Here is a 55,934-nt window from a genome sequence, read left to right on the forward strand (position 1 = left end):
GCGGGTACCACGGCTGAAAACCTGGTCACGCTGACTCTCGGGAATGCCCGGGCCGTCATCCTCGACGATCAATTGGTAATTGTGCGTAGTCTGCTCAATGCTCAGGCGCACTTCGGCATCCGCCCATTTACAGGCGTTGTCCAGCAGATTGCCCAGCAGCTCCAGCAAGTCTTCGCGGTCCCACGGCAATTGCAGGCCAGGGCGCACGTGGTAGCTCAAGTCCAGGTGCTCGCCGTGGATCATATTCAGGGTCGCCAGCAGGCCCGGCAGTTCACTGTCGCAGTCGAACAATGCACCAGGCAGGGTTTCACCGGCCAGACGCGCGCGGTTGAGTTCACGGTTGAGCCGCTGCTGCACTTGTGTCAATTGTTCGCGAAGCAGCTTGGCCAACTGTGGCCGGTCCTTGAGCTGCTCGCTGGACGCCACGCTCAGTAACACCGCCAATGGGGTTTTCAGTGCATGGCCGAGGTTGCCCAAGGCATTGCGTGAGCGCTTGAGGCTGTCTTCGGTATGGGCCAACAGGTGATTGATCTGCGCCACCAGCGGTTCCAGCTCCACTGGCACCTGGGTATCCAGTTGAGAGCGCTGGCCTTGCTGCAACTGCGCAATCTGCTCGCGGGCGGTTTCCAGTGGGCGCAGCGCCCGGCGCACAGTGACACGCTGCAGAACCAGGATCAGCAGTAACGCCGCCAACCCGAGGACCAGGCCAACTTGGCGCATCAGGCGAAAACTTTCCCTGACAGGTGTGTAGTCCTGGGCCACGCTGATCGAAATCGCCTGGCCAAACCGTTTGTAGTCCGAGCGCAATATCAATAATTGCTGGCCTTCGGGCCCCAACTGCAGATTACCCTTCAAGCCAGCCTGGGGCAGTTGCGGCAGCTCCTGGTCCCACAGTGAGCGGGAGCGCCAGTGGTTGTCACTGAAGTCGATACGAAAATAATGCCCGGAGAACGGCCGTTGATAGGCCGGCGACAAGCGTTGCTCATCCAGTTGCACACCACCTGGGCCGCGCACCAGGGCCACCAGCAGGTTTTCGCTGTCGTTGCGCAGGCCAGCCTCCAGGTAGCGCTGCAGGCCCATTTCGAACAGCCACAGGCTGGTTTGCGCCAGCACCAGGCCGACGATCACCATCACGCTGATCAGCCCCAGGCTCAGCCGCCGCTGGATCGACCTCACGTGGGGCTGGCGCCAAAGCGATAACCCTGGCCGCGCCGGGTTTCAATTACGCTACGGCCGAGCTTGCGCCGCAGGTGGTTGACATGGACTTCGAGGACGTTGGAGTCACGTTCGGTTTCACCGTCATACAAATGTTCGGCCAAATGGCTTTTCGACAGGATCTGCTCGGGATGCAGCATGAAGTAGCGCAGCAGGCGAAACTCGGCAGCGGTCAGTTGCACCTCGGCACCGTCGCGTATCACGCACTGGCGGCCTTCATCCAGGTGCAGGCCGGCCGCCTGTAGCGTCGGCTGGTTGGCCTGGCCATGGGAACGGCGCAACAGGGCCTGGATGCGCAGGTGCAACTCCTCGGGGTGAAACGGCTTGCTCAAGTAATCGTCGGCCCCGGCCTTGAGCCCTTCGATGCGCTCGGCCCAGGAGTCGCGGGCGGTGAGGATCAATACCGGGGTCGCCAGGGCAGCGGCGCGCCATTGGCTCAGCACCTCAAGCCCCGGCAACCCGGGCAGGCCGAGGTCAAGGATGATCAGGTCGTAAGGCTCGCTGCGCCCCTGATACACCGCATCGCGACCGTCCGCCAGCCAATCCACCGCATAGCCCTGGGTTTTGAGCCCGGCCATCAACTCATCGGCCAGGGGCACGTGGTCTTCCACCAGAAGCAGGCGCATCAGTCATCTTCCTCGTCTTTAAGCAGTACGCCGGTGGTCGCGTCCAGTTTGATTTCCCGAACCACGCCGTCGGTGGTCACCAGCTCCACTTCATAGACGTAACTACCGTGTTTACTCTCAAGCTCGGCCTCCAGCAACCGGGAGCCGGCATGCCGCGCCATGGCCTGCTGCAACAGTTGTTCAAGGGGCAGGATCACCCCTTGCTGGCGCAGCGCCAGGGCTTCGTCCTGATTGAGGTCCCGGGCAGCCACCACCGAGCAAAAGGCCAGGAGCACCAGCGCCAGTCGACTGCCGGTGCGTAGATTTACCTTCATTACGTATCCTGATGATCCTTGAGGACTTGCCCGGTGACCGCGTCCAATTCCACATCCCACTCCACACCTTGGGCATCGCGCAGGTCAACCTGGTAAATATACTTGCCGTACTCCTGTTCCAGCTCGGTCTCATGCACGGTGCCGCCAGGATGTTTGGCCAGGGCAGCGGCATTGAGCTTCTCGAAAGACTGGATGGTACCAGCGTCACGCAATTTCAGCGCTTCATCCGGCCCCAGGTCCCGCGCCTGAGCCAGGCCGGTGGTGAGGGCGATGATACTGGCGGCAATAGTTGCCGTGAGGATTTTCATGATGATTCTCCATTTCAGGATGTTTTGCCTACGGCCCCCACAGTACGGATCGCAACTTAACTGAAACTGAATTGCCATCATGGCAATTATCCCACAACACCTTGCCAGGCCCTGGGGAAGATTTCCTATACTGCCCCGCTCGCCTGCACAGAGATCGGTATGACGGCCATCCACATCAAGTTCCCAGCCCTGACGATCAAGGCTGGCCAGCGCGCCTTTTCACGCATTCGCGAGCAAGGCCTCAAACCTCAAGACGTGGGCATCCTGCCCGGCGCGGCCGGTGGCCCCAAGGCATTGGGGATCCAGGGCCTGGACTTGGCGCTGTTCGGTGACTGGCTGGCGCGCGCGCCCCGCGAGCGCTCGCTGATTGGTGCGTCCATCGGTTCCTGGCGCTTTGCCAGCGCCTGCCTGCCCGACCCGGTGCAGGGTCTGCTCGATCTCGGTCGCCTGTACAACGAGCAACGCTTTGCCAAGGGCGTGACCATGGCCGAGGTCAGCCAGAGCTGCCAGCGCATGCTCGATGACCTGCTGGCCGGCCGCGATGCGATGCTTCTGGCCAACCCGCACTATCGCCTGAACATCGTTGTCGTCAAAAGCCATGGCCTGCTGGCCGACGACCACCGTGGCCGCCTGGGCCTGGGACTGTCCTCGGTGATCGCCGACAACCTGCGCGGCCGTGCGCGACTGTCCCGGCATTTTGAGCGACTGATCATCCACGACCCGCGCCAGGCGCCACCCCTGCACCCGCTCAAGGACTTCCCTTCACGCTTTCTCGACCTGGAACTGGGCAACCTGCGCCAGGCATTGCTGGCGTCCGGTTCGATCCCGATGGTCATGCAAGGCGTGCGCGACTTGCCGGGCGCCGGTGCTGGCACCTATCGCGATGGCGGCCTGCTGGACTACCACCTCGACCTGCCCTACCACGGCGATGACATTGTGCTGTACCCGCACTTCACCGATCGGGTCATCCCCGGCTGGTTCGACAAGAGCCTGCCCTGGCGGCGCAGCAACCCGCAGGGCTTGCAGGATGTGTTGCTAGTGGCCCCGTCACGGGACTATCTGGCCCGCCTGCCCCACGGCAAATTGCCGGATCGAAGCGACTTCAAGCGCTTTCTGGGGGACGACGCCCGCCGCAATCAGTACTGGCAAACCGCAATGAGTGAAAGCCAGCGCTTGGGTGATGAATTCCTTGAATTGGTCGATAGCGGCAGATTGGGCGAGCGCCTGATCGAGCTCTGAATTGCCTGCCGCAAGCACGGCTAATTATTTTTCGAAAGAAATTATTGTAATTAGATAATTATTCATGGATTATTCTTCCATCAGCCCGTATGGATCTACCCATGAACAATCATCTCGACTCCATCTCCACCAACACCCGACTGCGATCCATCGGGGCATTTGCCGCGCTGCTGGCATGGTGCGTCGCATTGATCGAGTTCGGCGCGCCCATTTTGTTCTGGGTCTTCGACTTTCCCAGCGCCCTGGCGGACTACATGAAGACCTACGGCGAACAGATGCCTTTGTTGCTGGCACCCGGCTATCAGCCATCTTTGCTGGCCATGGGCCTGGCCCTGGCATTGGAAATGCTGCCCATCAGCCTGACGATTGTTGCACTGGTGCTCACCGGGCTGTTTTTCATGGGTATTTCCAAAGGTAATATCTGGACCGAGTCAAACATCAGAATGCTGTGGTGGATGGGCTTACTGTTTATTATTAACCCCCTGCTGACCCCCATTATTGAGACGCTTCAAGGGCTGGCCTTTGCTATCGATATGCCACCCAATGAGCGAAGCATCAGCATCGGCATTGGTATTTCGTCCCAGGCCATCTATGGAATACTGCAAGGCATATTCCTTTGCGCATTTTCACTCATAGTGGCTGAGTCAAAAGTTATCAACGATGAAAACAAAAGCATCATCTAAACCATGACCATCATTATTCGTTTGGACGTCATGATGGCGAAGAAAAAGATCCGCTCCAACCAGCTTGCAGAAGCCATTGGGATTACGGAAGCCAATCTGTCGCTATTGAAAAACGGAAAAATCAAAGGCTTTAAACTCGAAACCCTGAACAAGCTCTGTATCGCCCTGGATTGCCAGCCCGGCGACTTGCTGGAGTTCGAGTCTGAAGAGCCCTAGACCCTGGACTGTACTGCCTGGCTCTTGGGCAGCCTTGTAAAACACTGATCAACTTAAAGCGGACCTTTTCCTATGAAACTCATGAAGTTCCTGGGCCTCTTCACTATCGTCCTGATGACTGGCGGATGCAGCAACACCAGTTTCAACCCTTCCTCGTTCAAGGTTTATGAACCTGGCACGCAGTTTGGCAACCGCTACGGTTCTTCTACCTGGCTGGAAACTCCTTGCCGTAAACGTGGCTGCGACAACAACAAGTTGTTCTTTAATCCAGCCCAACCGGAATCAACCATGGAAAACACTCATCATGGGTTTTAACAACAAAACATGTAGCCTTTTTTTGTTGCTGCTTTTGGCACTAGGCCATGCAAACGCGCAAGACCTGCCCAATCCGTCGCTTCTCACTCGGTATGGCGTCACCGAGGATCAATTGCCAGCAGCCCCCACCGCCCCGGTACTGAACCCCGAGCCGACGAAAAGCCGCTTTGCGATTCAGCCCGAACGGCCATTGATCAGAGTGGAGAAAAATGGCGACCTGGTGTCCGAAACCACCGGCAATATCAGCATTGATAACGCCGTCGCCCAAGGGCAGGAGCAGTGCGCACGCGCGTATGCAGAACTGGAGCGCCGAGGGTCGCAGCGCGCACTGCCGTGCGGTGATGGGGTCAAGGTCAGTACAACGGTATGGTCCCAGGAATAACCGGACTTTACACACACCGCCAGATCGCTTGATAAAACAGGTTAGAATGCGCACCACGTCGCTCGCCCGGGCCCATCAAGCGCCCACCCGATACTGACAATCGCACATCGCCCTAGAAACTCCTGCCTTACAGGTCATACCGTGGAAATTTTCAAAGAGTTCACATTCGAGTCCGCCCACCGCTTGCCTCACGTCCCCGAAGGCCACAAATGCGGGCGCCTGCACGGTCACTCGTTCAAGGTGGCCATCCACCTGAGCGGCGACCTCGATCCGCATACCGGCTGGATCCGTGACTTCTCAGAGATCAAGGCGATTTTCAAGCCGCTCTACGAGCGCCTCGACCATAACTACCTCAACGACATCCCCGGCCTGGAAAACCCTACCAGCGAAGTGCTGGCCAAGTGGATCTGGAACGAGTTGAAGCCGTTGCTGCCAGAGCTGAGCGCCATCCGTATTCATGAAACCTGCACCAGCGGTTGCATTTATCGCGGAGAGTAAGGCGATGAGTTGAAAAAACCACCCACAGCGGTGGTTTTTTTGTACCCGTCGTTCAGGCAGCCTCGAATGTAAAGCGAGCTTGACATATACTGATCGCCCCTCCAATGTAAAGCACCCTTTACTTTCAGAGGTTCCTATGTCGATCAAACGCTACCTGGTGGAGTTCTTCATTGCCCTGGCCGCCTACCTGGCTGCCGTGCTCGTCAGCACCCACTTCCTGGCCGATGCTCCCGAAGGGTCCGGGAAAATCGCCCTAGCCCTGGTTCCGGTCATCCCGCTGATTGCCTTGGCCTTCGTGGTGATCCGTCAATTGGGCCGGATGGATGAAATGGGCCGCAAGATTCAATTGGAAGCTCTGGGCATCGCGTTCATCTGCACGGCGCTGATCACTTTCAGTTATGGCTTCCTGGAAACCGCCGGCCTGCCACGCCTGTCGATGTTTTTTGTATGGCCCCTCATGGGCGGTATCTGGGCAGTGGCCACGGTGATCGGCGCAAGGCGTTATCGATGAACAACCTGATGCGCGAACTGCGCACCGAACGGGGCTGGTCCCAGGCGGATCTGGCGGCACAACTTGAAGTGTCGCGCCAGACCGTCAACGCCATCGAGACCGGCCGCTACGACCCCAGTTTGCCGCTGGCCTTCAAAATAGCCAGGCTGTTTGAGCGCCCGATCGAGGCGATTTTTGAGGCGCCCTCGGCGTAAGGGTTTGCGTTCGAGGATCACAGCGATTAAAACCAGACTTCGCCGCAACTCAAGGAACTGAACCATGGAATCCACCTGGCTGGCCCAGGCCAAGCGCCTGCAGGCATTGGCCTCCACCGGGCTGCACTTTTGCACCGATGACTTCGAGCGCGAACGCCTGGAAGAGATCGCCCAGATTGCCCACAACATGCTCGCGCAGTTGGGGCACGTGCCGCTGGAGCGCATTACCGGACTGGTCTCGGACTTCGCCCAACGTTATTCAACACCAATGATCGATGTCCGTGGCGCGCTGATTGAAGGCGATCAGATCCTGCTGGTGCGCGAAGCGACGGATGGCTGCTGGGCATTGCCGGGGGGCTATGCCGATATCGGGTTGTCGGCCGCCGAAAACATCGTCAAGGAGCTTCACGAAGAGGCTGGGCTGAGTGTCACCGCACGGGCGCTGTACAGCGTGACCCACAAAGCCAAGGGCCTGTACCGGCCCGACGTGCGGGACTTCTACAAGTTGTATTTTCTCTGCGAGCGCACCGACCAGGCCGCTCCCATGGCGGGTTTTGAAACCACCGACGTCGGTTTCTTCCGCCTCGACGAACTGCCGCCCCTGTCACGCGGGCGCACCATCGAGAGTGATCTTGAAGCGGCCTTCGCCTTTCACCGCGGGGACATCACCCAAACCCTGTTCGACTGACACCCAGGCGTAGTGATCCAATTTGTATCACCCCTGCACCGCATTCGTGCCCGGCAGGGCAACACCCACAAGCAATTTCGCCTTCCGGGCCTGCCCAGCCCTGAATACTGTGCAACCTGCACAGCGCCCACCGTGCACCCATCACTGCCACGCAGTTGGCACGCGCGCTGCAACAGGCCCTGTGTCACTCACAGGGGAACGGCACATGACGCAGAACGAACCGGGCAACGATTACCCTCTCAGCGAAGTGCCTATGCATGCACGCAAGGGCCTTGGCTCCACGGCCATGGTGTTGCTGGGCTTTACCTTTTTTACCGCGACCATGTTCGCCGGCGGCAAGCTGGGGGTGGCCTTCAGTTTTACCCAGATGCTCGGTGTCGTGGCCCTGGGTAACCTGCTGTTGGGTATCTACGCCGCAGGCCTGGGTTACATCGCCTTCAAGAGCGGCTTGAACTCGGTGCTGATGGGGCGTTTCTGCTTCGGTGAAGTGGGTAGCAAGTTGAGCGACCTGATCCTGGGCTTCACCCAGATTGGCTGGTACGCCTGGGGCACCGCCACGGCGGCCGTGGTGCTGGGCAAATATTTCGAATTGAGCCAGGGCAGCGTGCTGGCGCTGATGGTGCTGTTCGGCCTGGTGTTCTGCGCCACGGCCTACGTGGGTTATCGAGGCCTGGAAATCCTCTCTTACATTGCCGTCCCGGCCATGGGCCTGCTGCTGTTGCTGTCGATGTGGGTGGCCACCGTGAAAGTCGGCGGGCTTGAAGGCTTGCTCGCGGTCGTGCCGAGTGGCGCGCTGGATCTGTCCACGGCCATTACCCTGGTATTCGGCACCTTTGTCAGTGGCGCCACCCAGGCGACCAACTGGACACGGTTTTCCCGCTCGGCCAAGGTGGCAGTACTGGCCAGCCTGATCGGCTTTTTTATCGGCAACGGCCTGATGGTGCTGATCGGTGCCTATGGCGCCATCGTCTATCAACAGCCGGATGTGGTGGAAGTGTTGCTGCTGCAAGGTTTCGCCATGGCCGCAATGGCCATGTTGCTGCTCAATATCTGGAGTACCCAGGACAACACCATCTACAACTTCGCCGTCGCCGGCTGCAACCTGCTGCGTACCAGACGGCGCAAGACCGTGACCCTGGCCGGCGCCGTGATCGGTACCCTGCTGGCCTTGCTGGGCATGTACGACATGCTGGTGCCCTACCTGATTTTGCTGGGCACCGTGATTCCACCGATTGGCGGGGTGATCATGGCCGACTTCTTCTATCGCTATCGCGGCCAGTATCCTCGGCTGGCAGACGTGCGCTTGCCGGCGTTCAATTGGCCGGGGCTGATGGCCTATGCCGTCGGGACGGTGCTGGCATTCAGCTCGCCGTGGGTTGCGCCCCTGGTAGGGATTGTCGCTGCGGCCGCCACTTACATCCTGCTCACGGCCGTCCTGCGCATACGCGTGCCATTGGCTGACGTTCAGGCATGAGCCTGACCGTGGCGGATGTGCTGGCCCTCCCGGGGCTGGAATCCATGAGCCTGCGCGCGGGTAGCGCAGGCCTGGATAATGGCGTGCGCTGGCCTTATGTGGCCGAGAACAACGGCATTGCCGAGTGGGTGCTAGGCGGTGAACTGGTGTTCGTCACCGGCATCAACCATCCACGGGATGAGACCAATCTCCTGCGCCTGCTGGACGAAGCCTGCTCGCGGCGCGTCGCCGGCCTGGTGATCCTGACGGGGCCGGATTACATCCAGGGGATTGCCCCGGGATTGCTGGACGCCGCCGACGCCGCCGGAATGCCGCTGATCGAACAACCTTATTCACTGAAAATGGTCCTGGTAACCCAGGCCATCGGTTCCGCGCTGATCGAGGCCGAACAGTTGGGGCGTTCACGGCATGACGTGCTGGAGCGCCTGTTGGCCGGAGACTATCAATCCCTCGACCTGCTCCTGCACCGCGCCAGCCAACTGGGCATGCCACTGACCGGGCACTGGCAAGTCGCGCAACTGCAACTGGACGGCGGCGACGCGTTATTTGCGCAAAACCTGGCGGGGGATGCCGAGACCCAATTGGCCCGCCAGCACGATGGCATTACCCGTCGATTGCGCCAGTTCGCCGCCGAGCATCCCTCGCGCCTGCCCGTGCTCGGCAGGGCTGGACAATGGACCCTGCTGCTTGCGGCCCCCCATCAGGACCACCGGCAACGCCTGGTGAACTGGCTCAAACCATTGAATCTGCGCCTGGCCCCGCTAAAGCTCTGTATCGGCTTGAGCGCGGCCCAACACCCGGCCTCCGGCCTGGCCCAGGCCCTGGACGAAGCTCGCCAGGCGCTGGTGGTCGCCCGGCGCTTTGGCGAACATGCCGGTGTCTGTGTCTACGATGAACTCGGGGTGCTCAAGCTACTGAGCGCGGTGCGCGATCGCGGGCTACTCGACCAGTTTCTCCATGAACGCCTGGGGCCTCTGCTGCGCCATGACCAACGCCACGGCCCCAGCCTGATGCCGACCCTGCAAGCCTGGTTCCTCGACAATGGTAACCTTGTGGCTGCGGCCCTGCGGTTGGCGGTCCACCGCAACACCCTGACCCACCGCGTCCAGCGCATCGAGGCCCTGTGCGGGCTATCGCTGGACAATCCCAATGACCGTCTGGACATCGGCGTCGCGCTGATGATCTGGCGGCTGTCTGCCTGATTGCTTTTTGCCCAAGAGGAACTTGCCCATGCATATCATCAACGCCCGCCTGCGCAACCGTGAAGGCCTGCATGATCTGCACCTGGAACATGGCCGGATCGCCAGCATTACCCCACAAACGGCCGTACCGCCCCTGGGACCGGACGACCTGGATGCCGCCGGTAACCTGGTGGTGCCGCCTTTTGTCGAGCCACATATCCACCTCGACGCCACCCTCACCGCCGGCGAACCGCGCTGGAATATGAGCGGGACGCTGTTTGAAGGGATCGAATGCTGGGGCGAACGCAAGGCCAGCATCACCCAGGAAGACACCAAGACCCGCGCCAAACAGACCATCCAGGCCCTGGCGGCCCATGGCATCCAGCATGTACGCACCCATGTGGACGTCACCGATCCCGACTTGACGGCGCTCAAGGCCATGCTCGAAGTGCGCCAGGAGAGCAGCCACCTGATCGACCTGCAGATTGTCGCGTTTCCCCAGGAGGGCATCGAGTCCTACCGCAATGGCCGCGAGCTGATGGAGGAAGCCATTCGCCTCGGCGCCGATGTGGTCGGCGGCATTCCCCATTTCGAGTACACACGCGACCAGGGGGTCAGCTCGGTCAAGTTCCTCATGGACCTGGCCGAACGCACGGGCTGCCTGGTCGACGTGCATTGTGATGAAACCGACGACCCCCACTCGCGATTTCTCGAAGTGCTGGCCGAAGAGGCACGCAGCCGTGACATGGGTAGCCGCGTCACCGCCAGCCACACCACAGCCATGGGCTCCTACGACAATGCCTACTGCGCCAAACTGTTTCGCCTGCTGGGACACTCCGGCATCAGCTTTGTGTCCTGCCCCACCGAAAGCATTCACTTGCAGGGCCGTTTCGATAGTTTCCCCAAACGCCGGGGCGTGACCCGGGTCAACGAATTGCTGGAGGCCGGCATGAACGTCTGCTTCGGCCAGGACTCCATCGTCGACCCCTGGTACCCACTGGGCAACGGCAACATCCTGCGGGTGCTCGAAGCCGGTTTGCATATCTGCCATATGCTCGGCTACAGCAACCTGCAGAGGGCCCTGGACCTGGTCACCGACAACAGCGCCAAAGCCATGGCCCTGGGCGATCGCTACGGCCTGGAGCCCGGGCGGCCGGCCAACCTGTTGATCCTGTCGGCAGACAGCGACTACGAAGTCATTCGCAGCCAGGGCCTGGCGCTGTATTCGATCCGCAACGCCAAGGTGTTGATGAAGCGCCAGCCGGCGCAAGTGACGTTTCTATAAACAATCAAGTACGTATACCCCTCAGCCTTGGTGCGTCGCGGCCCCGAAAAGACTGACACTCAGCAGCGTATCCGCCTGAACCTGCAGACGTACCGGCGCCGTGCCACCCGGCATCACCACGGCAACGTCTCCCGCCTCGACCCAGCCAGCCCGCCAAGCCGCACAGGCAACCGCGCTGGCACTGGTCCCGGAGGACGCCGTAGGTCCCTCGCCACGCTCAAATACTCGGGCAATCACCCGATTGGCTGCGGCGCGCGCGACCCATTGCAGGTTGACCCCGGCCGCACAGGGCCGGCCATCACCTGCTGGAGGGGCAAAGGCAATCGCTTTCAACGCGTCAAACAGCTCAGGCTGGTGCATTTGCCGATTGTCCGGCAAGGCCGATACGCGCTCGACCAAGGTCACACAATGGGGATTGCCAATACGCACAAATTGACTGCGTGCCCATTGCGAGTTGATCGCGGCCAGCGCACTCACAGGGCCCGGCTCGGCACTCCCCACCCCCTGCGCACCCACCGCCGGCGGCCCGAATGCCGGCTGCCCCAGCGCCAACCAGAACCCTGGAACCTGCTCATGGACCGCCGGCTCAACCCATGTCGCCACCGGCGATAGCGCATCAGGTTTGTCATGGTGTACCAGCAGTTCGCAGGCCTGGGTCATCAACCCCGCATCCGTCAGGGCCTGGGCAAAGATCGTCAAGCCATTGCCACTGCGCTCGGCCAGGGAACCATCGGTATTGATGATCAGCAGGTCATACGGCGGCGCAGCCTGAAACGGCCCGACCAGCAAACCATCGCAGCGATAGGCCTTGGCCTCGGCTGGACGCGGCGACGTTCCCCAGCCACATTCAGACGCTATCGCCGACGCCGTCCACGCCTGGCGGGTACTGGCGGCCAGTGCGGCGCTGGTGGGCACGGCAATGCCCCGGCGACGTAACAGGGCCGGGCTGACCACTCCGTAGATATTGCCGCGAGCGTCGTAGAACAAGGTCATTGTGTGGTCCACCTCAACATCCGCCGATTGTCGGCAATGGGAAAAGCGCATGGCGATTGTGGGGGATGTCGGCGTAGGACACCACTTACGGGAGTGCTGAGCATGACCATGGCAAAAACACCTGGGTCACTCGTGCCGAGGTCGTGCAAGTCAGGGCGTACGTCCCGGCAGCCACCTGATCCGCATGCAAAAGTGGCCTGGAAGGTGGTAATCCTGTGCAAACAGCCCGGGGTTCAACACCATTCACACGGATTACGCACCATCCAGGCCACCTCAAGCAGGTCTGATAGCCTCTATGTGGTGGTCATTGGCAAAGTGTTCCGTCTTGTAAAAAGAAAGTTCATGGCGCCCAAGGGAACCTGGCTCGCTCGATAAGGCCTGATGTGCAAGGATGTCGCGCCAGACATCGTTCGCTGAACGCAAAACCAAGGATTTTCATGACTGCCATTCCCACCCCTGCGCCTGTGGTTCCAGGACGCCAGGAACAAATGTCGACCCGTATCGCGTTTTTTATTGCAGGCTTCGGTATTGCCGCCTGGGCCCCCTTGGTCCCCTATGCCAAGGCACGCGCACAACTCAACGAAGGTACGCTGGGCCTGTTGCTGTTGTGCCTGGGCGTGGGGTCCATAATCGCCATGCCGGTAGCCGGCGTGCTGGCGTCACGCTATGGCTGCCGACGTGTGCTCAGCGCCGGGACGATCCTGCTTTGCGTGGCCTTGCCGATGCTGGCCACGGTCAGCTCGATACCGTGGCTGATAGCAGGGTTGTTTCTGTTCGGTGCAGGCCTTGGCACGGTGGACTCCACCGTCAACCTGCAGGCGGTGATCGTTGAACGGGCCAGTGGCAAAACCATGATGTCGGGTTTCCATGGGCTGTTCAGCCTGGGAGGGATTGTCGGGGCGGCGGGTGTCAGCGCGTTGCTGGGCTTGGGGCTCTCACCGCTTTCGGCCACCCTGGTGGTCATCGTGATTACGCTGGCCGCACTGCTCAAGGCGGCCCCGCACTTGTTGCCCTACGGCAGTGAGAGCCGCGGCCCAGCCTTTGCCATCCCGCACGGCGTGGTGCTGTTTATCGGCTGCCTGTGTTTTATCGTGTTCCTGGCAGAAGGTGCCGTGCTCGACTGGAGCGCCGTGTTCCTCAGTGACGAACGCGGCCTCGATGAAGCCTATGCGGGCCTGGGTTATGCGGCGTTTGCCTTGACCATGACCATCGGACGCCTGACCGGTGATGCCATTGTTCGTCGCCTGGGTGCCACACGGGTAATCGTGATCGGCGGCGCGCTGGCCACCACCGGCATGCTGTTGGCCACGCTGCTTCCCGCGTGGGAGACCGCGCTGCTGGGCTATGCACTGGTAGGCGCCGGCTGTTCGAATATCGTGCCGGTGCTGTACACCGCAGTCGGCAAACAAACGGTCATGCCGGAGCATATTGCGGTGCCCGCCATTACCACACTGGGTTATACGGGTATTCTCGCAGGCCCCGCGCTGATCGGCTTTATCGCCCACGGCAGCAGCCTGAGCGTGGCCTTTGTGTTGATCGCCGTGCTCCTGCTGGGCGTAGCGATCAGTGGGAAAATACTGCGGGTGTAATAACCCCGGGGCACTACAGGTTCTTGTTGTTTTCAAGCCAGCCATCAAGGTCTTTGTTGCTCAACCACCCCTTCTGGTAATGACTGCCATAAATGCGTCGCCAGCCAGAATGGATGCGTTCCAGTGAGCTCAAGAGCCTGGGGCGGTCCACCAGGTTTTTGGACATGTACACCAGTTGTTCGCTGTACATCTTTTTCGGCAACCCCGTGGCAGGGTCCCGAATGACCACGCCCTCCTTGTCCATTTCGTCCGGGTCCCTGCTGATTGAGACAAGCCTCTCGATCTGCACATAGCCGACGCTCTCAAAAAAGCTTATACGGTCCCGGGACCTGTCACGCAGCTCATCAAATGCCGCCCTGAACGCCTGCACCAGCTCGACATTGGTCTTGGCGTGAAAGGGGTCCGAGCTGAAGGCATTCGGGTCGCTGTTGCCAAATACGCCCTCTACGGCCCTCGACAGACTTTGCCGCGTTATAAAACCCTTCTCATCGAGGATTGCGTCGATCAACCGTGGGCGCAGGACAAGGGCTCTGGCCAGCAGGATGGCGTTATTGAGCGCTGGTGTATCAGTCATTTTTTCACTGGCGATTCGCTGCAGCGACGACAGTTTCAATCCTTCATTTTTCATGAAAGTTTTCCAGCGCGGAAAAATGATCACCCAGCGCCTTCACTAGCTGGCTATCCGGCAGTTGGGTATAGGGATTCACATGGGTTGCACGCGCTGGTGGCGTGTTTTTCAGCTCCTGATGATGCTGCGTGATCTCGTCAGGCGTGGCCCATCGCAAGGGGCGCCGGAAACCTGAGGATCGAATCGTGCTGGGCAAAGGTTGATTGTCAACCTGCCACCCACGCGGCGTGTTCTCGCTTGAAGCAGCATGAGCTTTCTGTTGTGCGTCATCCGGTATCGCATCATGGCGGCTCGTGATATCGGGCCGCAGCAGAGGTACCCCACCGTCAATTGCCATGTTTCATTTCCACCTTTACTAGATCCATACTCAGACCGGCCACCACCGTCACTGCAAGAGTGGCTTCCAACAAGCGCAAAGTATGTGGCCTACCGCCCGCAATGGTTCCGGGGTAGCCGATCATTTTCGATGACTGCATGTAAACAACGAGCAGGGCCTGGGCGCAGATTCAGTCAGGTTCTCGGGACGACAACGTTCCCGACCTGCCCCCCCCCAGCAAGGCTTTTATAGCGCTGATCAGCCCCGTTGTGACACCTGCGCCAGCCTCCATTGTGGCGCCTGGAGCAACGGGGGGTCGGTAGGGCAGCATGCCCTTGGCAAAGTCGTCCGCTGCCGGGGCCTTGAATGTGTATTGACCAGAAAAATTCTTGAATTGCTGAACTTCGGCACCTTCCTTGCCAGGCGTATCCTGACTCTGGACGCCGATAGATTGGCCCTGCGTGCTGTTTTCGCAAGGAGGCACAAGAAGGGATTGCGGCAGGCCGGGAGTTTGAGTTCCAAACGACGTTGAAGTCATGTCAACACCCTCGCTTTGAGTAAAACCGGCAGCGTCATAAAGGCCGCCAGATACACGTTATGTGGCAACCCACTGAAAACAGTTCCTGATCATTGAAGTAGCAGGCGATGAGCGGATGCGGGCAGTATCAGACTGCCCTGTCATCGAGAAATTGGGAATCCGGGGCGAACCGGGAAACACCGCGAAAGACTTGCGGTACTTCCCGGTTCTGTACTGCCAGCGGTCTAACGGGACAACTTCTTCAACGCTTTCTTGTTGATCCTGCCGTCATAGTCGGGGCCAGCAGTATTGTCCATTTGTTGCAGCAGGTTGGACCGGTTGGAGACCTCCCTTGCCAGTTGGGTGAGTTGATCCCTGTAAGTGTCACCCGTCAGCGGGCGCTGGGCCTTGGCATCGAGATCGGCGAACTTGATATCTTTGCTCCAGAAGCTTCCTTTCAACTGATTGAAGTTCTTAAGCATGTCCTTGGCGAGTTGTTCGTCGTCCTTGAACTTCAACGGGTTGTCGGAGCGTATGACGTCATAGATATTTTGCCGGGTAAGCTGAGCATCCAACCCACCCGTACGACCGTCGCGGTCAAGCGCTTTGAGAAGGTCCGGACGTTTCATGATTTCTCTCGCCAGCCGGGTGTCCTGGTCCTTGTGCGGATGGCCTGTCAGAGGGCTTTCAGCCTTGGTTTTCAAACCTTGTGGCGTAATGTACGACGGGTTTTTCGGATCGTTGAATACCTTGAAGTTGTCCAGCAGTTGCTGGGCCAACTGATCATGGCTGCGTTTTGAATAGATCGGATCCGGCTGCTGAGGAAAAGGCCTTGGCGGCGGGCTCCCATGGTGCGGAGGCCTGCCCCCCCGAGCTGCATCGCTCTGCACACCAGCAAGCACAGGCCCCAACTTAGTCTCTGGCCCGCCGAAACTAGGCCCCTTGGAGGCTGGTCCGGTGGCCGGCGCGGCAGCGCCCGTGGTGTTGGCCTTTGCTTCGGCCCCATGACGCGTGGCGTCATTAGGTAGGTTGACGATAGGCTGATTGAACGCAGGTACCGACATAATGTTCTCCAGTGCGGCTTGTTGACACGATGTACCTCACCGTCCAAAGCACCCCGGCGATAAGCTGATCGCGGGATGCCCGTGCACAGTGGGCTAATTGTGTCTGTGGCAGGCCTACGGAGTTCGGTTCCTGAAAGCGATGAAAATCGCTTAAAAAAGGTAGGACGAGTACCAGAACAACCCTTCAACATCGACAGAAGGATCGTAAGAGGCAAGAGCAACACCAGGAGGAAAAGCACATTGACGCGTGTCAGCATCAATGCACCCATCAAAAGACAAAGCGCCGCCGCCCCGATCACCCTCAGGACAGGCGACGATCCCCGTCAGAAACCCACGCTCGCCTGTACAAAGAACGTCCGCGGCTCGCCCAGGTAAATCCCGGAGTTGTTATCACTGGAACGGGTGTAGTGCTGCTGGTCGAACAGGTTTTTCACCCCCACGCCCAGCTTCAGGTTCGATAACTGGGCGCCAAAGTCATAGCCACTGCGTACGTTGACGGAAACATACCCCGGGATATCACCGTACTGGCCATCTGCGGTCGGCTGCGTGATATAGGTGCTGGTGGTACCGGGTGCCCGTTGGCCGGACTGAGCATACGCGTCCAGGTTATGGGTCCAGTGGTTGACGGCATAACGCAGCCCCAGTGTCGCCACTTGCCGGGAATACAACGGCAGGTCACGGCCCTTGAACGCCACGTCGCCTTCGGCGGTCGCCTTGGTGTAAGTGAAACCGGCGTTGGCGGTCAAACCGTCCAGGCGCGGGTCGAGGTTGGACAGATCGTAGTGGGCCGAGGTCTCGATACCCGTGTGCTTGGTGGCGCCCAGGTTGGTCCAACCTACGTCATTGCTGACGTACTGCAGCTCGTCGGAGAAGTCGATATAGAACAACGTCACTTCGCCACCCCAGACATCATCGTTGTAGCGGGTGCCGATCTCGTAGGTCTTGGCCTTTTCCGGCTCCAGGCCATTGGCCGTCTGGTCGCCGTTACCGCCCTGGCCCAACTGGAAATATTGCAGGCTGCCGAAGGACGTTTCGTAGTTGGCAAACAGTTTCCAGGCATCGGAGACGTGGTACATCACGCTCAGGGCTGGCAACGGTTCGTTGTTCTTGACCTCACGACGTTTCTCCTGGGTGCGGGTGCCGTTCAAGCCCACCACCGGCCGGTCATGCCATTCGGTGCGGATGCTTTCAAAGCGGATGCCGGGTGTGATCGTCCACTTGCCAACATCGATCTTGTCGTCAATGTAGAACGCATTGGCCTCGGTGCCACCGGTACGGTCCTGATAGACATGGCCGTCATTCTGGCCGACCGGTGTGGGTACGTTGTTGACCAGCCGCAGGTTGCTGGCCTGTTCGTGCATCCCCTCTTTCAGGTAGCGGTAGCCGACACTGACTTCCTGGCTGGTCGGCCCCAGGTCGAACACATGGGACACCCGTGGCTCGATGCCAAACGTGTAGTAGGTGCGCGGAAAGGAACCGAGGGTCACTTGGTCACGGCTGGCGATGTTGCTGCCGCGAAAACTGTCGGAATAGTACGTCAGCACTTCGGCCTGGGTACGGTCGTCGATCTGGCGGATGTACTTGAACGAGACATCCTTGCGCCGCCCGCTGAAGTTGTCCCAATCGCGCACCGACTGATAAGGATTGGCGTCGTACTGCTTCTGGGTCAGGCCGCCGGGCATGTCGGCGCTGGCGTCGTAGTAGTGGAAATTGAGGGTGAAATCGTCTTGATCGGTCGGCGCCCAGTGGGTCTTGAGGATCACATCGTCGATATCGTTGCCGCTGTTGCTATCGCGGTACCCGTTGCCATTGACCCCGGAATACAGCAGCGCCATGCCAATGCCATTGTCCGCAGTACCGCCGATAAAGGCGTTGTCGACATGTTTCCAACCCCCGTGGGACGAGGTTTGCAGGGTGGTACCGACTTCACCGGAAAAGGTCTCGGGGATCGCCCGGGTCACGAAGTTGATCACCCCGCCGACGTTCTGCGGTCCATAACGCACGGAGCCGGCGCCACGTACCACGTCGATACTCTCCAGGTTGCCGGCTGAGATCGGCGCCATCGACAACTGTGGCTGACCGTAGGGCGCGAAAGCAGCGGGAATACCGTCAATCAATACCGTGGAGCGCGGTGACAAGCGCGACGTCAGGCCACGTACACCGACGTTGAGGGAAATATCGCTGCCGCCGGTACCGTTGGACTCCTGCACCTGCACACCGGGCACCCGGCGCAGCACATCACCGACGTTCATCGCGCCCTGCTCCACCATGGCCTCGCGACGGATCACGGTTCGTGCGCCGGGGTGGTTCTGCACCACTTCGGCATTGGCATCCCCCAGCCAGTCGCCCACCACCTTGATATCGGTCGCACCGAGCTCCAGGGGGGAACCGGCTTCACCGGTACCATTGGCCTGAGGATGCAGAGTCACTGAACCCGAGTCGATCTGATAGTCCAGGCCACTGCCTTGCAACAACTGGCGCAGGGCCTCTTCCGGCGACAGGTTGCCGTCGACGGCCGGGGCCTGTTTGCCGGCCACCATCTGCGGGCTGAAAAATACTTGCAGCGAAGTTTGCTGGCCCAATTGGCTCAGCGCCGCCCCAAGGGACTGAGCCTTGATATGAATGGCATCGTCAGCAAAAGCCGCTGGCATTGCGGCACTGACCGCCAAGGCCAGGGCCAGGGGGGCCCAGCGGGAGGTTTTATTGTTGTTCGCAGCGAGTTTTTTCACGTCGTACCTAGTCCGGTGATGCCAAGAGAGCGCGGCTGTTAATGCAAACCAGTTGCAGTTGGACAAGAAGACGAAGAACTCGAAAAAAACCTGAACCTAGCGCGAAATTATTTCCTGGCTACCGTCAGGCAGCGTGCGCAAGGCCACCGGCAGAATGTGCGGCAAGGCCTTGAGCAAGGCATCGGTGTCGTTGGCCTTGAACACGCTGGTCAGGCGCAAATCACTGGCTGACGCACTGACCCGCAGCGGTTTTTCGCGGTAACGCGAGACTTCCCGCACCACTTCACCGAGGCTGGCGTTGTTGAATATTAGTTTGCCGGTACGCCAGGCCGTCAGCTCTTGCGGGTTGACCGCATAGGCCGCCGCCACCGCGCCCTGGCTATCGACGGTTGTACCCAGGCCAGCCGTCAGTGTAACCGCTGGCTGCGCCGCATGCCCTTGCACCTTGACCGTCCCCGCCTCGACCACCACCCGGGTTCGGTCATCGTCACGGCGCACATCAAAACGCGTCCCGGTGACCGTCACCTGCCCGGCGCCGGCCTGCACCACAAACGGCCGACTGGTGTCGTGTTCGACGCTGAACATCGCTTCGCCCTGCTTGAGCTCGATACCGCGCCGCCCCTTTTCGTAATGCACCACCACCACACTGCGACTGTTCAGATCCATCAGCGAACCATCAGGCAGCGCCACCTGGCGACGCTCCCCCAATACGGTGCTGAATTGAGCGTCATACGCCGCCGGATGATCCAGGCCACTGAACAGCCCAAGGCCAACGGCCACCGCCAATACACTGGCCGCCATGGCATAACGCACGACCGAGCGCCGCTTGCGTACGGCCGGCTCATCACACAGCGCCTGCAAACGGCCCTTGGGCAGCAGATCGGTGGCGTTCCACAGCCCTTGCAGTACCTCGAATTCATACTGGTGCTCAGGATGTTCCCTGCACCAGTCATCGAAAAGACGCTTGTCTTCGACACTCACCGGGCGGCCCTGCAAACGCACGAACCACTGCGCCGCCTCGTCACGCACCGTTACGCTGCCACAGGCACACTCACGGGTATCCATCATGGAAGATCCTGTTTCAAAGCGGGCATTGGTCATGGTGCCAGCGCGTCCAGGCGGTCACGCAGATGCCGCAGGGTGCGGATCATATACTTTTCCACCATGTTTTTAGAAAGCCCCAGGCGCTCGGCGATTTCCTGCTGGGTCAAGCCCTCGATCTTTTGCCAGATGAAGATCTTGCGGCAATTGAGCGGCAATTCGGCCAGGGCCCGCTCGATGGAGTCTGCGAGCTGGAACGCGTGCATGAAATGCTCCGGGTCGCCATTAGGCGACATACTCTGATCAAAGGCTTGCAGCTCCATTGCCCCGCGACGATCTTCGCGACGATAGGCATCCACCGCAATATTGCGCGCCGTCTGGTGCAAATAGGCACGCGGCTGCTCGACCAGCGCCGACTTGGACTCCAGAACCCGCACAAACGTATCGTGGGCCAGGTCCTCGGCCTGCTGGCGATTACGCAGGCGCCGCGTCCACGTCCCGACCAACTCTTCGTAGTACGCGAAAAAGCCTGGTCTGCGGGGCGGCTGGGGAGTCATCGGGATGCACTGGGTAGGCGGGACGTGAATAGTAATGTTTCCTATTAAGCGGAGCAATTGCTTCCCGTCGCCAATCCAGTCTCTAGACCAACCGCTTGATCTGCTTATGCCGCCACACCAACCGGTAATACGCGGCCTGCAACCCGAGCATCACCAGGTAGGTCACCGGAAACGCCATCCACACCCCTTCCAGGCCAAAGCGTGCATTGAGCAGATACGCCACCGGCAACTCCACGCCCAGCACGCAGAAGATCGAGATCGCCACCGGCATCAGCACCACGCCACTGGCGCGCATGATGCCGCCAATCACCGCCTGGAAGCCAAACACCAGAATGCTCCAGAGCATGATGTGCAGCAGGTGTTCGGCCTGGACCCGTGCCTGTACATCAGTGATGAACAGACCCAGTAGCCAGTGGGACAAGGCGTAGCCGAGCAGGATCAGGCCACCCGTCAGGCACAGGTTGATGGCAAGCCCGGTGCGCAGGATCGGGCCGATGCGCTCCAGGCGTCCGGCGCCAATGGCTTGGGCACCGAGGATCGAGGCGGTGATGGCAATCGACAGTGCCGGGAACTGTACGTAGTTGACGATCTGCGTCACCGCGCCATACGCCGCCGTCGCCTGAGAGCCGTGGCCATTGACCAACGCCAGGATGACCAGCTCCGACAGGGACAGCACCACCATCTGCAACCCCGTGGGCAGGCCGATGCGCAGGACCTTGCCGAGGACCGCCCGGTCCAGGCGCAAGGCTGCCAGCAACGCGCGATCCGGTGCCATCACATGCTTTTTATGGCGCAGGCGCAGCACCAGAAACAGCATCGCCACGGCGTTGGCCACCAATCCTGCATAGGCCGCACTCTGGATGCCCATGGGCGGCAACCCCAGCCACCCGCGGATCAGCGCCGGGGTCAACAACAGGCCGACCACCGTCGAGACCATCAACGCCAATAACGGCGAAATCGTATCGCTCACACCCCGCAGCAGTTGGGTATAGAGGATGAACACCAGCAGCAGCGGCATGATCAGCATCATCACCTGGGCATAGCCGACGGCTTCGTCCAGCACATCCAGCGGCGTGCCCAGCGCCTGCATGGCCCCACGCGCGAACAGGCTGCCGAGCACGGCCGCAATCACCCCGATCAATGCGCCCAGGGTCAGCGTTGCACCGGTGATGACCTTGACCAGCGCGGTCTCCCGCGCCCCCCAAGCCTGGCCAATCAGCACCGAAGCGCCCGCCCCCAGGCCAATCACCAACGCGATGAAAAAGAACACAATGGGAAACATCCCCGACACCGCCGCCAGCGCCTGGGTGCCGAGCATCTGCCCGACATAGATGCCATTGAGAGTGCCGGAAAAACTCTGGAGGAAGTTGGACAGCACCATCGGCGCAAGAAAAAACAGGTAGACCTGCCACAGCGGGCGTTGCACAGGGTTTTGCATGAAAAACGGGGCCTTTGGAGTACACAGCGACCGAGGGGTTATAGCGTATTGGATCCGATCTTGCTGTGTTTTAAATCACGCCCCCCCGCGAACACCCTCTAACCCAGCATTTCCCGAAGCCTGTACCACAACATGCCCAGTGCCAATAATGGCGAGCGCAATGCCTTGCCACCCGGGAAGGTCATATGCGGCACCCGGCTGAAGGTATCCAGGCCCGGGCTGACGCCTGCGTGAATAGCTTCGGCCAGCAAACGCGCACACCAGTGGGTGACGTTCAACCCGTGTCCCGAATAGCCTTGGGCGTAGAACACGTTGGGGTACTGCTGTAACCGGCCGACCTGGGGGAAACGATTGGCAGTAATACCAATCTTGCCGCCCCATTGGAACTCGATGGCGGTGTCGGCCAACTGCGGGAAGACCTTGAGCATCTTCGGCCGCATATAAGCGGCGATGTCCAGCGGGTCACGTCCCGAGTAATGACAGGCGCCACCGAACAGCAGCCGCCGGTCTGCCGAAAGCCGGTAGTAATCCAGGCCGACTTTCTGGTCGCACAATGCCAGGTTTTGCGGGATCAACTGGTTGGCCATCTCATCGGATAACGACTCGGTGGCGATGATGTAGCTGCCAGCAGGCAGCACTTTGCCACTCAAGCGCGGCTCCAGTTCTTCCAGATGCGCATTGCACGCCAAGACCAGGCTAGCGGCCCGTACGGTGCCGCTGGCAGAGCGCACCTGCACGGTCTCGCCATGGATCAATTCCAGCACTGGAGTGTGCTCGAAGATCCGCACGCCAAGGGCCTCGGCCACGCGGGCTTCGCCCAGGACCAGGTTCAGCGGATGCAAGTGGCCCGAGCCCATGTCCACCAAGCCCCCGGCATACACCTGCGAACCGACCACCTGCGCCATATCCTGCGCCGCTATCAGTCGGGTTTCAGGCACATAACCCAAGGCGGCCAGGCTATCCTGCTCACCCTTGAACGCGGCAAATTGCGCCGGCGTATTGGCCAATTCACAAAAACCCCAGCGCAGGTCACAGTCGATGGCGTGTTCGCGAATGCGCTCCCCCACCAACGCCACCGACTCGATCCCGGCCCGTTGCAGGTAACGCACGCCCTCCTCGCCCACATGCCGGGCAAACCCCGAGACATCATGGCCGATCCCCCGGATCAACTGCCCACCATTGCGCCCGCTGGCGCCCCAGCCAATGCGCCGGGCTTCCAGCAGGATCACCGAAAGGCCGCGCTGGGCCAGTTCGATGGCCGTGTTGACGCCGGTAAACCCGCCGCCGATCACACACACATCGGCACTCAGGTCCGCGGACAATGTTGGGCGTTGCACCATGGCATTGGCCGACGCCAGGTAGTAGGAACGGGCGTGGTCTTGGGACTGATTCATCGGTTGGACTTCACTTTGCTCCAGGCCCGGGTCATCACACGCATGATGGCCGGGCTGGGGGTGGTGGAAATATACAGTTTGTCGAGCACATCCTGGGGTGGGTACACCTCAGGATTGTTCACCAGTTCCGGCTCCATGAAGGCCTTTGCCGCCAGGTTGGGATTGGCGTAGCCGACGTAGGTGCTGACCTTGGCAATCACCTCGGGGTCCAGCAGGTAGTTGATAAACGCGTGGGCTTGCTTGGGGTTGGTGGCGTCCGCAGGGATCGCCAGTAAGTCGAACCACAGGTTGCTGCCCTCCTTGGGAATCGAATAGGCGATGTTCACGCCGTTCTTGGCTTCCTTGGCACGGTTGGCCGCCTGGAACACGTCGCCGGAATAACCGAAGGCCACGCAGATATCGCCGTTGGCCAGGTCCGAGATGTATTTGGAGGAGTGGAAATAGGTGATGTACGGGCGCAGGGTCAGCAACTTGGCTTCGGCCTTTTCGTAATCGCCGACCTTCTCGCTGCGCGGGTCCATGCCCATATAGTTGAGGATCGCCGGGAACGCCTCGTCCGCCGAGTCCAGGAATGCCACGCCACATTGCTGCAGCTTCTTCAGGTTCTCGGGCTCGAACATCACCGCCCACGAATCAATGTGGTCCACCCCCAGCACTTGCTTGACCTTATCGACGTTGTAGCCGATGCCATTGGTGCCCCACAGGTACGGCACCGAATGCGCATTACCCGGGTCGTTCTGCTCCAGCAATTTCAGCAGTTTGGGGTCCAGGTTCTGGTAATTGGGCAGCTGCGCGCGGTCCAGCTTCAAGAAGGCACCGGCCTTGACCTGGCGCGCCAGGAAGTGATTGGACGGTACCACCACGTCATACCCGGTACGCCCCGCCAGTAATTTACCCTCCAGGGTTTCGTTGGAGTCGAACACGTCGTAGACCACCTTGATCCCGGTCTTGGCCTGGAAGTCAGCCAAGGTGGTCTCGCCAATGTAGTCGGTCCAGTTATAGACGCTGACACTCGGTGCAGCCTGGCTGGCACTGCTGAATACCGCAGCCAGGGCCAGTGGGAGAAGTTGTTTGACGAGACGCATATCGACACCCCTTTGCATGATTAATTATTGTTAGATCAACCCAAGCCGGCTCCTACAAAGCGTCAGACGCTCAGCAACAGGAACTCACGCTCCCAGGAGCTGATTACACGCTTGAAGTTCTCGTGCTCGGCGCGTTTCACCGCGACATAGCCACGCACAAACTTGTCCCCCAGGTACTGCTTGACCGTGTCGCAGGCCTCCATTCTTGCCAGCGCATCTTCGATGGTGATCGGCAGGCGCAGGTTGCGGCGTTCATAGGCGCGGCCTTCCACCGGAGCACTCGGCTCGATCTTCTCGATCATCCCCAGGTAGCCGCACAACAGGCTGGCGGCGATGGCCAGGTACGGGTTGGCATCGGCTCCCGGCAGGCGGTTTTCCACGCGCATGGCATCGGGGCTGGAGGTCGGCACCCGCAGGCCGACGGTGCGGTTTTCTTCGCCCCACTCCACGTTGACCGGGGCCGAGGTGTCCGGCAAAAAGCGGCGGAACGAGTTGACGTTGGGCGCGAACATCGGCAACAGCATCGGAATGTATTTCTGCAAACCGCCAATGTGATGCAGGAACAGTTGGCTCATCTGCCCCTCGGCATCGACAAACACCGGCTTGCCCGTGGCAATGTCCACCACGCTCTGGTGCAAGTGCATGGCGCTGCCCGGCTCGTCGGCCACAGGCTTGGCCATGAAGGTCGCGGCCACATTGTGCTTGAGCGCGGCTTCGCGCAGGGTGCGCTTGAATACGGTGATCTGGTCGGCCAGGTCCAGAGCGTCGCCGTGACGGAAGTTGATTTCCATCTGCGCCGGGCCGTCTTCGTGGATCAGCGTGTCGAGGTCCAGGCCCTGGGCTTCGCACCAGTCGTAGACATCTTCGAACAGCGGGTCGAACTCGTTGGCCGCGTCAATGGAGAACGACTGGCGCCCGGTCTCGGCGCGACCGGAACGGCCCACTGGGGTTTTCAGCGGCAGGTCCGGGTCCTCGCAGCGCTGGGTCAGGTAGAACTCCATCTCCGGCGCGACAATCGGCTGCCAGCCCTGCTCGGTGTAGAGCTGCAGGACTTTTTTCAGCACATTGCGCGGCGACAGTTCGATGGGGTTGCCCTGCTTGTCGAAGGTGTCGTGGATCACGATGGCGGTGGGTTCGATGGCCCACGGCACTACGTAGGTGGCGTTGGCCACCGGGCGGCAGATCATGTCGATATCGGCCGGGTCCAGCAGGTCATAATAGATGTCGTCGTCGACAAAATCCCCGGTTACCGTTTGCAGCAACACACTTTCCGGCAGGCGCATGCCGCGCTCATGCAGGAACTTGTTGGTGGGCGCAATCTTGCCGCGGGCGATGCCCGTCAGGTCGCTGATCACGCATTCGACTTCGGTAATCTTGTGTTCTTTCAGCCAGGCAGACAGCTGATCGAAAGGGGCATTCATAAAGACCTCGGCATGGGTTGGGTGCTGCACCGGCTTGTACTCCCGGTGCATTGAGGTCTATCTTGGGCCAGCCTTCAAACGGCATCTATCCACTTTGCACGAACCACAACGCACCAATAGAGTGCGCACGGATCACCCATGACACAGGCAACAGCTTTGCGCGTACAGGCCTTCACCACCGGTGATGTGGCCGCTCAATGCAGTGCGACACCCGGCTGGGTGCAGCAGTACCAGCAGATGTCCCCAGGGCATTTTGCCGGGCAGGTCCGCTACCTCGACCTGCAAGGCGTGGAAGTGTACGAAGAGCGGATGAACACGCGGATCGAGCAGAATTTCAACGCGCCAAAAGGCTCCCTGGCGTTCTGTTTCGACGGCAGTGATAACGCGCTCTACCTGCTCAATGGCGAAAGCCGCAACACCTGGATCACCCCGGAAAACTACCGTGAAGTGGCGGTGGTGTTCGGCCCGCAGTTCGTGCAACGCCATGGCCTGGACGTGGAAAAACTCGAAGGTTTGTTCATGGCGCCATTGACCTGCCAACAAAACGCCCTGTTCAGCCGCTGGCTCAGTGGCACCCTGACGCGCTTGTCCAGCGTGATCGACCCGATCAGCCGCGACACCCTCACCCGGCAACTGCTGGACGACTGCCTGTTCATCCTCGACAACGCCTGCGTGTGTCTGGACCAGGGTTCGCTGCGCCGGCGCAACGCAGAGCGCAGCCTGATGGCGCGTATCGGCGAGTGGGCAGCGGATGTGCCAGACGAGACCGTCAACCTGCTGCAACTGGCGCAGATTGCCGGTGTGCCGCTGCGTCAGCTGCAGCAAGGCTTCAAGACCTACACCGGGATGAGCCCGGCGCAGTGGTTGCGCCTGCGCCGGTTGAACGGTGCGCGGCGCGAGCTGTTGAGCACAGCCCAGACCACCGTGGCCGAGGTCGCGATGAACTGGTCGTTCTGGCATTTGGGACGGTTCTCCAACAGCTACCGTGCGTTATTCAAGGAACTGCCCAGCGAAACCCGTAAACGCCACTGCTGAAATGCAATCTACTGTGAGCAGTGTTCCGACAAAAATCCCACAGCCACCTCGGGTTGATTTTTAGTGCTGCGTTATCGTTAACGATGTTCGCGGGCAAGCCAGCGCCTACATTTAGAAAGTGGCGCCCAGCAGTTGGCTCAAGACCGCCCGCAGCTTGCCCGGCTTGACCGGTTTGTTGAGCAACGGCGCTTCCAGGCGCTGCAACGAGCGTCGGCACTGGTCGGTGCGGTCGGCAGTGATGATCACGGCGGGGATCTTCAACGCAAAATGCGCGCGCAACTGCCTGACCACATCGCAGCCAACCACGCCATGGTCAAGATGGTAGTCCGCCAGGATCAGCTCCGGTGCCCGGCCCTGCAACGCCTTCAAAGCACCCGCCTGATCCGTCGCAGTCACCACCTCGCAGCCCCACTGCCCCAGCAACGCGCGCATGCTTTCCAGGATGCTGACTTCGTTATCCAGCACCAACAGGCGGCGCCCCGGCAGCGGGTTGCCGGTGCCGGCCTGGGGCGCTGCCTGGCTGATAGGCAGCGGCATTTCATCCGACAGCGGCACCTCGATGCTGAACATCGATCCGCGCCCCGGCCACGAACGCACCAGCACCTGGCAACCGAGGATCTTCGCGATGCGCTCGACAATCGCCAGCCCCAGCCCGACGCCCTTGCGGTCTGCCGCACGGCCCACATCCAGTTGGTTGAACTCCAGGAAGATCGACTCCAGGCTATCGGCGGCAATCCCACGACCGGTGTCCCACACTTCCAGGCGCAAGCGATCACCCCGTCGGCGCGCGCCCAACAGGATGCACCCAGCGTCGGTATAACGGCAGGCATTGCTGAGAAAATTACGCAGGATACGCGTGAGCAAGCGCAGGTCGGTGCGCAGTGCATAACGTCCCATATGCACGCGCAAATTCAGGCCCGCCGCTGCGGCCACCGACTGAAACTCCGAGACCAGCGGCGCCAGCAGTTCGTCGAGGCGATACACGGCGAAATCTGGTTTTACCGCAGCCTGATCGAGACGGGAAATATCCAGCAAGTCCGCCAGCAGATCCTCGGCACCTTCCAGGGCCTGATGCGTGCGCTCCACCAGGACCTTTTCCACACTCGGCAAGTCCCGCTCGCGCAAGGTCGAAATCAACAGCCGCGCCGCATTGAGCGGTTGCAGCAGGTCGTGGCTGGCGGCGGCCAGGTATTTGTCCTTGCTGCGGTTGGCGGCCTGCGCCGCGTCGCGGGCGTCGCGCAGGTCCTGCTCGATGCGCTCGCGCCGGGCGATCTGCTGTTGCAGGTTGCGGTTGGTGTCGAGCAATTCATCGGTGCGCGCGGCGACCCGTTGCTCCAGTTCGTCGTTGAGACGGATATAGCGTTTGCGCTCGGCCTCCAGCTCATCCAGACGCGCCGTCAGCTCCGGATAATGGCTCTTGCGCGCCGAGTGGTCGCCCAGCCCGAGCAGCCCGGCCAGCGCCCGTTGCTGATCATCAGAGAGCTTCGCCATAGACGACCTCGACGTCACGCTGGCTCGACTCGCGGGGGTTGGTCAGGATGCACGGATCATGCATGGCGTGTTGCGACAGGAACGGGATATCCGCCAGCCGCACCCCGTGCAGACCGAGGGTTTCATGGAAACCAATCGCGTGCTTGAGCGCAATCAGATGTTCCACCAGCCGCCCGCAGATCTGCCGGTGATTGAGACCCCGGCAGTCGATGCCGAAGGTCTCGGCAATCACCTTGAAGCGCTCCGGCGCCGAATTGTAGTTGAACGCCACCACGTGCTCGACCAGCACCGCATTGCACAAGCCATGGGGCAGGTCGAGAAAACCGCCGAGGCTGTGGGACATGGCATGTACCGCGCCGAGAATCGCATTGGAAAACGCCAGGCCGGCCTGCATGCTGCCCAGCATGATTTTCTCGCGCAAGGCGATATCGCCGGGGTTGGCGATCATCTGCACCAGGTTGCCGTTGATCAGGCGCATGGCTTCCAGCGCATGGGGGTCGGTCAGCGGCCCGTGACCGGTGGACACAAAGGCCTCGATGGCATGCACCAACGCGTCGATGCCGGTACAGGCCGACAGGAACGGGTCCATGCTGGCCGTGGTTTCCGGGTCGATCAGCGATACATCCGGCACCACCGCCTTGCTGACGATGGAGAACTTCATGCGTTCCTGCTGGTTGGAAATGATCACGAACTGCGAGACGTCGGCCGAGGTGCCGGCGGTGGTCGGGATCAGGATCAGCGGCGGGCTGGGCACGCGAATGGTGTCCACCCCTTCGAACTCAAGAATGCTGCGCCCGTGGGCAACCACAATGCCGATGGCCTTGCCGCAATCCATCGGGCTGCCACCACCGACCGCGACGATCACGTCGCAATGATTCTCGCGGTAGACCTCGGCGCCCTGCATCACTTCTTCGACACGCGGGTTGGGCGATACAGCGGTGTACAGACAGTATTCGATACCCAGGGCCTGCAGGCTGGCCTCGACATCCGCGACCCAACCAGCGGCGACCACGCCAGGGTCGCTGACCACCAGGACCTTGCGTGCACCAAAGGTCTTGGCGTAATTGCCGACATTGTGCCGGGAGCCGGCACCGAAGATGATTTCCGGGGAGACGAATTTACGCAGTTGGCTGAGACTTTGGCTCATTGGTAAGCCTGTTTTTATTGTTTTTGGAAGATACGGGCCACACTAACGCATCCGCTGGCGAATGCAATCAGACCAATGGGTGGCCCGCATCCCCGCTGAATTTTCAGCGGTTGGCGAAATACATGGTCACTTCAAAGCCAATACGCAGGTCGGTGTAGGCGGGTTTGGTCCACATGGGGCGATCCTCTTGTTATGCCGGGAGAGTCCGGTGAAGGCATTAATGCATGGCTGGGCTGACAGGCGAATGCTACTTTCGAACGAGCCGGCAACCTGCAATGGTCGCGGGTGTACCCCCATCAAAATGTGGGAGTCCCCACTACCTCTATGTGGGAGCTGTCGAGCACCGGCGAGGCTGCGATGGCGGTGTGACAGCCAGCAACCCTGTCACTGCTTCACCGCTATCGCGAGCAAGCCCACTCCCACTTTTTTGACCGCGTTAGATCAGAAGAACCCCAGCGGGTTGATGTCGTAGCTCACCAGCAGGTTCTTGGTCTGCTGGTAATGATCCAACATCATCTTGTGGTTCTCACGCCCCACGCCCGACTTCTTGTAACCACCAAACGCCGCATGCGCCGGGTACAGGTGATAACAGTTGGTCCACACCCGCCCGGCCTTGATCGCCCGGCCCATGCGGTAGGCGCGGTTGATGTCGCGGGTCCACAGCCCCGCACCCAGGCCGAATTCGCTGTCGTTGGCAATCGCCAGGGCTTGCGCTTCGTCCTTGAAGGTGGTCACGCCCACCACCGGACCGAAGATTTCTTCCTGGAACACGCGCATTTTGTTGTGGCCCTTGAGCAGGGTCGGCTGGATGTAATAGCCGCTGGACAGGTCGCCCTCCAGGTGTTCGGCAGCGCCACCGGCCAGCAGTTCGGCACCCTCCTCCTGGGCGATGGTCAGGTACGAGAGGATCTTGTCGTACTGTTGCTCGGACGCCTGGGCGCCAACCATGGTCTCGGTGTCCAGCGGGTTGCCACGCTTGATCTTGACGATCTTCTTCATCACCTCGGCCATGAACGGTTCGTAGATCGATTCCTGCACCAGCGCCCGCGACGGGCAGGTGCACACCTCACCTTGGTTGAAGAACGCCAGCACCAGGCCCTCGGCGGCTTTCTCGATAAAGGCCGGTTCTGCCTGCATGATGTCTTCAAAGAAGATATTCGGTGACTTGCCGCCCAGCTCGACGGTGGACGGAATAATATTCTCGGCCGCCGCGTGCATGATGTGCGCGCCCACCGGGGTGGAGCCGGTAAAGGCAATCTTGGCGATGCGCTTGCTGGTGGCCAGGGCCTCGCCGGCTTCACGGCCAAAGCCCTGGACAATGTTCAGCACGCCGGCCGGCAGCAGGTCGGCAATCAGCTCGGCAAACACCATGATCGACAACGGCGTCTGCTCGGCGGGCTTGAGCACGATGCAGTTGCCGGCGGCCAGGGCCGGCGCGAGTTTCCAGGCGGCCATCAGCAGCGGGAAGTTCCACGGGATGATCTGCCCAACCACGCCCAGGGGCTCGTGGAAGTGATAGGCAGTGGTCAGCTCGTTGATCTCGGCGGCGCCGCCTTCCTGGGCGCGGATGCAGCCGGCGAAGTAACGGAAATGGTCGGCGGCCAGCGGTACGTCGGCATTCAGGGTTTCGCGCACGGCCTTGCCGTTGTCCCAGGTTTCGGTGACGGCCAGCACTTCCAGGTGCTGCTCGATACGGTCGGCAATTTTCAGCAGCACCAGGGAGCGGTCCTGGGCCGAGGTCTTGCCCCAGGCGTCGGCGGCAGCGTGGGCAGCGTCCAGTGCCTTGTCGATATCGGCGGCGCTGGAGCGCGGAAACTCAGCGATCACTTCCCCGGTGACCGGCGAGGTGTTGGTGAAGTACTCACCGTTGACCGGGGCCACAAACTCGCCACCGATGAAGTTACCGTAGCGCGGCTTGAAAGTGACGATGGCGCCGGGGGTGCCAGGTTGTGCGTAGATCATGATGAGGCCTCTTTCGGTGTGATGTTGTTATTGATCTATCCGTTGCATCTGCCCGCGTTCATAGCGGGGATACAGGTGACTGACACTGCGGATCAGTTCGTAGCGGCCCAGGCTGATGGCCGCGAAACGTTCGGGGATGGGGCTGCGGATCATCTCGCCCATGGCGCTGCCGTTGGCGGCACCGGTGGCCATGAGCTGGTCGAGCCAGCCCAGGTAGTCACGCATTTGGGCGAAGGGTTGGGTGTCGGTTGCCACTGGGCCGTGACCAGGCACGATCACCTTCCAGGGCAGGCCTTGCAGGGTGGCGATATCCGCCAGCCATACCGACAGGCCTGGTGTGTTGGGCGTGGTCAGGGCACGCTGGTAAAACACCAGGTCGCCGGCAAACAGCACACCGGTTGTTTCATCGAGAATCGCCAGATCGGCACCCGTGTGGCCACTCAAGGCCAACAAGCGCAAACGCTGACTGCCGAAGGTCTGCACGCCGGGCGTTACGGTGTGGTTCGGCAGCAGTACTTCGGTGCCACGCATCCAGTCGCCGACCATGCGGTACATATTTTGCGCCATGACGTCGCCCTGCTCGCGCAGCAGCGTAGTGGTGCCTTGCAGGGCGCCGATGGGCACGTCCTTGAACGCTTGATTGCCCAGCACATGGTCGGGATGGTGATGGGTCAACAGGACCTGGATCACCGGCTTTTCAGTGACCGTGGCAATCGCCTGGCGCAATGCCTCGCCGTAGCGCCGGGACGGGCCGGTGTCGATCACCACTACCCCCGCCTGGGTGACGATAAACCCGGTATTGACGATATTGCCGCCGTTGTCCCTGGCGAAATTATCGGTGCTGCCTTCCAGCAGCCAGGTATCGGTGGCGATCTGCCGGGGCTTGAGGGCGTAGTCCAGGTCCGCCAGCGCCGGCAGGCTCAGGCCAAGCAATAGCCACAGGAGCAGTCTCATGGGATCGCCCCTTCGAATTGGCTGCCGCTGGTGTCGCGCAGCAGCAGGCGTACCGGCCCTGGCCCTTGCAGGTCAAACGCCAGGTCGGGGTTCTCGCTGACCGCTGCAAACAACTCCAGGCGTGCCAGCACCCGATCCTGGGCGTCGCGCAGCTCGGCATGGTTGATATAGAACTCGGGAATGCCGCTGACCATGCCATTGTCCATCGGGTGCGCCACTTGCAGGCGCAACCGGCTGAAATCGCTGCGTGGGTAACGACCGCCCAACACCTCGCCCAAATGCTCTTCCCAGCCCGGCTGGCTGCGCACCACGCTGGGCGCCGTGCAGCCACCGCCGGCGGCGTCGATCAGGGTCGAGCCGACATGCCACAGGCCATCCTTGGTCAATACGGCGGCGCGCAGCGGCGTGGCCTGTTCGATACGAATGCGGATCGCCAACCACGGCAACACGCCCTCGCCCGGTTGAAAATCGACGATTTTCGGCAGTGGATTGAGTTCGGCCCAGGCGATGATTTTCACCACCTCGCCCTTGAAGGCACGGGCGTCGATTTCCAGCGGCACCTGGCGCGCATCTTCGGCAAATGGCGGCGCCAGCAACTTGACCCGTTCATCAAAGACGAACGGGGCATTGTCCAGATACTGCTTGTGGTAGTAGCTCCACATCACCGACGGCACCGGGTCTTTGCCGGGGTCCATCCCGTAGGCGGCCAGTGGCAACCAGCAGGCCAACAGCCAACGTGCGCGCCAGCCCATGGCTTACTCCTCGACGTGCACGCTATCAAGATAGGTGCGCACCGCCCACAAGGCTTCCTGGCTCAGGTAGTCGGCCATCTTCGGCATATACACCCGGCCATCGCGCACGGCGCCGTGGCGCACCCGCTCCACAAACCACTCGTCCCCGGCATCGCCCTCATCAAGCATGCGCAGGTCAGGCGCAATCCCACCTGACTTGGCCTCCAGGCCGTGGCATGCGGCGCAGTTCTGGTTATAGGCCGAGGCGCCGACTTCCACGGCCTTATCGCGTTGCGGCGACTGGCGATACGGGTTCACCGCCGCCCAACCATCGGCATCCAGTGTCACGCCGGCATCCTTGATCGGCGTCAGTCCCTTGGTTTCCACGGCAGTGGGTGTCACGTTGCCATGAGCCCAGGCGGTGCCTGTGCCGATCACGCCGACCAAGAGGCCAGCCAACAGCAAGGCGTTGCGTTTTGTTGTCATTGTTTTTCCCTCAGGATTGCACGCAAAACCCCTTTGCAGAGGCTATGGCAACCATCTTAGGAACGCCTCGCCAAGGGCCGTATGCTGCTTTGGTGGCCGGGGTCTACTCCCTTGGTAGTAAGGCTTGCGAGGCACTGCTAAATCAGGTGCGGTTCGGGAAATTGTCCCGGCCACACCGGGATATTTTCCGTATCCGTGTGCCCCGTCCACGCAGCAACCTGTGCAGGCCAAAACCTCCACTGGGAACTGCAACCATGACAATAAGATCGCTACCCGCCCTCTCGCCGCTGAGCCTTGCCGTGCAGGCTTTCCTGCTGGTCGGCAGCCTGTCCTTGAGTGCGCTCGGCTTCGCCGCTACCGATCCTTCTGCACACTCATCCAAGAGCATGCGCAACATCACCTGGGAAGACATTGCCAACGACCACCTGACCACCAAGGATGTGCTGCAATACGGCATGGGCACCAATGCCCAGCGCTGGAGCCCGCTGGCCCAGGTCAACGACAAGAACGTATTCAAGCTGACGCCAGCCTGGTCCTACTCGTTCGGTGACGAGAAGCAGCGCGGCCAGGAATCCCAGGCCATCGTCAGCGACGGCGTGGTCTACGTCACTGGTTCCTACTCCCGGGTCTTCGCCCTCGACGCCAAGACCGGCAAACGCCTGTGGACCTACAACCACCGCCTGCCCGACAACATTCGCCCGTGCTGTGACGTGGTCAACCGCGGTGCGGCGATCTTCGGCGACAAGATCTACTTCGGCACCCTCGATGCGCGCCTGATCGCCCTCGACAAAAACACCGGCAAAGTGGTGTGGAACAAGAAATTCGGCGACCACGCCGCCGGCTACACCATGACCGGCGCCCCGGTGCTGATCAAAGACAAGGTCACCGGCAAGGTCCTGCTGATCCACGGTAGCTCCGGTGATGAGTTCGGCGTGGTCGGCCAACTGTTTGCCCGCGACCCGGACACCGGCGAAGAAGTGTGGATGCGTCCGTTTGTCGAAGGCCACATGGGCCGCCTCAATGGCAAGGACAGCACCACCACCGGCGATGTGAAAGCGCCTTCGTGGCCGGATGATCCGACCACCGAAACCGGCAAGGTCGAGGCCTGGAGCCACGGCGGCGGCGCGCCTTGGCAGAGCGCCAGTTTCGATGCCGAGACCAACACCATCATCGTCGGTGCCGGCAACCCCGGCCCATGGAACACCTGGGCGCGTACCTCCAAGGACGGCAATCCCCACGACTTCGACAGCCTCTACACCTCAGGCCAGGTTGGTGTCGACCCAAGCACCGGCGAAGTGAAATGGTTCTACCAGCACACGCCAAACGATGCCTGGGACTTCTCCGGCAACAACGAGCTGGTGCTGTTCGACTACAAGGACAAGGACGGCAAAGTGGTCAAGGCCACCGGCCACGCCGATCGCAACGGTTTCTTCTACGTAGTGGACCGCAACAACGGCAAGCTGCAGAACGCCTTCCCGTTTGTCGACAACATCACCTGGGCCAGCCATATCGACCTCAAGACTGGCCGCCCCGTGGAAAACGAAGGCCAGCGTCCGGCCAAGCCATTGCCGGGTGAAACCAAGGGCAAGCCGGTGGAAGTCTCGCCGCCGTTCCTCGGTGGCAAGAACTGGAACCCCATGGCGTACAGCCAGGACACAGGCCTGTTCTATATCCCGGGCAACCAGTGGAAAGAGGAATACTGGACCGAGGAGGTCAACTACAAAAAGGGCTCGGCGTACCTGGGCATGGGCTTTCGTATCAAGCGCATGTATGACGACCACGTCGGCACCTTGCGCGCGATGAACCCGACCACCGGCAAGGTGGTGTGGGAGCACAAAGAGGCCCTGCCGCTGTGGGCCGGCGTGCTGGCGACCAAGGGCAACCTGGTGTTCACCGGCACGGGGGATGGTTTCTTCAAGGCCTTCGATGCAAAAACCGGCAAGGAGCTGTGGAAGTTCCAGACCGGCAGCGGCATCGTCTCCCCGCCGGTTACCTGGGAACAGGATGGCGAGCAGTACATCGGCGTGACCGTGGGCTACGGCGGCGCGGTGCCGTTGTGGGGCGGCGACATGGCCGAGCTGACCAAACCGGTGGCACAAGGCGGGTCGTTCTGGGTGTTCAAGATCCCGAGCTGGGATAACAAGACCGCCCAAAAATAATCCATCTGATGGCAAGAGGGGCTGCTTTGGGCAGCCCCTTCCACCTTCGAGGTCTTGTGATGAAATACCTGCCTTTATTGCTACTGCTCGCGTTGCCCCAGGCCTACGCTGACGAGGGTGACGACCAACCGCTGGTTATCAACGGTTGCACCATCGCGCCCCACAGCCAATGCCCCGGCGCCAACCTCAAGGGCGCCAACCTGCGCAACCAGGACTTGAGCAAAATGAACCTGGCCGGGGCTGACCTGCGCGAGGCCGACCTGCGCCACGCCAACCTCGACCTGGCCAACCTGGAAAAAGCCCAACTGCAAGGCGCCAACCTGACCCGCGCGAGCCTGCAACAAGCCAACCTGCGCCTGGCAGATTTCAGCGGTGCCACATTGATGGCGGTGCAAGGCTGGGGCATGTTCGCCCAGGGCGCACAGTTCGAAAACGCCAACCTCAGCGGCGCTTACCTGCAATTTGCGCGGTTGTCTGGGGCCAAGCTGCACAAGGCCAACCTGCGTGCGGCGGACCTGGAAATGACCTGGTTGAGCAAGGCCGACCTGCAAGGGGCGGACCTGAGCGATGCCAACCTGCAAGAAGCCAAGTTCGGTGAAAGCAACCTGGAACGGGCCACCCTCAGCGGCACCCGCCAGCACTATGCCAATTTCCAGGATGCGAATATGGAAGGCTGCAAGGACTGCCCCACCACTTGGGATCGCTGACCGCCAGTGGGCGGTGTGGATCATCCCGCCGCCCGCACCACTCCCAGGTCAATCCCTACATGTACCAATTCGGCATGGGACGTAACCTGCAATTTGCTCTTGAGCAACGTCAGGTAATTGGACACGGTCTTGCTGCTGATACTCAGTTGATCGGCGATCGAACGGGTGGGCGTGCCCTTGGCCAGCATCAGGAAAATCTCCAGCTCACGGGCCGTCATGCCCTGCAACCGATGATCACTCGGATGAAAGGCCAACTCCGTGGCCAGGACCTGCTCGATATAGGTATGGCCGTCGAGGAGGCGCTGCACGGCTTCATTCATCACCGCAGGCGTTGCGCCCTTGGTGATATAGCCCGATGCACCGGCCTCCAGGGCCTGGCGCACCAGGGGCAACTCATCGTGCTGGCTGAAAAACAACACGCGCAATTGCGGCAGGCGCTGGCGCAGGCGGCGGGTGGTTTCCAGGCCGCTGATGCCTGGCAGGCCGACACCTGTGATCACCAGGTTCGGCACTGCTTCCTGCACCCGCAGCAGTGCATCTTCACCACTGCCCGCTTCGCGCACTTCGACGCCCGGCAACTGCGCCCGCAACAGGCTGGCGTAGCCGAGCCGCACCACCGCGTGTTTGTCCACCAGTAGGATATTCATGGTGCATGCACTTGCATCATCGCAGTGGGCGACGGTCGCTGGCCGTGGAGCTTGTCGACCCCGATCAGGCTGAGGATCAGCAAAAACGGCAAGAGCAGCGCCTTGAGGATTCGCATGATCGTACAACTCCTGGGGATGACCGTTGCGTTCATGCTAGAGCCCTCAAGCAACAGGCGATTTACTACTTTGGTACTGGTTTTGCTGTCTATCGTCGCATTCCCAAGGCAGCGCGACTGGCATGTAATGGGCGCATAACTATAAGGATCGAACCTGCCATGCTGCCCGCCCGACTGACTCTGGTTGCCGTGCTGTCGCTGACTCCGCTGCTGGCGGCTGCCCAACCGCCAACCGCGCTGTTTTCCCGCGACGGCTACCGCATCAACCTCTACCGCAGCCCCACCCCAGAACACTTGCCGGGCGCGACCATCGTCGATACCCAGGCCTTGCAAACCCTACTGACACAACAGCCGCGCCCGGTGCTGATCGACGTCTACCGCCGGCAATGGCTGCACGGCCAGTTCATCGAAGACCAGCCCCATGCCAACCTGCCCGGCAGCCACTGGCTGGCCAATACGGGCGATGGTGAGCTGACGCCCGAGTGGCAAAGCTACTTTGCCCGCCACCTGTATGCCTACAGTGGCGGTAACCTGGCGCAACCGTTGGTGTTCTACTGCCGCTCCGATTGCTGGCTGAGTTGGAACGCGGTAAAACGGGCCAATGCCTTGGGTTATACCGCTGTGTATTGGTATCGCGAGGGCCTGGACGCGTGGGAGGCAGCCAAGCTGCCAGTCGCCGCAGCACACCCTGAGCCCTTTGAACTTGCCCACTGAACAATCACAATAAAAAGGTGAACGGCCATGTACAAAATTCTGATTGCCGACGATCACCCGCTGTTTCGCGAAGCGATCCATAACGTCATCAGCGATGGCTTTGCCGGTAGCGAAGTGATGGAAACCGCCGACCTGGACAGCGCCCTGGCCCTGACCCAGGAGCACGACGACCTCGACCTGATCCTGCTGGACCTGAACATGCCCGGCATGCACGGCCTCAATGGCCTGATCAACCTGCGCAACGAAGCGCCGACCATTCCAGTGGTGATTGTCTCGGCCGAGCAGGACAAGCAAATCGTGCTGCAAGCCATTACCTATGGCGCGGTCGGTTTCATCACCAAATCCTCGCCACGGGCGCAGATGACCGAGGCGATCCAGCAGATTCTCAATGGCAACGTCTACCTGCCGCCAGACATCATCCGCACCCAGAAAAACCCCGGCCAGCGGCGCATGCACGACAATCCGGCCTTCGCCCCGGAACTGCTCCAGGCCCTGACACGCAAGCAATTACTGGTACTGGAGCGAATGACCAAGGGCGAGTCGAACAAGCAGATTGCCTACACCCTGGAGATTGCCGAGACGACGGTGAAGGCCCATGTGTCGGCGATCCTGCGCAAACTGAATGTGCACAACCGGGTACAGGCGATTCTCAGCGCCGGGGATATCGATTTTGGCTCCTACCTGCGGCGCTGATTCCCCTGAGCAATGAGCTCAATGTGGGAGCGGGCTTGATGACCGCGCTCCTACAGCAATCAGGGCTTGCGTAGCAAGTAAGTGTCCATGATCCAGCCATTGGCCTGGCGCGCTGTCTTGCGCACGCGTTCGATTTCCTCGGCCACCTCAGCCACCTTGCCGCTGATCAGAATTTCATCCGGCGTGCCCAGGTACGCACCCCAATAGATTTCCAGGTCCTGATCCGCGACGCTGCGGTAAGAGTCCTCGGCATCCAGCATCACCACCAGCGTATCGGCATCACCGACCTGCCCCGCCGCGAGCCGACGCCCGGTGGTGATCTCGATGGAACGGCCGATGCGGTTCAGTGGCACCTTGTGCTGGGCCGCCAAGGCCTGGACGCTGGTGATCCCGGGGATGACCTCGAACTCAAACACACTGCTGCCACTGGCCAGGATCGCCTGCAGGATGCGGATGGTACTGTCGTACAACGCCGGATCGCCCCAGGCCAGAAAGGCCCCTACTTCGCCGTCGGCCATTTGTTCGTTGATCATCCGCTCAAATGTCTGTTGCTTGTCGCGGTTCAGATCCTGCACGGCCGTGGTGTAGTCGATCTCGCCACGCACACGCTCGGGGCAGTCGGCCTCGACAAAGCGGTAGGCATGCCCAGCGTCGATATAGGTCTGGCAGATCTCCCGACGCAGGTCGATCAACTTGTCCTTGCTCTGGCCCTTGTCCATCAGGAAAAACACATCGGTGCGGTTCAGCGCCTTCACCGCCTGCATGGTGATGTAGTCGGGGTTGCCGGCGCCAATGCCGATGATCAGGATCTTTTTCATGAAGGTGTTCTCAGTGCGGGGCCGGGATTTTGCCATGTTCGTGCCGCTCAGGTCTCGCGCGTTTCCAGGCGCAGGCGCCAGACGTTGTTGAAACGCAGCTCGGTGGACGACAGCGGCTCCACGTCGATCAGGTAAAACATGGCGACGGGTGATTGCATTGCATGCAGCAAAGCCGCACGAATCACCGCCGGATGCGTCACCGCCAGCACATGGCCGGGCTGCTCTGCGAGGTTTTGCATCCACTGGCTGACGCGCTCGCACAACTGCACCACTGACTCACCACGATGAGGCGCACTGGCGCTGTCGGTGAGCCAGGTCATCAGTTCGTCGCGGTCGATGTCATTGATGTCCAGACCGCGCCAATGACCTACATCCATGTCGCGCAACCCGTCATCAATCGTTGCGTGCTTGCCGAACAGCGTCGCCGTTTGCCGGGCCCTGGTCTCAGGCCCGCATAACAGGCGTGGCGTTTTTTTAAAGCGCGCGGCCAGCCTCAAGGGCGACGGAGGCGTTTCCAGGGCTTCATCAAGGGCAAAATGCCCAAGCTTTTGCGCACGGGTCATACCATGGCAAATCAGCGTCAATCGGGTGCTCTGCATGAAAATGCGGCTCTGGTGATCAAGCGAAGAAAATATATTACAACGATCTGGCCTCACGGGACCGAACACTAGAGAAGTTGACCAACAGTCGCGGGAATGTTCAGATGCCGTCCTGTTTCAGGTGCCTCATGCCGCCGCGCATGGGGTGAAACGGGAAACCGGTACGCTCGATCGAGCAAGTCCGGTGCTGCCCCCGCAACGGTATACGCGTGAGCTCTTCGACACACCACTGTGGCCAGAACGCCATGGGAAGGTGAAGAGTTCGATACGCGTGAGCCCGGAGACCGGCCTGGAATTTCTGTTTGGCAAAATCCTGCGGTGGGCGGGCATGGGCCGGTATTGGCGTGTGCTCGATGCCTTCTCCTGCGTGCTTCTGCGAAGATACTTTCGGGAAGACTATGATTTTTCAACGTTGCGTCACAGCGGGTCCTAGCCTGCTGCTGGGTTGCCTGTTCAGCCCCCTGCTACTCGCCGACAACCGTGCCCTGGAACTCAAGCCGCAGACCGTTTCCGCGCCGTCGGTGGAATCCACCACCGTGGCCGACATGGCCCAGTACGGCAGCAAGGTCGAGATTGTCACCCGCGAGCAGATCGAACGCGCCGGCCCCAGCGCGGATATCACGCGGGCGATGCAGATGTTCATCCCCGGTTTCTACGTCGCCCCGAAAAACGGCCCGTTCGACTACGGCACCTACTCCCTGCTGGGCGGGCGCAATGACGACACCCTGATCCTGCTTGACGGCGTACGCCTGAACAACCGCCTGTACGGAGGCCTGTACCTGGATACCTTGCCGGCCAACGCCGTGGAGCGCATCGAAGTGCTCAAGGGTGGCCAGAGCCTGTTGTTCGGCACCCAGGCCGTGGCGGGGGTCATCAACATCGTCACACGCAGCCCGCAAACCCGTGACGTATCCGGCGAGACCAACCTGGGCGTCGATACCTTTGGCGGCACCACCGGCGATGCCCGGGCCGAGCGGATTTTCAGCAATGGCCTGGGCGACCTGGGCCTGCTGGCCTACGTCAGCCATAACGTGTCCGAGGGCTACCAGCCGTTTCGCAACCGCGACATGAGCAACGTCACCGACAAGAAACGTTCCTACGAAGTCACCACCCTCGGCGCCAAGGCCATCCAGTCCTTGGGCGATGACTCGCGCCTGGAGCTGTTTTACCAGTACACCGACGCCAACCTGGACTTCGCCGGCGCCACCAACAACCGCAAGACCACCAACGACCGCGTGCAGCAGATTGCCACGGCGACCTTCGAACAACGCCTCAACGAGCGGTTGAGCTACTTCGTCAAGGGCCATATCAACGATTGGGACACCCGCTACTCACGGGTCAACAACACCGCCGACGGCGGCACCCTGGTGCGCAATCACGATGACTACTGGGGCTTCACTGACTGGGGCGTGCAGGCCGAAGGCAAGGCCGAGCTTGAGGGCGGCCATGTGCTGGTGTTCGGCTCTGACAACCAGTGGTTCAAGGGCCAGGACGACGTGATGGTCATCGACAACAACAAGGCCGAGGCCCACGCCTTGTACACCCAGTTGCGCCCGCAGATAGACGCCCTGCCCGACTGGCACCCGAGCATTGGCGTGCGCCACGAAGCCATGAGCGGCGGTGACAGTGCCACCGTTGGCATGCTCACCTCGCTCTATGACCTCAATGCCAACTGGGCCTTGCGCGGCCAGTACGGCACGGCGTACAAGCTGCCGAACGCCGAGCAACTGTTCGTCAACGAGCCCGGCGACGAGATCGGCAACCGTAACCTCAAGCCGGAAAAAAGCCGCAACGCCGAGCTGGGCCTGGACTACAAGGGCCTGCTGGCCGATCGCGACTTCAGCGCCAGCGTGACCCTGTTCAAGCGCAAGATCACCCACCTGATCACCGTCGACGATGCCCAGTGGGTCAACGGCCAGGGGCAGATCCAGATGCGCGGTTTCGAGGTCGACGCCAAGCTGGCGCTCAACGAGCAATGGAACCTGCAAGCGGACATGACCCGCAACCTCACCGAGTCCCGTGCCGGCGTGACCATCAATGATGTGCCGAGCTTCTTCGCCCGTTCACGTGTGGGCTTTGAGTCGCAGAATCGCCTATGGGGCGCCGGCGCGGCTATCCGCTACATCCACGATGTGATCAGTTCGAAAAAAGTCGAGTACGGCCACTACTCGGTGGTGGATGCCGATGCCTACCGCTACCTCGACAACGCCCATCAACACCGGGTGAGCCTGCTGGTGGAAAACCTGTTCGACCGTGACTACGTCACCAGTCGCTCCAGTAACGTCGACAACCTGGGCCGACCGTTCACTTCTGAGGTGCGTTATACGTATCGCTTCTGATGACTGAGATCACGCAAATCGACGGAGTGGACACGCACCCCGACTGGTCCCGTATCCCCGATCATGCCCGCCATGTGCTGCTGTGTACCGGCCCGCGCTGCACCCAGCGCGGCGCCTTGCAGTTGTGGAAGACCTTGCGCCGGCGCCTGTTGGAACACCAGCGCATTGAAGTACCCGGCGGTGTACTGCTCACACGTACCCATTGCCAGTTCCCCTGCAACCTGGGGCCAGTGCTCACGGTCTACCCGGAGCGCTGCTGGTATGGGGTGCACAGCAAGGCCGATGCCGTGCGCCTGGTGGATGTACACCTGGTCGGCGGCGAAGTGCTTGAAGAATTGCTGATCCGGGAGCGCCCATGAAACGCCTGGGAGGATTTGCCATCGCCCTGTTGTGGAGTGCATCGGCCCTGGCTGACGGCTACCGCAATTGCCAGCAGGATTGGCGCCTGCCCCACGCGCCGCCGTCGCGGATTGTCGCCCTCAACCAACACGCCGCCGACATGCTGCTGGCCCTGGGCGCCGGCCCGACACTGGTGGGCGTGGCGTACCTGGATGACAACGGTGCCGCGCATCAGTTGGGTCAGTATTTGGGTGTGCCGGTGATTGCGCCGCGCTACCCGGCCAGCGAGGTCCTGTATGGGCAACGGCCGGATCTGGTGGTGGGAGGATTTGCCACGGCCTTTGGCAACGGCATCACCTCGCGTACCGGGCTGGCCGGCAACGGGGTGGGCTCCTATCTACTGGAGTCGGCCTGTGCCGGGCATTCCCTGGACTTCTTCGGCCACATTCGCAATGACCTGCTGACGTTGGGCAACCTGCTGCATAAACCGCAGCGGGCCCGCGACCTGATTGACGCGCTGGACGCCGACCTCGCCCGCGCTCAGGCACTCGCCAGGCCGGAAAAACCCTTGTCGGTGTTTTACCTCGACAGTGAAGTCAACGGCCTCGACAGCGAAGGAGGACAAGGCTTTGTCACCGCCCTGCTGGCCGCCGCCGGGGCACGTAACCTGTTTGCCGGGGTCAATCAATACCGGGTCACGGTCAGCAGTGAAACCCTGCTGATAAGCGACCCGGACGTGATCCTGCTGGCCGATGCCGTGTGGTCCCCGGCCAGCCGCAAACGCCAGTTGCTGACCCGTGACCCGGTGCTGTCGCGCCTGCGAGCGGTGCGGGAAAACCGCATGATCGATATCCCGTTTACGCACCTGGTGCCCAACGTCGGCAGTGCCCAGGTGGTGCTGGACCTGGCGCGCGAACTCAACGCCCTGTAGGGGCGGGCTTGCTCGCGAAAAACTTACAGGCGCCGCATTCATTCAGTAAGCACGCGTTATCGTTGACGTTCTTCGCGGGCAAGCCCGCTCCTACAGGAGGTCAGGCCATTCATGACTTCTGGTCAAGAGTCATTTGAAGATTCTTGGGTGTTTCTCCTGGTGTTCCCGGCCGATACTCAAGGCCATTGTCCACGCCATAACTGGAGTCACTTATGTCTATTCCCGCATTCGGCCTTGGCACTTTCCGCCTGCAAGGCCAGGTGGTCATCGATTCCGTCAGCACCGGCCTCGACCTCGGCTACCGGGTCATCGATACCGCACAGATCTACGAGAACGAAGCGGATGTCGGCCAAGCCATCGCCGACAGCGGCATCCCCCGCGACGAGCTGTTCATCACCAGCAAGATCTGGATCGCCAATTTTGCCCAAGGCCAGTTGATCCCCAGCCTCAGGGAAAGCCTGCGCAAGCTCAAGACCGACTACCTGGACCTGACCCTGATTCACTGGCCCTCCCCGGAAAACCAGGTGCCCGTCGCCGAGCTCATGGGGCAGTTGCTCGAAGCCAAGCACCTGGGCCTGACCCGCCAGATCGGCATCTCCAACTTCACCGTCGCACTGATGAAAGAGGCCATCGCCGCCGTCGGTGCCGAGCACATCGCCACCCACCAGATCGAGCTGCACCCGTACCTGCAAAACCGTACTGTGGTGGATTTCGCCACGCGCCACGGTATCCACATTACGTCCTATATGACCCTGGCCTACGGTGAAGTGCTGAAAGACCCGGTGATCCAGGCGATTGCCGAACGCAACCACGCCACACCGGCACAGGTGGCCCTGGCCTGGGCGATGCAGTTGGGGTATGCGGTGATTCCGTCCTCGACCCAACGCGCCAACCTGCACAGCAACCTCAAGGCCGTGCAACTGACCTTGAGCGAAGCCGATATGGCGCAAATCGCCGGCCTGGAGCGTGGCCATCGCCTGACCAGCCCCAAGGGTATTGCGCCGCAGTGGGACTGAGCTAAACCGCCGGGCTGCGCGCCAGCTCCCGCAGCCAGGGCAAGACCCGCAAGCCGCTGGCCGGTGACGGCGGGTCGATGATGTCCATGAAGTGCTCCAGGGTGACGCTGTCTGGCGATCCCGGCAAGCGCACCAGGACCAGAGGCGCAGGGGATACTGGCGCGCCCAGGTCCTGGTCGTCATATACCAGCACATGTCGCACCTGCGGATGTTGTTTCTGGAACGCCAGCGCTCCCCCCGTGCTGGCGAACAGGCCGGAATGGATAATCAACACGTCGAATGGCTCGGCGGGAATAGCGGTCAGGATCAGCACTTCATCGAAGGTCTGCACCGGGACGATCCGATAGTAGCCCAACTGATTGAGCATTTTTTCGATATGCAACCGTTGCAGGTGCTGTTCATCGGCAATCAGGATGGTCAGTGCTTTGGTTGGCATGGCAAGTCCCTGAGCTGGCAGCGCTCTTGGAAGAAAGGAGGGGCCTACTTTTCCAGACATAATTGGACGAAAAAATCAGCGGAGTTCCCCTGACGTGTAGGAGTTCTCCCAAATCCTACCGTTATGCATGATCGCAGTAGTCCGTCAGGGCCTGATACAACTGATCAATGGCTTGCTGCACACCCGTCACCGCCGAGGCCAACTCCTGAGGGTCGCGCAGTTCACAGGCGGCTTCCAGCGCCTCACACTGGCTGACCAATACCTCAGCTTCGACCAGGCGCGCCCCACCCTTGGTACGGTGGGCCAGATCATGCAGCTGGGCATAGTCGTTTTGTTCGAGCAAGTCCTGCAGTTGCATGCGGTCTGCGGCGAGGCTGTCGAGCAGTTGCGCCAGCAACTCCTTGATCGCTCCAACATCGGAGCCGGTCAATTTCAGCAGGCGGCTCAAGTCCAGCCCCGATCCCGCGCCAGCCTCACTCCCGGCATTGACCGAAGGCATGGCGGTCCGTGGCGCCAGCGCAGCATGCAGGTCCTCCAGCCCCGTGGGTTTGAACAGGCAACCATCCATCCCCGCCGCCAGGCAACGCTCGGTTTCCTCCGGCTGGGCATTGGCGGTAAACCCCAGCAACAGGCATGGCGCCAAGCCACGGGCACGCTCATCGGCACGGATTTCCCGGGCCAGGTCATAGCCATTTTTCAGTGGCATATTGCAGTCGGTGATCACCCCGTCGAAGCGCTCGGCCCGCCAGCATTCCAGGCCCTGCACGCCATCGTTGGCGGTGGTGATCCGGTGCCCCAGGAAACTCAGTTGGCGGGTCAGCAATTGGCGGTTGGCGGGATAGTCGTCCACTATCAGGATATTCAACACATGGGCTGGCGGTGCCTCCAGGGCAACTGGCTCGGGAGGTGCGCCGGCCGAGGCCGCCACAGCCAGGGGCAATGTGACCTCCACCCGCGTGCCCTGCCCCAGCACGCTGCTCAATTTCAGCTGGCCACCCATCATTTCACACAGGCTGCGGCTGATCACCAGCCCAAGTCCCGAGCCACTGCGCGCCGACTGGTCAGTGTTGCGCCCTTGAATAAAGGGGTTGAACAGACGCATCTGGTCCTCGACACTGATGCCCACCCCACTGTCCTCTATCACCAGCCGCAGGCTCAGGTAGCCATTGGCAACGGCAGGGGATCCACTGGCACTCAAGCGCACATGGCCCTGGGCCGTAAACTTGATGGCATTGCTCAGCAGGTTTGAAACCACCTGTTTGAAACGCAGTGGATCGATCAACACATAGCGATCGACCAACGGGTCCAGCTCCACCTGCAAGGCCAGGCCCTTGGTACGTGCCAGCCCTTCGAAGATGCGCGCCACCGAGGCCAGCAGCTCGCGCAGGTTCGAAGGCTCCAGGGTCAGGGACAAGTGGCCGGACTCGATCCGAGCAATGTCGAGAATATCGCCGATCAACTCCAGCATGCCGCGCGAAGCGTCGGAGGCCACCGCCAGGGCGTCATGGTCGATACGCCCCTGTTCGGCATTTTTCAGCGCCAGTTCAATCATGCCGATCACTGCATTCATCGGCGTGCGGATCTCATGGCTCATGGTTGCCAGGAAGGTAGTCTTGGCACGGTTGGCCGCGTCCGCCCCCTCCTTGGCCTCCTGCAATTGCCCCAGCAAGCGCTGGCGTTCGCTGACATCTACCCAGCCGGCAATCATGCCCACGACCTTTTCGTTCCCATCGCGGTACGGCAGCATCCAGTGGTAAATCGTCAGGGTCGCGCGCCCTGGCACCTTGAGCACACGATCATGAATCTGTGGTTCTCCGCGCTCCATCAGACGCAAGTAGTCTTCATGGTAGGACTGGGCCTGGGGCTGATTGCCTATGTCGGTCTCGACCACGGTCTTGCCAATCACGTCTTCAAGCCGAAAGCCAAACACATTGAGATAGGCACTGTTGCACGCCATCAACCGGCCCAGGCGATCACGCACATAGATCGGGTGCGGAGTGCCGTCGATCAACACGCTCATAAAGCGCATCTGGTCGCTCAGGGCGCGCTCGGCTTGTGCACGTTTGCGCATCAGGCTACGCAGGTAGATGGCCCAGCCCAGGGTGATCAGCAACAGCACCGCGGCCAGCGAGAACCCCTGGATAATCGTGTTGCGGTGGCGTAGCCAATAGCTGTCCTCGACCACCAACTCTCTACGCCAGCGATTGGTCAGCTCATCCATTTCCTGGGGGGTGATGCTCAAAAGCGCCTTGTCCAGGATCGAGTACAACTCCAATTGGCCGCGACCAACGCCAAAGGATATTCGCGCCGGCTGTGAGCCGACCGTACTGGTAATGCGCAGACGGTCACGGTACTGATGGGCGATCATATAGCGCGCAATAATCAGTGCGCTGACCGAGGCATCTGCCCCCTCGTTGGCGACCAACGCCATGGCCTGCGCAGAGCTTTCGACGTCTACCAGCACGATCGCGGGGTAATCCCGGCTGATGATTTCCCGCTGCACGCTGCGGCTGATGACCGCCAGGCGCTTGCCCGCCATATCATCGAGGGTGACCGGGTTGCTTTCATCATCGCGCGTAACCAACACGAACGGGTTGCTCAGGTACGGCCGGGTAAAGCGGATCGTTTCCTCCCTGGCCATGCTTGCCGTGATGAACGCGATCATGTCCGCGCCCCCCTCGCTGACCTGCTCGATTTGCCGAGGCAGTGAACTACCACGCACCACATCGAACTTCAACCCCGTACGCAAGCTGACCTGAGCCAGTATCTCGGCACTCAAGCCCTGCAATTGCCCTCGATCGTTGAAGAATGACAATGGCATGAATTTGTCCAGCGCCGTCACCTTGACCCGCGGATGTTTGTCCAGCCAACGCTGCTCACTGGCGCTCAGGCGCAGACGCTCACGACCAACGACCCCCAGGTTGCCGGCGCTCCAACGCCGCAGGATCTCCATTTGCTCATTGACCGGGATCACAGCCAGCCCAGCGTTGATGATGCGCAGTAACCGGGTATTTTTCCCGGTAACGGCGAACGCAAAAGGGTTGACCTCCAGGCTGGAAAAATCAGCCATGCGCACGTTATTGAGGTGGTTTTTGTTGATCAGATAGTTGGTACTGATCGCATCGCCAAGATAAACATCCGCCTGCCCAAAGGCTACGGCGCCAATCGCCTCAATCGTCGATGAATAAAGCTGCAATGAGGCGTCGGAGTAATAAGCCGCGACTATCTCGGGCTGCATGTAGTGATAGAGCATGGCCAGGCGCTTGCCCTCAAGCTCCGCACTCAATGCCTGGCTGTCATCGACACGCGTCACCAGGGTCGGCTGGTCGTTGGCATACGAGCGCGAAAGCCTTAGCTCCCGGTCCGCCGCCTCGTAGCCATTGGCCGTACCCAGGAAGTCCACGTCACCGCGCTTGAGGGCCGCGATGACTTCGTCCCGATGCTCGTAGCGCTGCACCTGGATCGTGACGTTCAACACCTGAGCGATCAACGCTGCATAATCGGCGGTGATCCCTTCTAGATCGTCGTTGTTGTTCGTCAGGTCGAAGGGGGCATAATCGGGGGCGGAAACGCCCATTATCAGCGTGCGGCGCTCGCGTAGCCAGCGCCAGTCCGCTTCATTGAGGTGCACCTGCGCAGCCCAGCAAATGCAAGGGTTGTGGCTCTCCCAGAGCCACGTTGACGGTGAGTGACAGGCCCGCGAGCCAGAAGGCTGCGAGCCACTTGCCCAGAACTGTCGACATATCAGATCAAATGATTGCGCTGGGCGAACTTGGATAAGTGCACCACCGAAGACATGCGCAGCTTCTCCTTTAACCGGGTCTTGTAAGTACTGATGGTCTTGTGACTCAACAGCATGTCCTTGGCGATTTCATTGTTGCCCAGGCCCAGTGCCAGCTTTTGCAGGACCATCAGTTCGCGGTCGGAAAGCGCTTCTACCAGTTGCTGTTCCGTGGTCTGCAAGTCGTCCTTGCGCACCGAACTGGTCGGCAGACTGGGGAAGCAACTGTAGTTGGACATGACGGCCTTGATGGCTTTTTGCAGCTCATCCAGCTCACCGGTTTTCGCGACAAACCCCATCGCTCCGGCGCGCATGCAGCGCGTCGAGAAGAACACCGCCAGATAGGAGGTCAGCACCAGGATTTTGCAGGGCAGGCCCAATGCCTTGATCCGGCTGATGACCTCCAGCCCGCCCAGTTTGGGCATCGCCAAGTCCAGAATGACCAGATCGGGTCGCTCCTCCCTGGCAATCTGTAAGGCATCGGCACCATTGGCGGCCTCGAAAATCGTCTCGAAGCCCTCCTGGCGCAACAGGTATTTAACGGTTGCTCGAATGAACGGATGATCATCCACGATTAACGCTTTGCTCATGCGACTCCCTGGGAAGACACCACGACTAGTTAGTTGCTTCATTGGCGGCCAAGAGGCACCAATACCCTTACACATCACACGAAACCCCTGTACCTGTGAGAAGTACCAGTTCGGACAAACGGCACAATCTACACAGAACGTTTCAACGGACTTTGGTTAGGTGCAACGGCGCAACATTAACAACGCAATGATGTTTCGACCGAAGGGAAAATCCGGCATGTATGTAGGATTATTCCTCGCAAAGTCATAGTCAAATACAGCAAAAAAAAGCCGCCACCCTGGACGGGAGGCGGCTTTTTTGGGGCCAGGCAAGGGGTCATCAATCGGTGGTGCTAGGACTCCAGAAGGCCTGCACCACCAGCGCCGATTGGGAGACCCGCGCTACCAGGGCATCCAGTTCGTCACCATCGACCGAGTTGGCCGCCAGCGTGGCCTCGATCTCCACTTCTTCACTGCCAAAGGGCCGTACGTCGACATCGCTGGCCGGGTAGTTGCAACGCGCCAGCTCCGACTCCAATAAGGCCATCACGGCCTGCTGCTGGGTACGCCGGGTGATCACATAGAGGATATTGGTGACCTCGGCGGACACCACGTCCAGGGGTTGGCGGTTGATGTTGTTGACGATCGGTCGCAGCAACGTATTGGCCGCCAGCACAAACATCGTGCCCAGGAACGCTTCGAGGATCAGGTCGGCACCGGCACACGCACCCACCGCCGCAGAAGTCCACAGTGTGGCTGCGGTATTGAGCCCGCGTACATTGCCCTCCTCGCGCATGATTACCCCGGCGCCAAGAAAGCCAATGCCGGATACCACGTACGCCACCACCCGTACGGCACCTTCGGCCCCCGCCAGGCGGTTGGCCATGTCGACAAAGATCGCCGCCCCCACTGCCACCAGCACGTTGGTGCGCAGCCCCGCCGTGCGCTGGCGGAACTGACGCTCAAAGCCGATCAGTCCACCCAGAATAAAGGCCGCGCTGAGGCTGACCACGGTGTCGATCAAGGAATCAAGATTGATGTTATTGAGGGCTTGCATGATGAATCTCCCTTTGTCTGCCCGCAGGATCCGCGTCGAAAAAAGGGGGATAAGGCAGGAACCAGAATGGTTCGCCACCGAAATACCGCTTCTCGCTTTATCGGCGAGGCAACGGCATGGAGATGCGCGTCAGCTGGCCAAGCCTGGTCGACAACTGTCACTCGAAAGTCTGTTCACGAAAGTCTGCGCTATGGATGAAAACCGGCGCAGCTTACGCCCGCAGTCTGAGGGAGGAAAGTGACAGGACGGCGAATCGGCAAGTTCTTCAGCCAAGGTTCAGCCAGCAATCGCCCCGCGGGAGCGGGAGCGATCGGTCGCCAGTATCAGCTCGCGGTTGCCAGCAACAAATCACGCACCGAGCGCCCCTGGCCCAGGCGTCGATCATGTTCATGCAGCGACGCGGCAATCTCATCGGCGCGAATCGGCAGGATCGACAGCAACGTATCGCTCAAGCCATGGCTGGCCTGGCTGAAGCCCTGCATGTAGATGCCCGCCTTGCAGCGCTCGTCGGTGACCACGCGGTAGTCGCGGCTCACTTCAAAGTCACCCATATAGGCTTCGAGCGGCGCCAGCAACTGGCGATGCATCTGGCGCTCATAACCGGTGGCCAACACGACGGCGTCGTAGTGGTTGATCACGGTTTCACCCGTGGCGTTATGGCGTACTACCAACTCAATGCCCAGGGGCCCGGCGCTGGCTTTTTCCACGGTGGTCAGGGTGCGGAATGCGTGACGGGCGATGCCGGAGACTTTCTGGCGGTAGAAGATCCCGTAGATACGCTCGATCAGGTCCAGGTCCACCACCGAATAGTTGGTGTTGTGGTACTCGTTGACCAGGCGTTCGCGCTCGCTGCTGGGCTGTTGGAACACCAGGTCAGTGAATTCCGGGGAGAACACTTCATTGACGAACGGGCTGTCATCGGCCGGCTTGAGGGCCGAGCCGCGCAGAATGATATCCACCTGCACCGAGGGGAAGCTGTCATTCAGATCAATAAACGCCTCGGCCGCGCTCTGCCCTCCGCCGATGATCGCAATGCGCATCGGCTTACCCTCCACGCACGGCTGCTGGGCCATGCGCGCCAGGTACTGGGAATGGTGGAACACCCGGCCGTCATCCTTGAGCGCCTTGAACGCTTCGGGAATCCGTGGCGTACCACCGGCACTGACCACCACCGAGCGCGCGGTGCGCACCAGCTGCTCGCCCTGGGCATCGCGGGAGATCACCCGCAGTGCCTCGACCTGCTGCTGATGCAGGATCGGCTCGATGGCCAGCACTTCCTCACCATAGCGGCTTTGCTCGGTAAATTGCCCGGCGACCCAGCGCAGGTAGTCGTTGTACTCCATGCGGCACGGGTAGAACGTGCCCAGGTTGATAAAGTCCACCAGGCGCCCGTGGGCCTTGAGATAGTTGACGAACGAATAAGGGCTGGTGGGGTTGCGCAGGGTCACCAGGTCCTTGAGGAATGAAATCTGCAATTCACTCTGGCTCACCAGGGTATTGCCGTGCCAACGGTAGTCGGCCTGTTTGTCGAGAAACAGCACATCGAGCTTGCCCTGGGCTTTCTCGCGCTCTTGCAGGGCGATGGCCAGCGCCAGGTTCGAAGGACCGAAACCAATACCGATCAGGTCGTGAACCGCGGGCGATGCAATTGCCTGTGTCATTCCAGTGTCCTCTGGATAAGCCCCGTGGCAGTGGGGCGGAAAGCCTGGGCGGCCTGCTGAACAACAGGCCCTGTGTTGATAGGAAACGAGGACAGTGAAAAAAAATTTAAGGCGTGCACAGGATTCACCCCCGCATGCGCGGAGCCGGCTGCCCTGACAATGCAATGATGGCAGTTTGAGGCTGTCTAATTTATAGTAATTCTCATGTAGATTTACATAAGGCGTGCCTGGGTGAGCAGATACTGGCCTTTCGCCTAGCTGTAACGGCATATGTAAGCGCTTAAATTTCTGGGCAAATACCTCGTTTACCTGACAGCTTCCTGCACCCGCCTCTGCCCCCCCAGCAGACGCTTGTGCGGTCCGAACTTTCCTGGCTGGAACCCGTGCATGAACCGTCCCCGACACACCCGGCGCGCTCTGCTGGTAGCACTTTGCCTGATCCCGGTGGCCGCCTTCGCCGCTTGGCAACTGATCCCGCCCGGCCGGGATAAATTTGCCACCCTGCAAGTACACCGGGGCGATATCGAAAGCAGCGTGACCGCCCTCGGCACACTGCAGCCACGACGCTACGTCGATGTCGGCGCCCAGGCATCCGGGCAGATCCGCAAGATTCACGTTGAAGCCGGCGCCCAGGTCAAGGAAGGCGACCTGCTGGTGGAGATAGACCCCGCCACCCAACAAGCCAAACTCGACGCCACCCGCTACTCCGTCGCCAACCTGCAGGCACAACTGCAAGAGCAGCACGCGCAAAACCGCCTGGCGCGGCAAAAGTACCAGCGCCAGCAACGCCTGGCCGCCGGTGGCGCCACCCGCGATGAAGACGTACAGACCGCCCAGGCCGAACTGGATGCGACCCAAGCGCGCATCGACATGTTCAAGGCCCAGATCAGCCAGGCCCAGGCCAGCTTGCGGGTCGACCAGGCCGAGCTTGGCTACACGCGCATCTATGCGCCGATTTCCGGCACGGTGGTGGCCGTGGATGCCCGCGAAGGCCAGACCCTCAACAGCCAGCAACAGACACCGCTGATCCTGCGGATCGCCAACCTGTCGCCCATGACCGTCTGGGCGGAAGTCTCGGAAGCCGATATCGGCCATGTCAAACCCGGCATGCAGGCGTATTTCACCACCCTGAGCGGTGGCGCACGGCGCTGGACCAGTACCGTGCGCCAGATCCTGCCGGTGCCCCCCAAACCGCTGAACGAAACCAGCCAGGGCGGCGGCAGCCCCAGCAGTTCCAGCAAGAGTGGCAGTGGCCGCGTGGTGCTCTACACCGTGCTGCTGGATGTCGACAATGCCGATAACGCGTTGATGGCGGAAATGACCGCCCAGGTATTTTTCGTCGCCAGCCGCGCCACCGATACCCTGACCGCGCCGGTCGCAGCCCTGCAAGGCGGCACCCGCCCCGACATGCAACTGGCCCGCGTGGTGGCCAAGGACGGCAGCATCGAAGACCGTGAGGTGCGGGTCGGTATCAGTGACCGCCTGCGCATCCAGATCCTCGACGGCCTCAACGAAGGCGATCACCTGCTGATCGGCCCCGCCCAAAGCAGCGGAGGCTGAATGTTGACGCCGCTGATCGAACTTCGGGACATCCGCAAATCCTACGGTGGCGGTGATGCGCCCCAAGTCGACGTGCTGCGCGGGATCGACCTGTCGATCCATGCCGGGGAATTCGTGGCGATTGTCGGAGCCTCCGGCTCCGGCAAGTCGACCTTGATGAATATCCTCGGCTGCCTCGACCGCCCTACCGTCGGCCAATACCTGTTCGCCGGGGAGAACGTCGCCCAACTGGACACCGACGAACTGGCCTGGCTACGCCGCGAGGCCTTTGGCTTTGTGTTCCAGGGCTATCACCTGATCCCGTCCGGCTCGGCCCAGGAAAACGTCGAGATGCCGGCGATCTATGCCGGTACGCCGGCCGCCGAACGCCACGCCCGCGCCGCCGCTCTGCTTACCCGGCTGGGGCTGGCCGAGCGCACCGGCAACCGTCCGCACCAACTGTCTGGGGGCCAGCAGCAACGGGTGTCGATTGCCCGCGCCCTGATGAATGGCGGGCATATCATTCTTGCCGACGAACCCACCGGCGCCCTCGACAGCCATAGCGGCGCCGAGGTCATGACCCTGCTCGACGAATTGGCCAGCCAGGGTCACGTGGTGATCCTGATCACCCACGACCGCGAAGTGGCAGCCAGGGCCAAGCGCATCATCGAGATCCGCGACGGCCTGATCATCAGCGACACCCCGAACCCCGGCAACCAGCCAGCCACGGAAGCCAACCCCAAGGCCCTGCAAGCGGTAGACCTGCGCCAACGCCTGGCCGACGGCGCCGAGCACAATGGCGCCTGGAAAGCCGAACTGCTGGACGCGGTGCAAGCGGCCTGGCGGGTCATGTGGATCAACCGCTTCCGCACGGCCCTGACTCTGCTGGGGATCATTATCGGCGTGGCCTCGGTGGTGGTAATGCTCGCCGTGGGCGAAGGCAGCAAACGCCAGGTCATGGCGCAGATGGGCGCCTTTGGCTCGAACATTCTCTACGTCAGCGGCTCGGCGCCCAACCCGCGCACACCGCCCGGCATTATCACCATGAACGACGTCACCGCCATGGCCGCCCTGCCCCAGGTCAAGCGCATCATGCCGGTCAATGGCGCGGAGGCCGGGGTGCGTTTCGGCAATGTCGACCACATGGCCTATGTCGGCGGCAACGACACCAACTTCCCGGCGATTTTCAATTGGCCGGTGGTCGAGGGCAGCTACTTCACCGAAGCGGACGAACGCGCCGCCGCGACCGTCGCGGTGATTGGCAAACGGGTGCGCGACAAGCTGTTCAAGGATCTGCCCAGCCCCATCGGCCAGTACATCCTGATCGAAAACGTGCCCTTCCAGGTGATCGGCGTGCTCGCCGAAAAAGGTGCCAGCTCCGGCGACAAGGACAGCGACGACCGTGTCGCCATCCCCTACTCCGCTGCGAGTATTCGCCTGTTTGGCAGCTACAACCCCGAGTACGTGGTGATTGCCGCCGCCGATGCGCGCAAGGTACACGAGGCCGAAAAAGCCATCGACCAGCTGCTGCTGCGCCTGCACAACGGCAAGCGTGATTTTGAACTGACCAACAACGCTGCAATGATCCAGGCCGAAGCACGAACCCAGAACACCCTGTCGCTGATGCTCGGCTCGATTGCCGCCATCTCGCTGCTGGTGGGCGGCATCGGCGTGATGAATATCATGCTGATGACCGTACGCGAACGCACCCGGGAAATCGGCATCCGCATGGCCACCGGTGCGCGGCAGCGGGACATCCTGCGTCAGTTCCTCACCGAAGCGGTGATGCTCACAGTGGTCGGCGGGGTGGCCGGGATCGGCCTTGCCCTGCTGGTCGGCGGCGGGCTGATCCTCAGCAGCGTGGCCGTCGCTTTCTCCTTGCCCGCCGCCCTCGGCGCCTTCGCTTGCGCGCTGGTCACCGGCGTCATCTTCGGCTTTATGCCGGCCCGCAAAGCAGCCCGGCTCGACCCGGTCACGGCCCTTACCAGTGAATGATCGCCCTATGAAAGCGCACTTGACCCTCATCGCCGCCAGCCTGCTGCTGGCCGCGTGCAGCAGCCCGGCGCAGCGGCCGGACAGCGGCCTGCAAGTACCTGCCACCTGGGA

At 61.0% G+C, this 55,934-nt stretch carries 54 protein-coding genes, 1 pseudogene and 1 riboswitch (2 of these 56 cut by a window edge); of the genes and pseudogenes, 25 read left to right on the plus strand and 30 right to left on the minus strand.

Annotation, left to right across the window (positions count from 1 at the left end; all coding sequences use genetic code 11):
- The 4 genes in view from FJD34_RS17755 to FJD34_RS17770 are tightly spaced (each overlapping or abutting the next) and all read right to left on the minus strand, a layout consistent with a single transcriptional unit that may run on beyond the window.
- Positions 1 to 1,176, minus strand: the 5' portion of a protein-coding gene (locus tag FJD34_RS17755) for a sensor histidine kinase (RefSeq protein ID WP_090291424.1). It extends 144 nt beyond the left edge of the window; only the first 1,176 of its 1,320 coding nucleotides appear in the window; the start codon lies at positions 1,174 to 1,176; its stop codon lies beyond the left edge, outside the window.
- Entirely contained in the window at positions 1,173 to 1,841 is a 669-nt protein-coding gene (locus tag FJD34_RS17760; protein WP_032857454.1) for a response regulator transcription factor, read from the minus strand. The genes FJD34_RS17755 and FJD34_RS17760 overlap by 4 nt, the downstream gene beginning before the upstream one ends.
- Positions 1,841 to 2,155 carry a PepSY domain-containing protein gene (locus FJD34_RS17765; protein WP_032857456.1) on the minus strand — a complete coding sequence of 105 codons (315 nt, stop codon included), beginning with the start codon at positions 2,153 to 2,155 and terminating at the stop codon, positions 1,841 to 1,843. Before FJD34_RS17765 ends, FJD34_RS17760 begins: the two co-directional genes overlap by 1 nt.
- The gene (locus FJD34_RS17770) at positions 2,155 to 2,463 is read right to left on the minus strand and encodes a PepSY domain-containing protein (protein WP_032857459.1); all 309 of its coding nucleotides are present in this window, start codon (positions 2,461 to 2,463) and stop codon (positions 2,155 to 2,157) included. Before FJD34_RS17770 ends, FJD34_RS17765 begins: the two co-directional genes overlap by 1 nt.
- A 159-nt stretch (positions 2,464 to 2,622) precedes the next feature.
- Here FJD34_RS17770 and FJD34_RS17775 point away from each other — a divergent pair, with 159 nt between their 5' ends.
- From FJD34_RS17775 to codA, 12 genes are all read left to right on the plus strand, one after another.
- Positions 2,623 to 3,702: a patatin-like phospholipase domain-containing protein gene (locus FJD34_RS17775; RefSeq protein WP_032857461.1), complete on the plus strand. Its 1,080-nt coding sequence runs from the start codon at positions 2,623 to 2,625 to the stop codon at positions 3,700 to 3,702.
- A gap of 101 nt (positions 3,703 to 3,803) precedes the next feature.
- Positions 3,804 to 4,385, plus strand: coding sequence for a hypothetical protein (locus tag FJD34_RS17780; RefSeq protein WP_090291426.1), 582 nt, complete (start codon positions 3,804 to 3,806; stop codon positions 4,383 to 4,385).
- A 3-nt stretch (positions 4,386 to 4,388) separates the two neighbouring features.
- A complete protein-coding gene (locus FJD34_RS17785) occupies positions 4,389 to 4,601 on the plus strand; it encodes a helix-turn-helix domain-containing protein (protein WP_032857464.1) in 213 nt (70 codons plus the stop codon).
- Between the two features lie 72 nt (positions 4,602 to 4,673).
- Positions 4,674 to 4,916 (plus strand): hypothetical protein, encoded by a 243-nt coding sequence (locus tag FJD34_RS17790; RefSeq protein ID WP_146552239.1) that lies wholly within the window; start codon positions 4,674 to 4,676, stop codon positions 4,914 to 4,916.
- Positions 4,906 to 5,298, plus strand: a complete 393-nt coding sequence (locus FJD34_RS17795; RefSeq protein WP_032857465.1) for a hypothetical protein — start codon at positions 4,906 to 4,908, stop codon at positions 5,296 to 5,298. Before FJD34_RS17790 ends, FJD34_RS17795 begins: the two co-directional genes overlap by 11 nt.
- Before the next feature lie 141 nt (positions 5,299 to 5,439).
- Positions 5,440 to 5,796, plus strand: a complete 357-nt coding sequence (queD, locus tag FJD34_RS17800; protein ID WP_003190259.1) for a 6-carboxytetrahydropterin synthase QueD — start codon at positions 5,440 to 5,442, stop codon at positions 5,794 to 5,796.
- 136 nt (positions 5,797 to 5,932) lie between these two features.
- A complete protein-coding gene (locus FJD34_RS17805; RefSeq protein ID WP_032857467.1) occupies positions 5,933 to 6,307 on the plus strand; it encodes a hypothetical protein in 375 nt (124 codons plus the stop codon).
- Positions 6,304 to 6,501, plus strand: coding sequence for a helix-turn-helix transcriptional regulator (locus FJD34_RS17810; protein WP_032857469.1), 198 nt, complete (start codon positions 6,304 to 6,306; stop codon positions 6,499 to 6,501). The genes FJD34_RS17805 and FJD34_RS17810 overlap by 4 nt, the downstream gene beginning before the upstream one ends.
- A gap of 64 nt (positions 6,502 to 6,565) precedes the next feature.
- Entirely contained in the window at positions 6,566 to 7,189 is a 624-nt protein-coding gene (locus FJD34_RS17815; RefSeq protein WP_090291427.1) for an NUDIX hydrolase, read from the plus strand.
- 205 nt (positions 7,190 to 7,394) lie between these two features.
- Positions 7,395 to 8,663 (plus strand): cytosine permease, encoded by a 1,269-nt coding sequence (gene codB / locus FJD34_RS17820; RefSeq protein WP_032857473.1) that lies wholly within the window; start codon positions 7,395 to 7,397, stop codon positions 8,661 to 8,663.
- Positions 8,660 to 9,865, plus strand: coding sequence for a PucR family transcriptional regulator (locus FJD34_RS17825; RefSeq protein ID WP_090291429.1), 1,206 nt, complete (start codon positions 8,660 to 8,662; stop codon positions 9,863 to 9,865). Before codB ends, FJD34_RS17825 begins: the two co-directional genes overlap by 4 nt.
- Before the next feature lie 28 nt (positions 9,866 to 9,893).
- A complete protein-coding gene (gene codA / locus FJD34_RS17830) occupies positions 9,894 to 11,129 on the plus strand; it encodes a cytosine deaminase (RefSeq protein ID WP_032857477.1) in 1,236 nt (411 codons plus the stop codon).
- A 21-nt stretch (positions 11,130 to 11,150) separates the two neighbouring features.
- Here codA and FJD34_RS17835 read toward each other — a convergent pair whose 3' ends face one another.
- Positions 11,151 to 12,122 carry a diaminopimelate epimerase gene (locus FJD34_RS17835; protein WP_090291431.1) on the minus strand — a complete coding sequence of 324 codons (972 nt, stop codon included), beginning with the start codon at positions 12,120 to 12,122 and terminating at the stop codon, positions 11,151 to 11,153.
- A gap of 437 nt (positions 12,123 to 12,559) precedes the next feature.
- On the opposite strand from FJD34_RS17835, the gene FJD34_RS17840 reads away from it, so the two are divergent.
- Positions 12,560 to 13,711 carry an MFS transporter gene (locus FJD34_RS17840; RefSeq protein WP_090291433.1) on the plus strand — a complete coding sequence of 384 codons (1,152 nt, stop codon included), beginning with the start codon at positions 12,560 to 12,562 and terminating at the stop codon, positions 13,709 to 13,711.
- 13 nt (positions 13,712 to 13,724) lie between these two features.
- Here the strand turns inward: FJD34_RS17840 and FJD34_RS17845 are convergent, their stop codons facing one another.
- From FJD34_RS17845 to FJD34_RS17890, 10 genes are all read right to left on the minus strand, one after another.
- Positions 13,725 to 14,339, minus strand: coding sequence for a hypothetical protein (locus tag FJD34_RS17845; RefSeq protein WP_032857483.1), 615 nt, complete (start codon positions 14,337 to 14,339; stop codon positions 13,725 to 13,727).
- Positions 14,329 to 14,676, minus strand: coding sequence for a hypothetical protein (locus FJD34_RS17850; RefSeq protein ID WP_139115751.1), 348 nt, complete (start codon positions 14,674 to 14,676; stop codon positions 14,329 to 14,331). Before FJD34_RS17850 ends, FJD34_RS17845 begins: the two co-directional genes overlap by 11 nt.
- 741 nt (positions 14,677 to 15,417) lie before the next feature.
- A complete protein-coding gene (locus tag FJD34_RS28415; protein WP_223232715.1) occupies positions 15,418 to 16,236 on the minus strand; it encodes a hypothetical protein in 819 nt (272 codons plus the stop codon).
- Between the two features lie 323 nt (positions 16,237 to 16,559).
- The gene (locus tag FJD34_RS17860) at positions 16,560 to 18,965 is read right to left on the minus strand and encodes a TonB-dependent siderophore receptor (protein ID WP_032857486.1); all 2,406 of its coding nucleotides are present in this window, start codon (positions 18,963 to 18,965) and stop codon (positions 16,560 to 16,562) included.
- A 96-nt stretch (positions 18,966 to 19,061) separates the two neighbouring features.
- A complete protein-coding gene (locus FJD34_RS17865) occupies positions 19,062 to 20,030 on the minus strand; it encodes a FecR family protein (RefSeq protein ID WP_090293179.1) in 969 nt (322 codons plus the stop codon).
- 32 nt (positions 20,031 to 20,062) lie between these two features.
- Positions 20,063 to 20,563 (minus strand): sigma-70 family RNA polymerase sigma factor, encoded by a 501-nt coding sequence (locus tag FJD34_RS17870; RefSeq protein ID WP_032857487.1) that lies wholly within the window; start codon positions 20,561 to 20,563, stop codon positions 20,063 to 20,065.
- Between the two features lie 82 nt (positions 20,564 to 20,645).
- Positions 20,646 to 22,001 carry an MATE family efflux transporter gene (locus tag FJD34_RS17875; protein WP_065944434.1) on the minus strand — a complete coding sequence of 452 codons (1,356 nt, stop codon included), beginning with the start codon at positions 21,999 to 22,001 and terminating at the stop codon, positions 20,646 to 20,648.
- A gap of 98 nt (positions 22,002 to 22,099) precedes the next feature.
- Complete coding sequence (locus tag FJD34_RS17880; protein WP_090291435.1) at positions 22,100 to 23,395, minus strand: NAD(P)/FAD-dependent oxidoreductase; 1,296 nt, start codon at positions 23,393 to 23,395, stop codon at positions 22,100 to 22,102.
- The gene (locus tag FJD34_RS17885; RefSeq protein WP_032857492.1) at positions 23,392 to 24,480 is read right to left on the minus strand and encodes a polyamine ABC transporter substrate-binding protein; all 1,089 of its coding nucleotides are present in this window, start codon (positions 24,478 to 24,480) and stop codon (positions 23,392 to 23,394) included. The genes FJD34_RS17880 and FJD34_RS17885 overlap by 4 nt, the downstream gene beginning before the upstream one ends.
- A 62-nt stretch (positions 24,481 to 24,542) precedes the next feature.
- Positions 24,543 to 25,901, minus strand: coding sequence for a glutamine synthetase family protein (locus FJD34_RS17890; RefSeq protein ID WP_032857562.1), 1,359 nt, complete (start codon positions 25,899 to 25,901; stop codon positions 24,543 to 24,545).
- A gap of 138 nt (positions 25,902 to 26,039) precedes the next feature.
- Here FJD34_RS17890 and FJD34_RS17895 point away from each other — a divergent pair, with 138 nt between their 5' ends.
- Positions 26,040 to 26,936, plus strand: a complete 897-nt coding sequence (locus FJD34_RS17895; RefSeq protein WP_032857493.1) for a helix-turn-helix domain-containing protein — start codon at positions 26,040 to 26,042, stop codon at positions 26,934 to 26,936.
- A 111-nt stretch (positions 26,937 to 27,047) separates the two neighbouring features.
- Here the strand turns inward: FJD34_RS17895 and FJD34_RS17900 are convergent, their stop codons facing one another.
- From FJD34_RS17900 to pedF, 7 genes are all read right to left on the minus strand, one after another.
- Positions 27,048 to 28,427 (minus strand): ATP-binding response regulator, encoded by a 1,380-nt coding sequence (locus FJD34_RS17900; protein ID WP_065944436.1) that lies wholly within the window; start codon positions 28,425 to 28,427, stop codon positions 27,048 to 27,050.
- On the minus strand, positions 28,411 to 29,574 hold the full coding sequence (ercA, locus tag FJD34_RS17905; protein ID WP_032857495.1) for an alcohol dehydrogenase-like regulatory protein ErcA: 1,164 nt from the start codon (positions 29,572 to 29,574) through the stop codon (positions 28,411 to 28,413). The genes FJD34_RS17900 and ercA overlap by 17 nt, the downstream gene beginning before the upstream one ends.
- Before the next feature lie 103 nt (positions 29,575 to 29,677).
- Positions 29,678 to 29,749: a pyrroloquinoline quinone precursor peptide PqqA gene (gene pqqA, locus FJD34_RS17910; RefSeq protein WP_003243383.1), complete on the minus strand. Its 72-nt coding sequence runs from the start codon at positions 29,747 to 29,749 to the stop codon at positions 29,678 to 29,680.
- 266 nt (positions 29,750 to 30,015) lie between these two features.
- Entirely contained in the window at positions 30,016 to 31,536 is a 1,521-nt protein-coding gene (gene exaC, locus FJD34_RS28150) for an acetaldehyde dehydrogenase ExaC (RefSeq protein ID WP_032857496.1), read from the minus strand.
- Positions 31,537 to 31,563: 27 nt separating this feature from the next.
- Positions 31,564 to 32,490, minus strand: coding sequence for a quinoprotein relay system zinc metallohydrolase 1 (locus FJD34_RS28155; RefSeq protein ID WP_032857497.1), 927 nt, complete (start codon positions 32,488 to 32,490; stop codon positions 31,564 to 31,566).
- Positions 32,487 to 33,242: a quinoprotein dehydrogenase-associated SoxYZ-like carrier gene (locus FJD34_RS17925; RefSeq protein ID WP_090291437.1), complete on the minus strand. Its 756-nt coding sequence runs from the start codon at positions 33,240 to 33,242 to the stop codon at positions 32,487 to 32,489. Before FJD34_RS17925 ends, FJD34_RS28155 begins: the two co-directional genes overlap by 4 nt.
- Positions 33,243 to 33,245: 3 nt before the next feature.
- Positions 33,246 to 33,707, minus strand: a complete 462-nt coding sequence (gene pedF, locus FJD34_RS17930) for a cytochrome c-550 PedF (RefSeq protein WP_032857500.1) — start codon at positions 33,705 to 33,707, stop codon at positions 33,246 to 33,248.
- Positions 33,708 to 33,961: 254 nt separating this feature from the next.
- Here pedF and exaA point away from each other — a divergent pair, with 254 nt between their 5' ends.
- Both exaA and FJD34_RS17940 read left to right on the plus strand, forming a co-directional pair.
- Positions 33,962 to 35,866, plus strand: a complete 1,905-nt coding sequence (exaA, locus tag FJD34_RS17935) for a quinoprotein ethanol dehydrogenase (RefSeq protein WP_083204925.1) — start codon at positions 33,962 to 33,964, stop codon at positions 35,864 to 35,866.
- Positions 35,867 to 35,925: 59 nt separating this feature from the next.
- Complete coding sequence (locus tag FJD34_RS17940; RefSeq protein WP_090291438.1) at positions 35,926 to 36,573, plus strand: pentapeptide repeat-containing protein; 648 nt, start codon at positions 35,926 to 35,928, stop codon at positions 36,571 to 36,573.
- 20 nt (positions 36,574 to 36,593) lie between these two features.
- On the opposite strand, the gene FJD34_RS17945 is transcribed toward FJD34_RS17940, so the two are convergent.
- Positions 36,594 to 37,220: a response regulator gene (locus FJD34_RS17945; protein ID WP_032857504.1), complete on the minus strand. Its 627-nt coding sequence runs from the start codon at positions 37,218 to 37,220 to the stop codon at positions 36,594 to 36,596.
- A gap of 275 nt (positions 37,221 to 37,495) precedes the next feature.
- Between FJD34_RS17945 and FJD34_RS17950 the strand changes: the two genes are divergently transcribed.
- Both FJD34_RS17950 and FJD34_RS17955 read left to right on the plus strand, forming a co-directional pair.
- Positions 37,496 to 38,050, plus strand: coding sequence for a PQQ-dependent catabolism-associated CXXCW motif protein (locus FJD34_RS17950; RefSeq protein WP_032857506.1), 555 nt, complete (start codon positions 37,496 to 37,498; stop codon positions 38,048 to 38,050).
- 27 nt (positions 38,051 to 38,077) lie between these two features.
- Positions 38,078 to 38,743: a response regulator transcription factor gene (locus tag FJD34_RS17955; RefSeq protein WP_029296512.1), complete on the plus strand. Its 666-nt coding sequence runs from the start codon at positions 38,078 to 38,080 to the stop codon at positions 38,741 to 38,743.
- Between the two features lie 59 nt (positions 38,744 to 38,802).
- Here FJD34_RS17955 and cobF read toward each other — a convergent pair whose 3' ends face one another.
- Both cobF and FJD34_RS17965 read right to left on the minus strand, forming a co-directional pair.
- On the minus strand, positions 38,803 to 39,561 hold the full coding sequence (gene cobF / locus FJD34_RS17960; protein ID WP_032857510.1) for a precorrin-6A synthase (deacetylating): 759 nt from the start codon (positions 39,559 to 39,561) through the stop codon (positions 38,803 to 38,805).
- Between the two features lie 47 nt (positions 39,562 to 39,608).
- The gene (locus FJD34_RS17965; RefSeq protein WP_032857512.1) at positions 39,609 to 40,160 is read right to left on the minus strand and encodes a histidine phosphatase family protein; all 552 of its coding nucleotides are present in this window, start codon (positions 40,158 to 40,160) and stop codon (positions 39,609 to 39,611) included.
- Positions 40,161 to 40,262: 102 nt separating this feature from the next.
- Positions 40,263 to 40,467: riboswitch (cobalamin riboswitch) on the plus strand.
- A 91-nt stretch (positions 40,468 to 40,558) separates the two neighbouring features.
- On the opposite strand from FJD34_RS17965, the gene FJD34_RS17970 reads away from it, so the two are divergent.
- The 4 genes from FJD34_RS17970 to dkgB all read left to right on the plus strand — a co-directional run bounded on the left by FJD34_RS17970 (position 40,559) and on the right by dkgB (position 44,785).
- Positions 40,559 to 42,499: a TonB-dependent receptor plug domain-containing protein gene (locus FJD34_RS17970; RefSeq protein ID WP_065944441.1), complete on the plus strand. Its 1,941-nt coding sequence runs from the start codon at positions 40,559 to 40,561 to the stop codon at positions 42,497 to 42,499.
- Positions 42,499 to 42,858, plus strand: coding sequence for a (2Fe-2S) ferredoxin domain-containing protein (locus FJD34_RS17975; protein ID WP_032857516.1), 360 nt, complete (start codon positions 42,499 to 42,501; stop codon positions 42,856 to 42,858). The genes FJD34_RS17970 and FJD34_RS17975 overlap by 1 nt, the downstream gene beginning before the upstream one ends.
- Positions 42,855 to 43,769: an ABC transporter substrate-binding protein gene (locus FJD34_RS17980; RefSeq protein WP_032857517.1), complete on the plus strand. Its 915-nt coding sequence runs from the start codon at positions 42,855 to 42,857 to the stop codon at positions 43,767 to 43,769. The genes FJD34_RS17975 and FJD34_RS17980 overlap by 4 nt, the downstream gene beginning before the upstream one ends.
- Positions 43,770 to 43,981: 212 nt before the next feature.
- The gene (gene dkgB, locus FJD34_RS17985; protein ID WP_090291439.1) at positions 43,982 to 44,785 is read left to right on the plus strand and encodes a 2,5-didehydrogluconate reductase DkgB; all 804 of its coding nucleotides are present in this window, start codon (positions 43,982 to 43,984) and stop codon (positions 44,783 to 44,785) included.
- A gap of 1 nt (position 44,786) precedes the next feature.
- Here dkgB and FJD34_RS17990 read toward each other — a convergent pair whose 3' ends face one another.
- The 5 genes and pseudogenes from FJD34_RS17990 to FJD34_RS18010 all read right to left on the minus strand — a co-directional run bounded on the left by FJD34_RS17990 (position 44,787) and on the right by FJD34_RS18010 (position 52,289).
- Positions 44,787 to 45,221 carry an ANTAR domain-containing protein gene (locus FJD34_RS17990; protein ID WP_032857519.1) on the minus strand — a complete coding sequence of 145 codons (435 nt, stop codon included), beginning with the start codon at positions 45,219 to 45,221 and terminating at the stop codon, positions 44,787 to 44,789.
- Positions 45,222 to 45,342: 121 nt separating this feature from the next.
- A pseudogene (locus tag FJD34_RS17995) lies at positions 45,343 to 48,964 on the minus strand (transporter substrate-binding domain-containing protein).
- Between the two features lies 1 nt (position 48,965).
- Complete coding sequence (locus FJD34_RS18000; protein ID WP_032857524.1) at positions 48,966 to 49,592, minus strand: response regulator transcription factor; 627 nt, start codon at positions 49,590 to 49,592, stop codon at positions 48,966 to 48,968.
- Positions 49,593 to 49,911: 319 nt separating this feature from the next.
- Complete coding sequence (locus tag FJD34_RS18005) at positions 49,912 to 50,628, minus strand: MgtC/SapB family protein (RefSeq protein ID WP_032857526.1); 717 nt, start codon at positions 50,626 to 50,628, stop codon at positions 49,912 to 49,914.
- A 323-nt stretch (positions 50,629 to 50,951) separates the two neighbouring features.
- On the minus strand, positions 50,952 to 52,289 hold the full coding sequence (locus FJD34_RS18010; RefSeq protein ID WP_032857530.1) for a lysine N(6)-hydroxylase/L-ornithine N(5)-oxygenase family protein: 1,338 nt from the start codon (positions 52,287 to 52,289) through the stop codon (positions 50,952 to 50,954).
- A 387-nt stretch (positions 52,290 to 52,676) separates the two neighbouring features.
- On the opposite strand from FJD34_RS18010, the gene FJD34_RS18015 reads away from it, so the two are divergent.
- The 3 genes in view from FJD34_RS18015 to FJD34_RS18025 are tightly spaced (at most 7 nt apart) and all read left to right on the plus strand, a layout consistent with a single transcriptional unit that may run on beyond the window.
- On the plus strand, positions 52,677 to 53,849 hold the full coding sequence (locus FJD34_RS18015) for an efflux RND transporter periplasmic adaptor subunit (RefSeq protein ID WP_032857532.1): 1,173 nt from the start codon (positions 52,677 to 52,679) through the stop codon (positions 53,847 to 53,849).
- Positions 53,850 to 55,823, plus strand: coding sequence for a MacB family efflux pump subunit (locus tag FJD34_RS18020; protein ID WP_032857534.1), 1,974 nt, complete (start codon positions 53,850 to 53,852; stop codon positions 55,821 to 55,823).
- Positions 55,824 to 55,830: 7 nt separating this feature from the next.
- Positions 55,831 to 55,934: the start of an efflux transporter outer membrane subunit gene (locus FJD34_RS18025; RefSeq protein ID WP_090291441.1), read on the plus strand. It continues 1,291 nt past the right edge of the window; 104 of the gene's 1,395 nt are visible here — the first part of the coding sequence; its start codon is at positions 55,831 to 55,833; its stop codon lies off the right edge, out of view.

Source organism: Pseudomonas brenneri (assembly GCF_007858285.1).
Lineage (GTDB): Bacteria > Pseudomonadota > Gammaproteobacteria > Pseudomonadales > Pseudomonadaceae > Aquipseudomonas > Aquipseudomonas brenneri.

What these genes read in the sequence shown, in the direction of transcription:
- FJD34_RS17845 (WP_032857483.1), bottom strand. Translation starts at nt 14,339, where the DNA reads ATGAAAAATGAAGGATTGAAACTGTCGTCGCTGCAGCGAATCGCCAGT.
- FJD34_RS18020 (WP_032857534.1), top strand. Translation starts at nt 53,850, where the DNA reads ATGTTGACGCCGCTGATCGAACTTCGGGACATCCGCAAATCCTACGGT.
- FJD34_RS17775 (WP_032857461.1), top strand. Translation starts at nt 2,623, where the DNA reads ATGACGGCCATCCACATCAAGTTCCCAGCCCTGACGATCAAGGCTGGC.
- FJD34_RS17765 (WP_032857456.1), bottom strand. Translation starts at nt 2,155, where the DNA reads ATGAAGGTAAATCTACGCACCGGCAGTCGACTGGCGCTGGTGCTCCTG.
- FJD34_RS17780 (WP_090291426.1), top strand. Translation starts at nt 3,804, where the DNA reads ATGAACAATCATCTCGACTCCATCTCCACCAACACCCGACTGCGATCC.
- cobF (WP_032857510.1), bottom strand. Translation starts at nt 39,561, where the DNA reads ATGAAAAAGATCCTGATCATCGGCATTGGCGCCGGCAACCCCGACTAC.
- FJD34_RS17760 (WP_032857454.1), bottom strand. Translation starts at nt 1,841, where the DNA reads ATGCGCCTGCTTCTGGTGGAAGACCACGTGCCCCTGGCCGATGAGTTG.
- FJD34_RS17895 (WP_032857493.1), top strand. Translation starts at nt 26,040, where the DNA reads ATGACACAGGCAACAGCTTTGCGCGTACAGGCCTTCACCACCGGTGAT.
- FJD34_RS17815 (WP_090291427.1), top strand. Translation starts at nt 6,566, where the DNA reads ATGGAATCCACCTGGCTGGCCCAGGCCAAGCGCCTGCAGGCATTGGCC.
- FJD34_RS17840 (WP_090291433.1), top strand. Translation starts at nt 12,560, where the DNA reads ATGACTGCCATTCCCACCCCTGCGCCTGTGGTTCCAGGACGCCAGGAA.
- FJD34_RS17795 (WP_032857465.1), top strand. Translation starts at nt 4,906, where the DNA reads ATGGGTTTTAACAACAAAACATGTAGCCTTTTTTTGTTGCTGCTTTTG.
- FJD34_RS18015 (WP_032857532.1), top strand. Translation starts at nt 52,677, where the DNA reads ATGAACCGTCCCCGACACACCCGGCGCGCTCTGCTGGTAGCACTTTGC.
- FJD34_RS17940 (WP_090291438.1), top strand. Translation starts at nt 35,926, where the DNA reads ATGAAATACCTGCCTTTATTGCTACTGCTCGCGTTGCCCCAGGCCTAC.
- FJD34_RS17850 (WP_139115751.1), bottom strand. Translation starts at nt 14,676, where the DNA reads ATGGCAATTGACGGTGGGGTACCTCTGCTGCGGCCCGATATCACGAGC.
- pedF (WP_032857500.1), bottom strand. Translation starts at nt 33,707, where the DNA reads ATGACAACAAAACGCAACGCCTTGCTGTTGGCTGGCCTCTTGGTCGGC.
- FJD34_RS17965 (WP_032857512.1), bottom strand. Translation starts at nt 40,160, where the DNA reads ATGCAGAGCACCCGATTGACGCTGATTTGCCATGGTATGACCCGTGCG.
- dkgB (WP_090291439.1), top strand. Translation starts at nt 43,982, where the DNA reads ATGTCTATTCCCGCATTCGGCCTTGGCACTTTCCGCCTGCAAGGCCAG.
- FJD34_RS17825 (WP_090291429.1), top strand. Translation starts at nt 8,660, where the DNA reads ATGAGCCTGACCGTGGCGGATGTGCTGGCCCTCCCGGGGCTGGAATCC.
- codB (WP_032857473.1), top strand. Translation starts at nt 7,395, where the DNA reads ATGACGCAGAACGAACCGGGCAACGATTACCCTCTCAGCGAAGTGCCT.
- FJD34_RS17880 (WP_090291435.1), bottom strand. Translation starts at nt 23,395, where the DNA reads ATGAATCAGTCCCAAGACCACGCCCGTTCCTACTACCTGGCGTCGGCC.
- ercA (WP_032857495.1), bottom strand. Translation starts at nt 29,574, where the DNA reads ATGAGCCAAAGTCTCAGCCAACTGCGTAAATTCGTCTCCCCGGAAATC.
- FJD34_RS17810 (WP_032857469.1), top strand. Translation starts at nt 6,304, where the DNA reads ATGAACAACCTGATGCGCGAACTGCGCACCGAACGGGGCTGGTCCCAG.
- FJD34_RS17790 (WP_146552239.1), top strand. Translation starts at nt 4,674, where the DNA reads ATGAAACTCATGAAGTTCCTGGGCCTCTTCACTATCGTCCTGATGACT.
- FJD34_RS17885 (WP_032857492.1), bottom strand. Translation starts at nt 24,480, where the DNA reads ATGCGTCTCGTCAAACAACTTCTCCCACTGGCCCTGGCTGCGGTATTC.
- FJD34_RS17875 (WP_065944434.1), bottom strand. Translation starts at nt 22,001, where the DNA reads ATGCAAAACCCTGTGCAACGCCCGCTGTGGCAGGTCTACCTGTTTTTT.
- FJD34_RS17890 (WP_032857562.1), bottom strand. Translation starts at nt 25,901, where the DNA reads ATGAATGCCCCTTTCGATCAGCTGTCTGCCTGGCTGAAAGAACACAAG.
- FJD34_RS17955 (WP_029296512.1), top strand. Translation starts at nt 38,078, where the DNA reads ATGTACAAAATTCTGATTGCCGACGATCACCCGCTGTTTCGCGAAGCG.
- FJD34_RS28415 (WP_223232715.1), bottom strand. Translation starts at nt 16,236, where the DNA reads ATGTCGGTACCTGCGTTCAATCAGCCTATCGTCAACCTACCTAATGAC.
- FJD34_RS17975 (WP_032857516.1), top strand. Translation starts at nt 42,499, where the DNA reads ATGACTGAGATCACGCAAATCGACGGAGTGGACACGCACCCCGACTGG.
- FJD34_RS17865 (WP_090293179.1), bottom strand. Translation starts at nt 20,030, where the DNA reads ATGGATACCCGTGAGTGTGCCTGTGGCAGCGTAACGGTGCGTGACGAG.
- FJD34_RS17785 (WP_032857464.1), top strand. Translation starts at nt 4,389, where the DNA reads ATGACCATCATTATTCGTTTGGACGTCATGATGGCGAAGAAAAAGATC.
- FJD34_RS17970 (WP_065944441.1), top strand. Translation starts at nt 40,559, where the DNA reads ATGATTTTTCAACGTTGCGTCACAGCGGGTCCTAGCCTGCTGCTGGGT.
- FJD34_RS17900 (WP_065944436.1), bottom strand. Translation starts at nt 28,427, where the DNA reads ATGGCGAAGCTCTCTGATGATCAGCAACGGGCGCTGGCCGGGCTGCTC.
- FJD34_RS18000 (WP_032857524.1), bottom strand. Translation starts at nt 49,592, where the DNA reads ATGAGCAAAGCGTTAATCGTGGATGATCATCCGTTCATTCGAGCAACC.
- FJD34_RS18010 (WP_032857530.1), bottom strand. Translation starts at nt 52,289, where the DNA reads ATGACACAGGCAATTGCATCGCCCGCGGTTCACGACCTGATCGGTATT.
- FJD34_RS17945 (WP_032857504.1), bottom strand. Translation starts at nt 37,220, where the DNA reads ATGAATATCCTACTGGTGGACAAACACGCGGTGGTGCGGCTCGGCTAC.
- codA (WP_032857477.1), top strand. Translation starts at nt 9,894, where the DNA reads ATGCATATCATCAACGCCCGCCTGCGCAACCGTGAAGGCCTGCATGAT.
- FJD34_RS18005 (WP_032857526.1), bottom strand. Translation starts at nt 50,628, where the DNA reads ATGCAAGCCCTCAATAACATCAATCTTGATTCCTTGATCGACACCGTG.
- FJD34_RS17990 (WP_032857519.1), bottom strand. Translation starts at nt 45,221, where the DNA reads ATGCCAACCAAAGCACTGACCATCCTGATTGCCGATGAACAGCACCTG.
- FJD34_RS17770 (WP_032857459.1), bottom strand. Translation starts at nt 2,463, where the DNA reads ATGAAAATCCTCACGGCAACTATTGCCGCCAGTATCATCGCCCTCACC.
- FJD34_RS17805 (WP_032857467.1), top strand. Translation starts at nt 5,933, where the DNA reads ATGTCGATCAAACGCTACCTGGTGGAGTTCTTCATTGCCCTGGCCGCC.
- exaA (WP_083204925.1), top strand. Translation starts at nt 33,962, where the DNA reads ATGACAATAAGATCGCTACCCGCCCTCTCGCCGCTGAGCCTTGCCGTG.
- FJD34_RS17950 (WP_032857506.1), top strand. Translation starts at nt 37,496, where the DNA reads ATGCTGCCCGCCCGACTGACTCTGGTTGCCGTGCTGTCGCTGACTCCG.
- FJD34_RS17925 (WP_090291437.1), bottom strand. Translation starts at nt 33,242, where the DNA reads ATGGGCTGGCGCGCACGTTGGCTGTTGGCCTGCTGGTTGCCACTGGCC.
- FJD34_RS17870 (WP_032857487.1), bottom strand. Translation starts at nt 20,563, where the DNA reads ATGACTCCCCAGCCGCCCCGCAGACCAGGCTTTTTCGCGTACTACGAA.
- FJD34_RS17835 (WP_090291431.1), bottom strand. Translation starts at nt 12,122, where the DNA reads ATGACCTTGTTCTACGACGCTCGCGGCAATATCTACGGAGTGGTCAGC.
- FJD34_RS17980 (WP_032857517.1), top strand. Translation starts at nt 42,855, where the DNA reads ATGAAACGCCTGGGAGGATTTGCCATCGCCCTGTTGTGGAGTGCATCG.
- FJD34_RS28155 (WP_032857497.1), bottom strand. Translation starts at nt 32,490, where the DNA reads ATGAGACTGCTCCTGTGGCTATTGCTTGGCCTGAGCCTGCCGGCGCTG.
- exaC (WP_032857496.1), bottom strand. Translation starts at nt 31,536, where the DNA reads ATGATCTACGCACAACCTGGCACCCCCGGCGCCATCGTCACTTTCAAG.